Origin of the sequence: Sneathiella sp. (genome assembly GCF_047631475.1) — a bacterium.
GTDB lineage: Bacteria > Pseudomonadota > Alphaproteobacteria > Sneathiellales > Sneathiellaceae > Sneathiella.
Window position 1 is genome coordinate 1 of record NZ_JBLHZT010000003.1, and the last position, 57,671, is coordinate 57,671.

The 57,671-nt window shown below is 48.1% G+C and carries 54 protein-coding genes and 1 pseudogene (1 of these 55 running past the window's edge); 45 read left to right on the top strand and 10 right to left on the bottom strand.

Annotated features, from left to right (window positions below):
- Positions 1-184: 184 nt before the first annotated feature.
- On the top strand, positions 185-1,609 hold the full coding sequence (locus tag ACJAYR_RS01610) for a DegQ family serine endoprotease (protein ID WP_415235109.1): 1,425 nt from the start codon (positions 185-187) through the stop codon (positions 1,607-1,609).
- Positions 1,610-1,682: 73 nt separating this feature from the next.
- Here ACJAYR_RS01610 and serB read toward each other — a convergent pair whose 3' ends face one another.
- Complete coding sequence (gene serB, locus ACJAYR_RS01615) at positions 1,683-2,570, bottom strand: phosphoserine phosphatase SerB (protein WP_415234986.1); 888 nt, start codon at positions 2,568-2,570, stop codon at positions 1,683-1,685.
- Between the two features lie 29 nt (positions 2,571-2,599).
- Here serB and miaA point away from each other — a divergent pair, with 29 nt between their 5' ends.
- The 4 genes from miaA (at position 2,600) to ilvC (ending at position 7,142) form a co-directional block, all read left to right on the top strand.
- A complete protein-coding gene (miaA, locus tag ACJAYR_RS01620) occupies positions 2,600-3,565 on the top strand; it encodes a tRNA (adenosine(37)-N6)-dimethylallyltransferase MiaA (protein WP_415234987.1) in 966 nt (321 codons plus the stop codon).
- A gap of 146 nt (positions 3,566-3,711) precedes the next feature.
- Positions 3,712-5,475, top strand: coding sequence for an acetolactate synthase 3 large subunit (locus tag ACJAYR_RS01625; RefSeq protein ID WP_169544689.1), 1,764 nt, complete (start codon positions 3,712-3,714; stop codon positions 5,473-5,475).
- 73 nt (positions 5,476-5,548) lie between these two features.
- Entirely contained in the window at positions 5,549-6,073 is a 525-nt protein-coding gene (ilvN, locus tag ACJAYR_RS01630) for an acetolactate synthase small subunit (protein WP_169544690.1), read from the top strand.
- Positions 6,074-6,113: 40 nt separating this feature from the next.
- Entirely contained in the window at positions 6,114-7,142 is a 1,029-nt protein-coding gene (ilvC, locus tag ACJAYR_RS01635; RefSeq protein ID WP_169544691.1) for a ketol-acid reductoisomerase, read from the top strand.
- A 126-nt stretch (positions 7,143-7,268) separates the two neighbouring features.
- Here the strand turns inward: ilvC and ACJAYR_RS01640 are convergent, their stop codons facing one another.
- Positions 7,269-7,721: a cache domain-containing protein gene (locus ACJAYR_RS01640; protein ID WP_169544692.1), complete on the bottom strand. Its 453-nt coding sequence runs from the start codon at positions 7,719-7,721 to the stop codon at positions 7,269-7,271.
- A 628-nt stretch (positions 7,722-8,349) separates the two neighbouring features.
- Between ACJAYR_RS01640 and ACJAYR_RS01645 the strand changes: the two genes are divergently transcribed.
- The 7 genes from ACJAYR_RS01645 (at position 8,350) to ACJAYR_RS01675 (ending at position 15,776) form a co-directional block, all read left to right on the top strand.
- A complete protein-coding gene (locus tag ACJAYR_RS01645) occupies positions 8,350-9,390 on the top strand; it encodes a rod shape-determining protein (RefSeq protein WP_169544693.1) in 1,041 nt (346 codons plus the stop codon).
- 55 nt (positions 9,391-9,445) lie between these two features.
- Entirely contained in the window at positions 9,446-10,336 is an 891-nt protein-coding gene (gene mreC, locus ACJAYR_RS01650; RefSeq protein WP_169544694.1) for a rod shape-determining protein MreC, read from the top strand.
- A gap of 17 nt (positions 10,337-10,353) precedes the next feature.
- Positions 10,354-10,875 (top strand): rod shape-determining protein MreD, encoded by a 522-nt coding sequence (gene mreD, locus ACJAYR_RS01655; RefSeq protein WP_415234988.1) that lies wholly within the window; start codon positions 10,354-10,356, stop codon positions 10,873-10,875.
- Between the two features lies 1 nt (position 10,876).
- Complete coding sequence (mrdA, locus tag ACJAYR_RS01660) at positions 10,877-12,778, top strand: penicillin-binding protein 2 (RefSeq protein ID WP_415234989.1); 1,902 nt, start codon at positions 10,877-10,879, stop codon at positions 12,776-12,778.
- The gene (gene rodA / locus ACJAYR_RS01665; protein ID WP_415234990.1) at positions 12,771-13,904 is read left to right on the top strand and encodes a rod shape-determining protein RodA; all 1,134 of its coding nucleotides are present in this window, start codon (positions 12,771-12,773) and stop codon (positions 13,902-13,904) included. The genes mrdA and rodA overlap by 8 nt, the downstream gene beginning before the upstream one ends.
- 175 nt (positions 13,905-14,079) lie before the next feature.
- Positions 14,080-15,261 carry a YeeE/YedE family protein gene (locus tag ACJAYR_RS01670; protein WP_415234991.1) on the top strand — a complete coding sequence of 394 codons (1,182 nt, stop codon included), beginning with the start codon at positions 14,080-14,082 and terminating at the stop codon, positions 15,259-15,261.
- 20 nt (positions 15,262-15,281) lie between these two features.
- Complete coding sequence (locus ACJAYR_RS01675) at positions 15,282-15,776, top strand: hypothetical protein (RefSeq protein ID WP_415234992.1); 495 nt, start codon at positions 15,282-15,284, stop codon at positions 15,774-15,776.
- A gap of 257 nt (positions 15,777-16,033) precedes the next feature.
- Here the strand turns inward: ACJAYR_RS01675 and ACJAYR_RS01680 are convergent, their stop codons facing one another.
- The gene (locus ACJAYR_RS01680) at positions 16,034-16,348 is read right to left on the bottom strand and encodes a hypothetical protein (RefSeq protein ID WP_415234993.1); all 315 of its coding nucleotides are present in this window, start codon (positions 16,346-16,348) and stop codon (positions 16,034-16,036) included.
- A 129-nt stretch (positions 16,349-16,477) separates the two neighbouring features.
- On the opposite strand from ACJAYR_RS01680, the gene ACJAYR_RS01685 reads away from it, so the two are divergent.
- A complete protein-coding gene (locus ACJAYR_RS01685; RefSeq protein WP_415234994.1) occupies positions 16,478-17,200 on the top strand; it encodes a DUF6969 family protein in 723 nt (240 codons plus the stop codon).
- A gap of 42 nt (positions 17,201-17,242) precedes the next feature.
- Here the strand turns inward: ACJAYR_RS01685 and ACJAYR_RS01690 are convergent, their stop codons facing one another.
- Complete coding sequence (locus ACJAYR_RS01690; RefSeq protein ID WP_415234995.1) at positions 17,243-18,220, bottom strand: patatin-like phospholipase family protein; 978 nt, start codon at positions 18,218-18,220, stop codon at positions 17,243-17,245.
- 567 nt (positions 18,221-18,787) lie between these two features.
- Between ACJAYR_RS01690 and ACJAYR_RS01695 the strand changes: the two genes are divergently transcribed.
- From ACJAYR_RS01695 to ACJAYR_RS01705, 3 genes are all read left to right on the top strand, one after another.
- Positions 18,788-19,981 carry a CaiB/BaiF CoA transferase family protein gene (locus ACJAYR_RS01695; protein ID WP_415234996.1) on the top strand — a complete coding sequence of 398 codons (1,194 nt, stop codon included), beginning with the start codon at positions 18,788-18,790 and terminating at the stop codon, positions 19,979-19,981.
- 80 nt (positions 19,982-20,061) lie between these two features.
- Entirely contained in the window at positions 20,062-21,078 is a 1,017-nt protein-coding gene (locus ACJAYR_RS01700; protein ID WP_415235110.1) for a lipid A deacylase LpxR family protein, read from the top strand.
- A 205-nt stretch (positions 21,079-21,283) separates the two neighbouring features.
- The gene (locus ACJAYR_RS01705; protein WP_415234997.1) at positions 21,284-22,273 is read left to right on the top strand and encodes an FAD-binding oxidoreductase; all 990 of its coding nucleotides are present in this window, start codon (positions 21,284-21,286) and stop codon (positions 22,271-22,273) included.
- A 48-nt stretch (positions 22,274-22,321) separates the two neighbouring features.
- On the opposite strand, the gene ACJAYR_RS01710 is transcribed toward ACJAYR_RS01705, so the two are convergent.
- A complete protein-coding gene (locus tag ACJAYR_RS01710; protein ID WP_415234998.1) occupies positions 22,322-22,972 on the bottom strand; it encodes a 2-hydroxychromene-2-carboxylate isomerase in 651 nt (216 codons plus the stop codon).
- Positions 22,973-23,044: 72 nt separating this feature from the next.
- Positions 23,045-23,944, bottom strand: coding sequence for a LysR family transcriptional regulator (locus ACJAYR_RS01715; RefSeq protein WP_415234999.1), 900 nt, complete (start codon positions 23,942-23,944; stop codon positions 23,045-23,047).
- 195 nt (positions 23,945-24,139) lie between these two features.
- On the opposite strand from ACJAYR_RS01715, the gene ACJAYR_RS01720 reads away from it, so the two are divergent.
- From ACJAYR_RS01720 to ACJAYR_RS01735, 4 genes are all read left to right on the top strand, one after another.
- Positions 24,140-25,285, top strand: a complete 1,146-nt coding sequence (locus tag ACJAYR_RS01720; protein ID WP_169544706.1) for an acyl-CoA dehydrogenase family protein — start codon at positions 24,140-24,142, stop codon at positions 25,283-25,285.
- Between the two features lie 9 nt (positions 25,286-25,294).
- Complete coding sequence (locus tag ACJAYR_RS01725; RefSeq protein ID WP_415235000.1) at positions 25,295-25,768, top strand: MaoC family dehydratase; 474 nt, start codon at positions 25,295-25,297, stop codon at positions 25,766-25,768.
- Between the two features lie 390 nt (positions 25,769-26,158).
- On the top strand, positions 26,159-26,830 hold the full coding sequence (locus tag ACJAYR_RS01730; RefSeq protein ID WP_415235001.1) for a TetR/AcrR family transcriptional regulator: 672 nt from the start codon (positions 26,159-26,161) through the stop codon (positions 26,828-26,830).
- 47 nt (positions 26,831-26,877) lie between these two features.
- A complete protein-coding gene (locus tag ACJAYR_RS01735) occupies positions 26,878-27,930 on the top strand; it encodes a DUF2332 domain-containing protein (protein ID WP_415235002.1) in 1,053 nt (350 codons plus the stop codon).
- A gap of 20 nt (positions 27,931-27,950) precedes the next feature.
- Here the strand turns inward: ACJAYR_RS01735 and ACJAYR_RS01740 are convergent, their stop codons facing one another.
- Complete coding sequence (locus ACJAYR_RS01740) at positions 27,951-28,349, bottom strand: HIT domain-containing protein (protein ID WP_415235003.1); 399 nt, start codon at positions 28,347-28,349, stop codon at positions 27,951-27,953.
- A gap of 156 nt (positions 28,350-28,505) precedes the next feature.
- Between ACJAYR_RS01740 and ACJAYR_RS01745 the strand changes: the two genes are divergently transcribed.
- The 7 genes from ACJAYR_RS01745 to ACJAYR_RS01775 all read left to right on the top strand — a co-directional run bounded on the left by ACJAYR_RS01745 (position 28,506) and on the right by ACJAYR_RS01775 (position 36,182).
- The gene (locus ACJAYR_RS01745) at positions 28,506-30,101 is read left to right on the top strand and encodes a class I adenylate-forming enzyme family protein (protein ID WP_415235004.1); all 1,596 of its coding nucleotides are present in this window, start codon (positions 28,506-28,508) and stop codon (positions 30,099-30,101) included.
- 130 nt (positions 30,102-30,231) lie between these two features.
- On the top strand, positions 30,232-31,170 hold the full coding sequence (locus ACJAYR_RS01750; RefSeq protein ID WP_415235005.1) for a methyltransferase domain-containing protein: 939 nt from the start codon (positions 30,232-30,234) through the stop codon (positions 31,168-31,170).
- A gap of 107 nt (positions 31,171-31,277) precedes the next feature.
- A complete protein-coding gene (gene ykgO / locus ACJAYR_RS01755) occupies positions 31,278-31,403 on the top strand; it encodes a type B 50S ribosomal protein L36 (protein WP_169544712.1) in 126 nt (41 codons plus the stop codon).
- Positions 31,404-31,534: 131 nt separating this feature from the next.
- A complete protein-coding gene (locus ACJAYR_RS01760; RefSeq protein WP_219821675.1) occupies positions 31,535-33,028 on the top strand; it encodes an FAD-linked oxidase C-terminal domain-containing protein in 1,494 nt (497 codons plus the stop codon).
- Between the two features lie 3 nt (positions 33,029-33,031).
- On the top strand, positions 33,032-34,264 hold the full coding sequence (locus tag ACJAYR_RS01765; RefSeq protein WP_415235006.1) for an FAD-binding protein: 1,233 nt from the start codon (positions 33,032-33,034) through the stop codon (positions 34,262-34,264).
- Positions 34,261-35,562, top strand: coding sequence for a glycolate oxidase subunit GlcF (gene glcF, locus ACJAYR_RS01770; RefSeq protein ID WP_415235007.1), 1,302 nt, complete (start codon positions 34,261-34,263; stop codon positions 35,560-35,562). The genes ACJAYR_RS01765 and glcF overlap by 4 nt, the downstream gene beginning before the upstream one ends.
- Before the next feature lie 74 nt (positions 35,563-35,636).
- The gene (locus tag ACJAYR_RS01775; protein ID WP_415235008.1) at positions 35,637-36,182 is read left to right on the top strand and encodes a tetratricopeptide repeat protein; all 546 of its coding nucleotides are present in this window, start codon (positions 35,637-35,639) and stop codon (positions 36,180-36,182) included.
- Positions 36,183-36,203: 21 nt separating this feature from the next.
- On the opposite strand, the gene pyk is transcribed toward ACJAYR_RS01775, so the two are convergent.
- Positions 36,204-37,637: a pyruvate kinase gene (gene pyk, locus ACJAYR_RS01780; RefSeq protein WP_415235009.1), complete on the bottom strand. Its 1,434-nt coding sequence runs from the start codon at positions 37,635-37,637 to the stop codon at positions 36,204-36,206.
- A 451-nt stretch (positions 37,638-38,088) separates the two neighbouring features.
- Here pyk and ACJAYR_RS01785 point away from each other — a divergent pair, with 451 nt between their 5' ends.
- From ACJAYR_RS01785 to ACJAYR_RS01815, 7 genes are all read left to right on the top strand, one after another.
- Positions 38,089-38,448 carry a hypothetical protein gene (locus ACJAYR_RS01785; RefSeq protein ID WP_415235010.1) on the top strand — a complete coding sequence of 120 codons (360 nt, stop codon included), beginning with the start codon at positions 38,089-38,091 and terminating at the stop codon, positions 38,446-38,448.
- Between the two features lie 95 nt (positions 38,449-38,543).
- Positions 38,544-39,293 carry an N-formylglutamate amidohydrolase gene (locus tag ACJAYR_RS01790; RefSeq protein ID WP_415235011.1) on the top strand — a complete coding sequence of 250 codons (750 nt, stop codon included), beginning with the start codon at positions 38,544-38,546 and terminating at the stop codon, positions 39,291-39,293.
- Between the two features lie 35 nt (positions 39,294-39,328).
- Positions 39,329-40,465: a carboxylate-amine ligase gene (locus tag ACJAYR_RS01795; RefSeq protein ID WP_415235111.1), complete on the top strand. Its 1,137-nt coding sequence runs from the start codon at positions 39,329-39,331 to the stop codon at positions 40,463-40,465.
- A gap of 31 nt (positions 40,466-40,496) precedes the next feature.
- The gene (locus ACJAYR_RS01800; protein ID WP_415235012.1) at positions 40,497-40,793 is read left to right on the top strand and encodes a DUF1244 domain-containing protein; all 297 of its coding nucleotides are present in this window, start codon (positions 40,497-40,499) and stop codon (positions 40,791-40,793) included.
- Positions 40,794-40,842: 49 nt separating this feature from the next.
- Positions 40,843-41,151, top strand: a complete 309-nt coding sequence (locus tag ACJAYR_RS01805) for a DUF2312 domain-containing protein (RefSeq protein ID WP_415235013.1) — start codon at positions 40,843-40,845, stop codon at positions 41,149-41,151.
- A gap of 406 nt (positions 41,152-41,557) precedes the next feature.
- On the top strand, positions 41,558-42,874 hold the full coding sequence (locus ACJAYR_RS01810; protein ID WP_415235014.1) for a 3-hydroxyacyl-CoA dehydrogenase NAD-binding domain-containing protein: 1,317 nt from the start codon (positions 41,558-41,560) through the stop codon (positions 42,872-42,874).
- A gap of 80 nt (positions 42,875-42,954) precedes the next feature.
- Positions 42,955-43,248, top strand: a complete 294-nt coding sequence (locus tag ACJAYR_RS01815; RefSeq protein ID WP_415235015.1) for a hypothetical protein — start codon at positions 42,955-42,957, stop codon at positions 43,246-43,248.
- 47 nt (positions 43,249-43,295) lie between these two features.
- Here the strand turns inward: ACJAYR_RS01815 and ACJAYR_RS01820 are convergent, their stop codons facing one another.
- The gene (locus ACJAYR_RS01820; protein ID WP_415235016.1) at positions 43,296-46,766 is read right to left on the bottom strand and encodes an indolepyruvate ferredoxin oxidoreductase family protein; all 3,471 of its coding nucleotides are present in this window, start codon (positions 46,764-46,766) and stop codon (positions 43,296-43,298) included.
- 200 nt (positions 46,767-46,966) lie between these two features.
- On the opposite strand from ACJAYR_RS01820, the gene ACJAYR_RS01825 reads away from it, so the two are divergent.
- The 9 genes and pseudogenes from ACJAYR_RS01825 (at position 46,967) to ACJAYR_RS01865 (ending at position 55,480) form a co-directional block, all read left to right on the top strand.
- Positions 46,967-47,950 (top strand): NAD-dependent epimerase/dehydratase family protein, encoded by a 984-nt coding sequence (locus ACJAYR_RS01825; RefSeq protein ID WP_415235017.1) that lies wholly within the window; start codon positions 46,967-46,969, stop codon positions 47,948-47,950.
- Between the two features lie 4 nt (positions 47,951-47,954).
- Entirely contained in the window at positions 47,955-48,434 is a 480-nt protein-coding gene (locus tag ACJAYR_RS01830) for a PaaI family thioesterase (protein ID WP_415235018.1), read from the top strand.
- A complete protein-coding gene (locus ACJAYR_RS01835) occupies positions 48,427-48,879 on the top strand; it encodes a PaaI family thioesterase (protein ID WP_415235019.1) in 453 nt (150 codons plus the stop codon). The genes ACJAYR_RS01830 and ACJAYR_RS01835 overlap by 8 nt, the downstream gene beginning before the upstream one ends.
- 53 nt (positions 48,880-48,932) lie before the next feature.
- On the top strand, positions 48,933-50,705 hold the full coding sequence (locus ACJAYR_RS01840; protein ID WP_415235020.1) for a M3 family oligoendopeptidase: 1,773 nt from the start codon (positions 48,933-48,935) through the stop codon (positions 50,703-50,705).
- Between the two features lie 164 nt (positions 50,706-50,869).
- Positions 50,870-50,998 (top strand): aa3-type cytochrome c oxidase subunit IV, encoded by a 129-nt coding sequence (locus tag ACJAYR_RS01845; RefSeq protein WP_169544729.1) that lies wholly within the window; start codon positions 50,870-50,872, stop codon positions 50,996-50,998.
- A gap of 102 nt (positions 50,999-51,100) precedes the next feature.
- Complete coding sequence (locus ACJAYR_RS01850; RefSeq protein WP_415235021.1) at positions 51,101-52,255, top strand: Re/Si-specific NAD(P)(+) transhydrogenase subunit alpha; 1,155 nt, start codon at positions 51,101-51,103, stop codon at positions 52,253-52,255.
- 11 nt (positions 52,256-52,266) lie between these two features.
- Positions 52,267-52,551: pseudogene (locus ACJAYR_RS01855) on the top strand (NAD(P) transhydrogenase subunit alpha); the annotation flags it as partial.
- Between the two features lie 11 nt (positions 52,552-52,562).
- Complete coding sequence (locus ACJAYR_RS01860; protein ID WP_169544731.1) at positions 52,563-53,951, top strand: NAD(P)(+) transhydrogenase (Re/Si-specific) subunit beta; 1,389 nt, start codon at positions 52,563-52,565, stop codon at positions 53,949-53,951.
- Positions 53,952-54,094: 143 nt separating this feature from the next.
- Positions 54,095-55,480, top strand: coding sequence for an FAD-binding oxidoreductase (locus ACJAYR_RS01865; RefSeq protein WP_415235022.1), 1,386 nt, complete (start codon positions 54,095-54,097; stop codon positions 55,478-55,480).
- Here the strand turns inward: ACJAYR_RS01865 and ACJAYR_RS01870 are convergent.
- Positions 55,477-55,980 carry a MarR family winged helix-turn-helix transcriptional regulator gene (locus tag ACJAYR_RS01870; protein ID WP_415235023.1) on the bottom strand — a complete coding sequence of 168 codons (504 nt, stop codon included), beginning with the start codon at positions 55,978-55,980 and terminating at the stop codon, positions 55,477-55,479. The genes ACJAYR_RS01865 and ACJAYR_RS01870 overlap by 4 nt on opposite strands.
- A gap of 175 nt (positions 55,981-56,155) precedes the next feature.
- Here ACJAYR_RS01870 and ACJAYR_RS01875 point away from each other — a divergent pair, with 175 nt between their 5' ends.
- The gene (locus tag ACJAYR_RS01875; protein WP_415235112.1) at positions 56,156-57,118 is read left to right on the top strand and encodes an MBL fold metallo-hydrolase; all 963 of its coding nucleotides are present in this window, start codon (positions 56,156-56,158) and stop codon (positions 57,116-57,118) included.
- 20 nt (positions 57,119-57,138) lie between these two features.
- On the top strand, positions 57,139-57,671 hold the beginning of the coding sequence (locus ACJAYR_RS01880) for an FAD-dependent oxidoreductase (RefSeq protein ID WP_415235024.1). Its footprint extends 1,126 nt past the window's final position; the window shows 533 of its 1,659 coding nt (coding positions 1-533); it begins with the start codon at positions 57,139-57,141; its stop codon lies off the right edge, out of view.

A 57,671-nucleotide genomic window follows, 5' to 3' on the forward strand; every position in this document is an offset into this window, starting at 1 on the left:
AGAGAGCTTAAGTATTGAGAGACGCGATATCGCAGCCCAGGGTCTGCATGTCCGTTTAGGAAATGACGGAAGGATTGTAACGTTGTACACACCTAATCAAAGATCAAGTAGAACCGGACCTGTGTCTTCCGTGTCTGTTGCTGAAGACGCAAAGATTATTTCAGAAAAACGCTTCCCGATTTTAATGGCAGCAACTGCGTTTGTTGTTTGCGCGTTTTTTGCTTTTAATGTTTCTGCGCGCGGGGCGCCTGACAGTTTTGCGGATCTTGCGGAAAAATTGTCGCCAGCAGTTGTCAATATTTCAACAACACAAATTGTCAAGACAGAGCGCGGCGGTGGAAATTTTCCGCAGTTTCCTCCGGGACATCCGTTCGAAGATTTTTTCAAGGATTTTGGTGGTAAAGGGAAAAACGGTCAAAAAGAGCGTCGTGCGACCTCTCTCGGCTCGGGTTTTGTTATCGATGCAGATGAGGGTCTGGTCGTTACGAACAATCATGTGATCGACGGTGCCGATGAAATCTATGTGATTTTTCAGGACGGTGAAAAAGTTCCTGCCAAGCTTGTTGGAACTGATCCCAAAACGGATCTGGCGGTATTAAACATTGATCCAAAGGAAAAAGACCTGGTCGCTGTCCCGTGGGGAAATAGTGATAAATCCCGTGTTGGTGACTGGGTCATGGCGATCGGAAACCCTTTTGGTCTGGGGGGAACTGTCACGGCGGGTATTATTTCTGCGCGTGGACGGGATATTCGTTCCGGCCCTTATGATGACTATATTCAAACGGATGCTTCGATCAACAAAGGGAATTCCGGCGGGCCGCTTTTTAATATGGACGGCGAAGTCATTGGCATTAATACGGCTATCTTCTCGCAGTCTGGAGGCAGTATCGGAATTGGCTTTGCTGTTCCCTCTACACTGGCGAAGACGGTTATTAGTCAGCTGGTAGAATTTGGTCAGACCCGTCGCGGCTGGTTGGGCGTTGTCATCCAAAACGTCACAGAAGAACTTGCCGAAGGTCTTGGTCTGAGTAATACAGATGGCGTTCTGGTCGCTGGTGTTCCCGAAGATGGACCAGCTTTTAAAGCCGGCATTAAAGCGGGTGACGTTATTTTGACCTTTAATGGTCAGGAAGTTAGCGAGACACGTGAACTTTCGCGGGTCGTTGCAGAAACGTCTGTTGGTGCCGATGTTGATGTTGAACTTTGGCGGAACGGTGAAAAGATTACGAAGTCCGTTCAACTGGGCGAGCTTGAGAAAGCTGAGACAGAACTTGCCAGTGCAAGCCCCGGTGATCTGAATAAAGAACTGACGGCAGAAATCATGGGAATGCGATTGGCCACCGTTACGGATCAGGTACGTCAGGAGTTTAAGCTCAGTGATGAAGTTGAAGGCGTTATCGTTGTTGATGTGGATGAAAGTTCCGAAGCTGGCGAAAAGGATATTCGTCCAGGAGACCAGATTTTGGAAGTTCAGTTGAAGCCGGTTAAGAATATTGTTGATGTAAAGAAAACATTGAGTGAAGCAAGCAAATCTGATCGTAAGTCTGTATTGATGTTGATTAAACGCGGCGTGTCTTCAAGATTTGTTGCATTGAGTACGGAAAAATAAATATCTTCCGTACTAAAAACTAAAAAAGCCCCGTCAATTCTGGCGGGGCTTTTTTTAGGATCTTTTGTTGCGTTTAACGGATGAATTCTTCAGCACGATAGCCTTGATAAAATAAGAGGGTTGTAAGATCACCAAATCGAATGCTGGCATCTGCCGCTTTCTCAGCCGCGGGTTTCGCATGATAAGAGACCCCCAATCCGGCAGCTTCGATCATTGGGATGTCATTAGCACCGTCACCGATTGCGGCCACGTCCTCCGTTTGAAGATTTAGTTCCGCTTTTAAACGGTTCAGATTATCAAGTTTGGCCTGTGAGTTTAAAATAGGTTCAGCCGCTTCCCCTGTTAGTTTGCCATTTTCAAACAAAAGGCGATTGCTGTCATCCATATCGAAGCCGGTTATTTCCCGTACTCTGGATGTGAAGAAAGTGAAGCCACCTGATACCAATGCTGTATAAGCGCCGTTTGCTTTCATTGTGCGAACCAGTGTTCGGGCGCCGGGCGTTAGTCGAACCCGCTGCTCGAACGTTTTCTGAAGTGTTTCTTCGGGTAGACCCTTTAACATGGCAACTCTGGCCTTGAAGGCTTCATTGAAATCCAGCTCGCCGTTCATCGCTTTCTCGGTAATCGCAGAAACCTCTGCCTTTAATCCGGCAAAATCAGCGAGTTCATCGATACATTCAACGGTGATGATGGTGCTATCCATATCGGCGAGCATCAGTTTCTTTTTACGGCCCTGTTTCGGTTGCAGGCAATAATCCGCTTTATCCGTAAATTCTGTTATCAACTCTAAACTGAAGTCTTTCCCAACATACAGATCACAGGCAATTTCCAGGGCGAGCCAGTCCAATTTTTCGATTTCAACATGGGCGTCTGTTAAGCTAGCCACCAATTGATCAACTATGCTAGAGAAAGGACGATCGTTATTTGGGTTGGCAACAAGTGTCAGGACTTTGGTTGTCATTTTTGCACCGCTATTTGTCGGATATTTCTATGGATCAGGAAACCTTAAACCAAAAAGGTTGCGTTCTTTTAGCAGGACCAACCGCCAGCGGCAAATCCGCATTGGCAATTTCTTTGGCCAGAGAATTCGATGGTGTCGTGATCAATGCGGACAGCATGCAGATTTACAAGGGGTTGCGGGTAATAACGGCTCGCCCGAGTGAAGAAGAGGAAAGCCTCGCACCGCACCGGCTGTACGGTGTGTTGGAGCCTGATGATTTTTGCTCAGCGGCCCGATGGCGGGACATGGCGCTTGCAGAAATTGAACAGTGCCACACCGATAACAAGCTTCCCATTCTGGTTGGTGGAACGGGGCTATATTTCGAAATATTGACGAAGGGTATCGCAGAAATACCGCCAATATCGGAAAAATTACGATCGGACCTGAGAGAGTTGCAGCGGCGCGAAGGAAATGAAGTTATCCAAAAGCGCCTACAGACAAAAGATCCGGAAATGGCAGAGAAGCTCAACATTGGTGATTCTCAGCGTCTGTTGCGCGCGCTGGAGGTTGTTGAAGAAACGGGTGTTCCGCTGGGGGACTGGCATAAACGGGCCGCAGATGGCCCTGTTTTAACCTGTCCGCGTGCGTGGTTGGCGCTGACGCCGGATCGGGAATGGTTGTATGATCGGTGCAATCGTCGTCTGGACTGGATGGTAGAAGAAGGGGGGGCAGTCGAGGAAGTCGCAGCTTTTTTGGGCTTGAACCTTGATCCTTCCCTGCCGTCCATGAAGGCTTTGGGTGTGCCAGAAATATCAGATTATCTAAAGAATTCAATCACTAAAGAAGAAATGCTGGAACGCGCAAAACGCCAGACACGGCGATACGCAAAGCGCCAGCTGACGTGGGTTCGGAACAAGATGACGGATGCGAAAACCTCGTCTGCGCAAGATTTGGAAAGTTTGAAGGCTGATTTCTTTTCATTTATTCGCCATTTTTTGTTGACCGGTGAAGGGTGAGGGGTTAGGTTCGCGCACATGGCCCAGCTGTTTTGATGGAATAAACATAAGGCTGGCCAGTGTTTACCGCTCGGGTTAAAATCCGGGCGCTTTTTTATCGCAAAAATAATTTATTTATGCCGTTTAACAGAGATTAGGGAAATCCCATGGCAAATCAGGAAATGACCGGAGCAGGAATCGTAATCAAAGCGCTTATAGATCAGGGCGTGGAAGTGATTTTCGGATATCCTGGCGGCGCTGTGCTTCCTCTGTATGATGAGCTGTTCAAGCAAAACAGCATTCGGCACATTCTTGTTCGGCAAGAAGGTGGCGCTGTCCACGCAGCAGAAGGATATGCGCGTTCGACAGGTAAGCCAGGTGTGGTGCTTGTGACATCTGGCCCAGGCGCGACGAATGCTGTGACAGGTCTTGCGGACGCCTTGTTGGATAGTATCCCGATTATTTGCCTGACGGGTCAGGTGGCGACGCATTTGATCGGCAATGACGCCTTTCAGGAAGCGGATACAATTGGCATCACTCGTCCGGTGACCAAACATAATTATCTGGTAAAAGACGTGAAAGACATGGCCAAAACGGTGCATGAAGCATTTCACGTGGCGACAACAGGTAGGCCCGGTCCCGTTGTGATCGATCTTCCAAAAGATGTTCAATTTGCGCCGGGTGAATATACGCCGCCCACTTTGATCAAACACAAGAATTATGCCCCGCAAATCAAGGGTGATCTTGGTGCAATCAAAGAAGCCGTCAAGTTGATTGCTGGTGCGAAGAAACCGATTTTCTATTCTGGCGGCGGCGTCATCAACTCTGGACCAAAGGCATCGAAGCTGCTGACGCAACTTGTCCGGATGACAGGTTATCCGATCACCAGTACGCTCATGGGGCTTGGTGCCTATCCCGCGTCGGATAAGCAGTTCCTTGGCATGCTTGGTATGCATGGTACTTATCAGGCAAATAACGCAATGCATGACTGTGATGTTATGGTGTGTGTGGGCGCACGCTTTGATGATCGTATTACTGGGCGGCTGGACGCGTTTTCGCCAAACTCAAAGAAAATTCATATCGATATTGATCCATCCTCAATCAATAAAAACATTCAGGTGGACATTCCGATTATCGGAGACGTTGCCCATGTGCTTGAAGATATGGTCAAAGTATGGAAATCCGAAGTCTGTAAGCCTAACGCCAAAGCATTGACGCAATGGTGGAAGGTTATCGATGAATGGCGGGCACGGGATTGCCTGAAATTCACGCAAGAAGGTACGACGATCAAACCGCAGTATGCACTGTCTCGTTTGAACGAATTGACCAAGGGTATGGATCGGTATTTTACAACAGAAGTTGGCCAGCACCAAATGTGGGCGGCGCAATATCTCGAGTTTGAAGAGCCAAACCGCTGGATGACCTCCGGGGGGTTGGGGACAATGGGCTACGGCCTGCCGTCGGCAATGGGTGTTCAGATTGCCCATCCTGATGCGCTTGTTGTCGATGTTGCCGGAGAGGCATCAACTATGATGAATATCCAGGAAATGGCGACCATCATTCAATATAGACTTCCTGTGAAAATCTTCATTTTGAACAATGAATATATGGGCATGGTCCGCCAGTGGCAGGAATTGCTGCATGGGGGTCGCTATTCTGAAAGCTACATGGAAAGCCTGCCCGATTTTGTCAAACTGGCTGAAGCGTTCGGCGCCACTGGATTGCGGTGTTCAGAACCGGATAAAGTCGACGATTGCATCAAAGAGATGCTGGCAATCGACGGCCCTGTTCTGGTGGATATGCTGGTGGACAAACAGGAAAATGTGTTCCCGATGGTTCCCTCTGGTGCTGCGCACAATGAAATGTTGCTCGCCGATGACAAGGAAGGCGAAGGCCCCGAAATCACCGCTGAAGGGATGTCCTTGGTATAACAAGAGACAATATACCTGAATTACTATACATACAGGGTACCTTTTTCTGCCCTCAATAAAGAACGCATGGACAATGATACAGAAAACTGAAATTCACCGGCACACGATTGCGGTTCTCGTTGATAATGAATTCGGCGTTTTGTCGCGAGTTGTTGGCTTGTTCTCAGGCCGTGGCTACAATATCGAGAGCCTGACAGTGGCAAAAGTGGACGAGGATGAAAACCTTTCCCGGATCACAATCGTGACAACTGGAACATTGATGGTTATTGAGCAGATAAAAGCGCAGCTGGAACGCTTGGTTCCGGTCAGCCGGATTGCTGATTTGACGTTGGATGGACCAAGTGTTGAACGGGAAATGGCGCTTGTGAAAGTTGAGGGCGCAGGGGACAAACGCGTTGAAGCTCTTCGGATTGCCGATATCTTTCGGGCTCGGCCAGTTGATACAACGGCGACGTCTTTCGTTTTTGAAGTGACAGGCGTGCGCGGCAAGGTAAAAGAGTTTATTAATCTGATGGGCAAACTGGGCCGCACAGAAGTGTGTCGTACAGGGATCGTCGCGGTAAAACGTGGACACGATACCATTCACAAAACCAAATAAAAATTTGAACTTCGGTCATTGGACCAAATATCGAGAAGGAATGAAGGAAATGCGCGTTTATTATGACAGCGATGCAGACGTTAATCTGATCAAAGGAAAAAATGTTGTCATCGTTGGCTATGGTAGCCAGGGCCATGCCCATGCAAATAACCTGAAAGACTCAGGGGTTGCCAATGTGGCTGTTGCCCTGCGTGCAGATAGTGGTTCTGTTAAAAAAGCAGAAGGCGCTGGTCTGAAAGTGATGACACCTGCGGAAGCTGCCGCTTGGGGTGATGTTATCATGATGTTGACGCCAGATGAGCTGCAGGCTGATATCTATGAACAGGATCTAGCGCCAAACATGAAGCCAGGCGCGGCTCTTGTTTTTGCCCATGGTCTGAACGTTCACTTTAATCTGATTGAACCAAAAGCAGACATGGATGTTTTCATGATTGCACCAAAAGGCCCTGGTCACACTGTTCGTTCTGAATATCAGCGCGGTGGCGGTGTTCCTTGTCTGGTTGCTGTTCATCAGGACGCCTCTGGAAATGCGCTGGATATTGCTCTTTCTTATGCATCTGCGATCGGTGGTGGCCGTGCAGGTATCATTGAAACATCGTTCAAAGAAGAATGTGAAACAGACCTGTTTGGTGAGCAGGCCGTTCTTTGTGGTGGTCTTGTTGAACTGATCCGGGCCGGATTTGAAACACTGGTTGAAGCGGGCTACGCACCAGAAATGGCATATTTTGAATGCCTGCATGAAGTGAAACTTATTGTCGACCTCATGTATGAAGGCGGCATTGCCAACATGAATTACTCTATTTCAAATACAGCGGAATACGGTGAGTATGTGACTGGCCCACGTATCATTACGCCTGAGACAAAAGCGGAAATGAAACGGGTTCTGGACGATATTCAGACCGGTAAATTCACCCGTGACTTCATGCTGGAAAATAAAGTTCGCCAGCCATTCCTGAAAGCAACCCGTTCTTTGAACGATGCCCATCAGATTGAAGAAGTTGGTGCCAAATTGCGTTCCATGATGTCTTGGATCGGTGAAAATGCGATGGTTGATAAATCTAAAAACTAATTTTAGAGACTATCTATCTGACCAAATAAAAAACCGGGGCTTTTAACAAAGCTCCGGTTTTTTCGGGAAGACACAAAAAAAGCCGGTATTTTCATACCGGCTTTTTTGTTGTTTACCAGATCACTGTTATTCGTAATACCCGATCATCAGGAACACATCGCCTACTACTTTAATGTAAGTCTGCTTCTGTGCAATTTTCTTTGTTTCTGGGTGTGGCCACTTGTAGTCAACCCAGCCGGACCCTTTTTCATCAGCAACTTTGTACATTTCAACAAGAATGAGTTTCCCGTCGATGTCTTTCAGTTTCATCAGGTTCTTACCAACAAGCTTTGGATTTACAGCATGAAATTCATTTAGTTTGCTGTCCATACCATACGCTGCAATGTAGAATTCACCTTTATAGAAATCGCCGCCTTTTACTGAGAAGTCTTTGTAGGCCTGTTCTTTTCCAACCTTGGAAAAATGGGCCGCTGCCGCATCAAGCATGGAAACAACGGTGTCTTTTTTACCATCTGCATGGGCAGTTCCCATAGCAACCATGAAAACCAATGTGGTGAGCATCATCAATTTTTTAAACATACTTTGATCCTTCGTTCCTCTAAAACGGCCAATGCCGAATTGATGAAGGGTTTTTATAATAGGAGGCCTTAATAAACAGTAAAATATATCAGTGATATTCGAATATAGTGTTTGGCCAAGTCTGTGCCAAAATCATCTATTTTGGCAGTGGACGGGCACTTGATTTTCAACTGCATGACGTTAGAAAACGAATTGAGCGCGGTGCGTAAAAAAAAATGGGGGGATTGAAATGGGCGAATTAGAACAATCGAAGATAAGGCGCTGGATCTTGATTGCCATAGCCGCAAAGCTCTTCCTGTTAGTAGTCGCCTTTCTTGGTGTGCATTTTTACCTTCAATCATAGATTTTCTCTTTTTTCTAGTGGTTTATCCAAAATTCGGTTGCACGGCGCGCGTGAAAGGGCGTAAACAGAATTAATAATAGTTGGAAAATATTAACCATCATCTGACATACCCGTTGATGTGTTCGTAAATACTGTTATTTTCAGGTGCTAGCGAACAGGCTTAAGGGCAGGTGTGCGATCGGTTGGTTGAGTTGTAATTCAGGGCGATCCGGCGATACCTGATATAATTGGGAATTTTGAAGGGCAGGGGGGCTTGCTCTTTATTAAAGTGAGTGAGGCAATTTAATGTTTTCCAAAATGCTCGGCATGCTTTCCGCTGACATGGCAATCGATCTCGGGACAGCGAACACCCTTGTATATGTAAAGGGACGTGGCATCGTTTTGAACGAACCGTCAGTCGTTGCCATTATTCATAGGCAAGGAAAGAAACAGGTTCTGGCTGTTGGTGATGAAGCGAAAATGATGCTGGGTCGTACACCTGGAAACATTGAAGCCATTCGACCATTGCGCGACGGTGTGATTGCCGATTTTGAAATTGCCGAAGAAATGATCAAGCACTTCATTCAAAAAGTGCACAATAGACGATCATTCGCAAGACCACAGGTTATTATTTGCGTGCCATCCGGATCAACTGCTGTTGAGCGCAAGGCAATCCGGGATTCAGCTGAAAATGCAGGGGCCCGAGAAGTATTCCTTATCGAAGAACCTATGGCAGCCGCAATCGGCGCCGGTCTTCCCGTGACGGAACCGACCGGTTCAATGGTTGTTGATATTGGCGGTGGTACAACAGAGGTAGCTGTTTTGTCTCTGGGGGGTATCGTCTATGCGAAAAGTGTGCGTGTTGGCGGTGACAAGATGGACGAAGCCATCATCGCCTACATTCGCCGAAATCATAATCTATTGATCGGTGAAAGCTCGGCAGAGCGGATTAAGAAAACCATCGGTTCAGCCTGTCCTCCGGAAGATGGAAATGGGGAAACCATGGAAGTTAAAGGCCGGGATTTGATGAACGGCGTGCCGAAGGAACTTGTGATCAGTCAGCGACAAATCGCTGAAAGCCTTGCGGAGCCGGTTGGGGCCATTATCGAGGCGGTTAAAGTCGCCCTCGAACATACAGCGCCTGAACTTGCGGCGGATATCGTTGATAAAGGGATCGTTTTGACAGGTGGCGGCGGTTTGCTTGGCAATTTCGATTATGTTCTTCGTCATGCAACGGGCCTCCCGGTTTCAATCGCTGATGAGCCGCTATCATGCGTTGCAATAGGAACAGGGCGTGCCCTTGAAGAAATCAAGGCACTGCGCCATGTTCTAAGTGGAGATAACTAGGACTGGACGTGAGTGTTGGGGAACACTCAATTGAGAGTTATGCAGGAGTAGCTGAATGGCTTTAGGCCAAGGTACAGCATGGAAACTGGCCTTTCCGCTGAAAATTGTTTTTCAGCGCTTTGCTTTTTTGACACTCATTTGTGTGTCGATTGCCTTACTGGTTTTGGGTAAGGCTGATCTCGTGCTTATGGAACGGGTGCGAACGATCAGCACAGACGCGCTATCGCCCGTGCTTGGAACGCTTTCCCAGCCAGTTGACGCTATCAATAAAGGAATTACCCGCGTTAAAGAACTGGCGACGCTGGTTGAAGAAAACGAACGTCTAAGACGCGAAAACGAAAGGCTGCTGCGCTGGCAGGCCGTGAGCCGATCGCTGGATCAGGAAAACGAAAATTACCGACGTCTCCTTAACGTTTTGACCGATCCACTAGTATTGCCGATCTCTGCCCGAGTTGTTGGTGATTCCGGTGGCCCTTTTGTGCGAACCTTATTGTTAAGTGCTGGATCAAGAGATGGTATTCGCGTGGGACAAGCAGTGGTTGGCCCACTTGGACTGGTCGGGCGCATTGCCGAAACCGGTAAAAATTCTGCGCGGGTATTGCTGCTTACAGATTTGAACTCCCGTATTCCTGTCGTGTTGGAAAAATCGCGCCATAAAGGCATTTTGGTAGGCGATAACTCGACCTCGCCTACTTTGGAGTATCTGCCCAATAATGCCCAAGTGTCTGCGGGTGATCGGGTTGTCACATCTGGAGATGGGGCCATGCTACCAGCAGGCCGTCCGATCGGGATTGTATCGTCTGTTCGGGACGGACAAATCAGAATACAGACATTCGCTGACTGGGAACGTCTGGAATATGTCAGCGTGCTTCGGTACGACCTTCCCGGACTGACCGACCGGCATACTAATCCGGGTGACTTGGGTGAGAGCCTTCTCGGCGATTAGAGTGAAAGCGCATCTATATGCTTGAGCAGCCGCCAGTATCGTATCAGATTAATCAGGTCCTTAGAGGGAGTATCCCTTTTTGGTTGACCTTTCTGCTTGCCCTTTTAACTGTGGTTCCAATTCGTATCGATGGTTTTGCGGTTATCTCTCCGGCCTTGGTTTCAATGTCCGTTTTTTACTGGAGCCTGCATCGCCCTTATTTAATGGCGGCGCCCGTTGTCTTTTTTCTGGGTTTGATTTCGGATATTCTGACCGGAGTTCCCCTTGGTCTGTCTTCATTTATGCTTTTGATCGTTCATGGCGTTGCTGTTTCCCAGCGGCATGTTTTTGTCGGTAAAGCCTTTATCCTGACATGGTGGGGTTACTTGTTGATTGCGACTGGGATCAGCATGCTAACCTGGTTGATCGCTTGTATCTATTCATTGGCTCTGATGCCCTTTTTCCCGGTTTTGATCCAATTGATCATCACAGTTTTGATCTTCCCCGTGTTTGCTTGGTGCTTTGGCGCGATACAGCATAGCCTGTTGAAAGGCATTTGATATGCGCGGTAAAAGTAGCAAGGAAAAAGCTAAATTATTCACCCGACGATCATTAATGATGGCGGGAGGGCAGGCTGCGTTGATGTCGGTTTTGGCAGGCCGCCTATATTACCTGCAAGTTATTCAATCCAATGAATATACGATGATGGCGGACGAAAATCGGATGAATATCCGTTTGCTGGCGCCATTGCGGGGTCGGATATTGGATCGATTTGGCGATGAAATTGCAAGTAATCGGCAAAATTATCAGGTTGTTTTGATCCGTGAACAGACGGATAGCGTTGAGCAGACTTTGGACCGGTTGTCAGAATTGGTTCCTGTTCCGGAGCAGGATCGTGCGCGGGTTCTAAAAGAAACAAAACGCAAACGCGGTTTCGTTCCAATCACGGTGATGGATAACCTTAGTTGGGAAGAGTTTGCACGGATCAATGTTCACAGTCCTGAATTACCGGGTATTCAACTGGACGTCGGTCAAACCCGTTATTACCCCTATGGCCCTCTTTTTGCGCATACAGTCGGGTATGTTGGCGCGGTATCGGAGCGGGACCTTAAAAACCTTGAGCCAGATCCTTTGCTGGAGCTGCCGGGCTTTCGAATTGGCAAAAATGGGATTGAAAAATTTTATGATCTGCCACTGCGCGGCACCGCAGGTACAAGCCGTGTGGAGGCAAACGCTTATGGCCGGGTCATTCGTGAACTGGATCGTCAGGAAGGGCGCCCGGGAAATGATCTGGTTCTGACGATTGACGCTGAGTTGCAAAAATATACCGTTGAGCGAATGGGCGAAGAGAGTGCAGCCGCTGTTGTGATTGATATTCACACGGGTGATGTTTTGTCGATGGTGTCTGTTCCAAGCTTTGATCCCAATAGCTTTACAACGGGCATCAGCACAAAGGACTGGAAAGCTCTTCAAGGAAACCCTAAGAGGCCTCTTGGGAATAAAGCCGTTGCCGGACAATACCCCCCGGGTTCTACGTTTAAAATGATCGTTGCCCTGGCGGCATTGGAAAACGGGGCAATAACAATGGACCATGAGGTTTATTGCAACGGCTCGACAAAGCTTGGAAACCATAAATTCCATTGTTGGAAACGCGGCGGACATGGAAAGCTCAATCTGCGTGAATCCATCGAACAATCCTGCGATGTATTCTTTTACGATATTGCCCGGAAGGTCGGCATAGACAAGATTGCCGAGATGTCCAATCGCTTTGGCTTGGGCGAAAAATTGGGTCTGGATCTTCGAGGTGAAAAATCAGGCCTCATACCAACAACAGATTGGAAACGAGCAGTCCGAGGCGAGCGCTGGCAGGTTGGGGATACGTTTAATGCAGGGATTGGACAGGGATATGTCCTGTCGACCCCTTTGCAATTAGCGGTGATGACCGCTCGGCTTGCAAATGGTGGTAAGGCCGTGACGCCACGATTGGTAAAAAACAGTATGGAACAGGCTGACAATCCCACCCAAACAGAGGAACCGGCGGATATGGGGCTCAACAAGACGTTCCTTCGGTATGTTCAGGCCGGTATGTTCGATGTGGTTAACGGAAAACGCGGGACAGGACGTGGTTCCAAGATCAAGGTTGAAGGCTGGGAAATGGCGGGTAAGTCAGGAACCGCACAGGTCCGCCGAATTTCAAAGAAAGAACGGCTGACCGGGGTATTAAAATCGAGTGAGCGCGCGTGGAAGGAGCGGGATCATGCTCTTTTTGTTGCATACGCTCCGTATGACGAGCCGCGCTACGCGGTGTCAGTGATTGTTGAACATGGCGGCAGCGGATCGAAAGCTGCGGCCCCAATTGCCAGAGATTTGTTGAAAGCTGCATTGAGACTGGATCCAGTTCGGAATAAAGACCGCTCCAAATTTGTTAATAAACCCCAGAAGAAGGGGGAAACGGATGCTTAGAGAAATTGGTGCGCCGGAACAGAATTTGCCATTGGCGCGAAAAATCTGGGACATGAACTGGGGCTTTGTCCTTTTGATTTGCGCTGTTGCCTCCGTTGGCTTTGTGATGCTGTATTCCGCTGCAAATGGCAGTATTGAACCATGGGCCTCTCGGCAGATGATGCGGTTTGCGGCCGGCATGGTTATTATGTTCATCGTGGCGTTGGTCGATATCCGCATCTGGTTAAAGTTGGCGTATCCACTTTATGCTATTTCACTTCTAATGTTAGGTGCTGTTGAAATTATGGGGGTCGTCGGTATGGGCGCCAAACGATGGGTCGAGATTGGTCCCATTCAGGTGCAGCCGTCCGAAGTTGTAAAAATTACCCTGATTATGGCGATGGCGCGCTACTTCCATGGCTTATCAATGGATGACGTCCGGCGTATTCGCTGGCTTATTGTGCCCTTAATCTTGATTGCGATGCCAGCGGCTTTGGTGTTGCGTCAGCCTGATCTGGGAACAACACTCCTTCTTGTTGCCGGTGCCGGGATCGTTTTCTTTTGTGCGGGTGTTAGTATGTGGATGTTTGGTGCCGTTATCGGGATCGCTGTTCCAAGTGCATTTTTCGCTTATCAGTTTTTGTATGAATATCAACAGAAACGAATTCTGATTTTTCTCAATCCGGAATCCGATCCGCTGGGGGCGGGCTACCACATTATGCAGTCAAAAATTGCATTGGGATCGGGTGGGGTTTTTGGAAAAGGACTTGTTCAAGGGACACAAAGTCACCTGAATTATCTACCTGAAATGCGGACCGACTTTATTTTTAGCATGCTGGCAGAGGAATTTGGTTTGGTTGGCGGGCTGATCCTGTTTTCGCTTTATATTCTGCTGATTGCTTATGGGTATGCCATTGCGTATCGCTCTCGTAATCAATTTGGAAAGCTGATGGCCGTCGGTATGACAGGCGTCTTTTTCCTGTATGTGTTTATCAATATTGCCATGGTGATGGGGCTGGTTCCAGTCGTTGGTGTGCCGCTTCCGCTGATCTCATATGGTGGGACTTCAATGCTAACCCTGCTGGTTGGGTTCGGATTGATTATGAGTGTTTATTTGCATCGTGATATTGAAATACAGCGTAAATAGATAAATAAGCTTCCGGACGTATATCTGATTTTCACTTCGACATGTTCGTCGGAACGCTGCTCTCGGCAAATTGAACTGTATGTGAACAGATATTCCCTTACATTACCTCAATACCGGTCGTCGGACCTGCTGTTCTGACTGGGACCGCTATTCAGGTGCGGAAAAGGGTCGTTCAATGGCGATTGATAGTCATCTAAAAATATCAGGGTCGCGCCGATTTACAGCCGTTATGGCTGTAACGGCGGTGATGTTGACGGGCTTCTTTTTTACCTTCGCCAAACGTGACGCGATTGTCTTTTTTGTGATTGCCTTGGCTATGGGGCTGACCCTTTATCATGCCTCTTATAGTTTTAGCGCGGCCTACCGGAAATTCTTTATTCACCGGCAGGTGAGTGGAATAGACAGTCATTTATTGCTGGTTGCTTTAACAACGATCCTCTTTGCACCTGTCTTGTCGCAAGGGGTTGCATTTGGTGCGCCGGTCACTGGCGCGATCGCTCCTGCAGGCGTGGGCATGGCGTTTGGGGCTTTTCTCTTTGGGATCGGAATGCAACTCGGAGGAGCCTGTGCTTCAGGCAGTCTTTATACTGCAGGGTCAGGCAATCCCAGAATGATGATTGTTCTTGTTTTCTTTTGTGCGGGAGCATTTTGGGGCAGCCTCGATTTGAACTGGTGGCAGTCTTTACCCTCTCTTCCAGCTCTTTCGTTGGCGGGCACTGTTGGCTGGGAACTGGCTGTACCAATCCAGCTGGCGGTATTAGGGCTTTTATATTTTGCGCTGCAGAAATACCGGACCCAAGAAAAAGAAAGCCTGTCCAATGAAAGCGTGAGGACTGGCCCTTGCTGGACCGTGTTATTAAAAGGCCCGTGGCCATTGATTTGGGCTGCCATATCATTAGCCGTTTTAAATTGGCTCACGCTGGTGACAGCCGGGCACCCTTGGTCCATTACATGGGGGTTTACGCTTTGGGGTGCCAAAGTCGCAACCTTCCTGGGATGGGATCCGGCGACTAGTGTTTTTTGGGCGGATGGTTTTGCCTCCGGCGCGCTTCATCAATCTGTTTGGCATGACACAACCTCTGTAATGAATGTCGGGATAATGATCGGGGCCACGGCTGCAATGCTGATAAGCCGAAAAAGATCAGCAAAATGGGATCGGCGTTTGGGGCCACTGATTGCCGCCATCGTTGGGGGGCTGATGCTCGGATACGGTGCGCGTCTGGCATATGGCTGCAATATAGGAGCGTTCATCAGCGGTGCTGGATCGACAAGTTTGCATGGTTGGGTGTGGATTTTATGTGCCTTTCCAGGGAACTGGGTTGGAACGAGAGTTCGCCAGTATTTTCAACTGAACTAAATTAAAAAGGGACGAGAACAATGAAATATAGAAAATTGATGATGCGGGGCGCAGTGGGCGTACTTCCGGTCGTTGGGATCATTTTGGGAGGCTCTATCACCGCCTCTGTCGCCGCCCCTCAGGTGATTGAATTAATGCAGGTTCCCTGTCAGTTTTTGGACGTTGAAAATGATCAGGGATATCTCTCTCAAAGTAAGGCGGACTGTGAGGCGATAAATCTTAAATCGGCAAAAGAAAGGGTTGCGAGTTCCAAGGTTCTCACCTTGAAACCGGGGGACTATATTTTTAGGGTTTCCAACAAAAATGTTCCTTATGAATTGGGGTTTTGGCTGCGTGAGGAAGATTATAACTGGGCAAACCCACTGCATAAACTGAACAAAATTAGTGTATCCGGTGGTGGTTTGGTGACCGGAGCAACCAAAGACTACAAAGTAACGTTAAAACCCGGCGACTATTTGTTTTCCTGTCCGCTGAACACAACGCCTGACTATAAGCTTGTCGTAAAGGATAACTGAGAATACACCCCTTTTTTCTTTTGAATGGCCCGGAATTCAAGACCTGAAAGACGGCTGGAATACATGTTTCCGGTGCTCTCAAACTGTCACAATTATGTGAAACAACGTTATTAGAGAGGGCGGCTTTCATCTGCCATAGTCAAATCCAGGAAATGAGAGAATTTATTCCAGTTCAATAAGGTAAATGATCGTTTTCTATTGTTTCTAGTTAAACGTTAGAGACGTTTTTATCCGCAGCATCCTGGGTATTCCGGGTTTCAGGCGGTCATCAGTCTACAGGTTTTATTCGAGGAAAAAGCAATGTTGAAAAAATCTCTTACAGTAACAGCAGTTGGTCTAACCGCCTTGTCTGCAGCAACAATCGTTGCGGCGCCAGCCGCTAAAGCAGTCTCGTTGGATGGCGTTGTCATTGCATCTTGCAGCCCTTGCAAAGCAAAGAAAAACCCATGCAACCCATGTGCGGCAAAGAACCCTTGTAATCCTTGTGCTGCAAAGAAAAATGCCTGCAATCCTTGCAACCCTTGTGCCGCCAAGAAAAACCCCTGTAATCCATGCAATCCATGTGCAGCCAAGAAAAACTAAGTACCCCTTTATTCTAAAAGAGCCGTTGTCATTAACGGTTTTTTCGGGGCACATTTGTCGCGCGGGCTGTTTTATAGCTCGCGTGATTGTTTGAGTAAGTTATTTGATTAGAGGTAACAATGTTGGATTGGGACAAATTGACGATACTTGAATTGGAAGAAATGGCGGAAGCCGGTCAATATGTTCTGAATTGTTACCGTGTCCTTGCAAAAACCAGTGATAATATTGTGGGGGAGTTGATCAAGGGGCACGACACATTCTATGAGATGGAGCATTACCCGCCCGGAGATGTTTTTGATCCGGAAACCCATTCGCAATATTATTATCATGCGCACAGAGATGGCGAGCATGGGCATTTCCATACTTTTTTAAGATCAGATGGTATGATGGCCGGCGAAGAGCCTGTTTCAGGGCAGTCGCATATGTCCTACATGGACGAACGGGATGATAACATTTGTCATTTGATAGCCGTTTCAATGGATAATAGAGGATTTCCGCTGTCTCTCTTTACCACAAATCGTTGGGTTACCGCTGAAAACTGGTATGCAGCCGAAGACGTTGTTGCTTTTGTTGACCGTTTTGAAATCGATGTCGCGCAACCTTCATGGCCTGTGAACATTTGGCTAACGGCGTTGATCCGGCTTTATAAACCGGTTATTCGGCAGTTAATCCTTGAACGTGATCAGAAAATTATTGAATGGCAGTCTACCTATCCTGAACGGGATGTTTTTGAAGATCGTGACCTTGAAGTGACATCGGAATTCAAAATTTCAGTGGAAGAATATCTGACTGAAATTGAAAACAGGTTGACCGAAAAACTCGGCAAGCAACTGGCCGGATAAAATCCGGCCAGGTATACTTGATTAACAGTGCAGCCCGGATTTTTAAGTCAGCAGATTTATCAGCTTTTCCAGTTCCTGTTTATTATCATCAATAATTGAACTTCCTTCTTTTTTGAGCGCCTGAATGTTGGCACTGTGGGCCGCGTCCATATCATCCAGTGCGTGGGTGAGATGTTTGTCAAAACGAAAATAGCGCTGTGAATTTTGTTTGCGTTTTCCGCCAAGGATCAAATCCAAATGAAAATCTGTTGCATCTGCTGTTCCGTCCATCATCACACTGATTATGGGCCGAACCCATCCTAAAGCGCCCCAGTCTTTTGCTTCGTCGAATGGAATTTTTCGCGTCGTAATTCCGGTTCCAAGCGATACCAGCAACATGTCAGAAGGATCCGCACCCTCAGAGACAGCTTCGGTATAGGCACACATGGCCGGATTATTGACAAAGACCCCGCCGTCAATGAGCGCGCGCTGTAATCCGGTGTCGGGTTCCGTCATGACCATTTCAGGTTCAAAGTAGGTGGGCGCTGCGCTTGTTGCTCGCGCGGCATCCTTTAAAAAATGGTTTCTTGTATCGGTCTTCAAGGCTTGACGGCTTTTAAAGAAGTAGGGTGCCCGGGCTTCGATATCATAGGACGTCAGAATTACGGGTTTTAGGCAGTCTTTCAGCGTCGTTGTTCCAAAATACCGATCAAGAAGGTTTTCCAAAGCTTCTTCATCATATTGTTCGTCTGTCATCCCCCCAGCCGAAACAATACCTTTCCAAAAACTTCGGCTGAATATTTCCGTGCCATGATCTTCATAAATCTTTAGAAGGTCAGTGGCCGAGTATTTTGGTTTTCCTGTGGCATCGGGAACAGTCGCGCCCGCCGCAAGGATCCCGCCTGTTGAGGTTCCGACGATTAGATCGAATAGATCTGCAATCGCTTTTCCGGATTCTGCTTCCAAATATTGTAGAAGGACTGCTGGAATAACGCCTCGAATTCCACCGCCGTCTATTGAGAGTATTTTGTACACGCTCATTCTCCTTAGTTATAGGGATACTAGGAAACCACAACGCAAACGCAATTATAGCACGATTTAGAAGATTAGGTTTGTTTGTTTTAGGGGATGTTGAGGATCATTGAGGTGGGTAGAGAGATGGGTTTTTATTCGTACACATTAAGAGATTTTGATTAGTTTATGAGGTGTTTTGTTGTAAAATGGCGGTAACTTGAGGAAAAATGTTGTTTATTGGTCGTTAATGCCCTTAAATACAGTTATCAGGGGTTGCTAGGGGCGGTGCCCATATGTGGGGATGGTTCCGCCTTGTCCGATTGAGAATGTGTTTGTCGAGTTCAGGTTTTATCTGCAATTTTTCGACCCAAGTCTCACCTCAGGACAGCGTCTGATGCAAAGTTCGTTTGTAACCCAGTGTTTTAAGCGAGCTAACTTAAAGGCTGATCGGTATTCCGGTCAGCTTTTTTTTGTGCCAGCCTATAACAAAAACGATGGTGTAATTCAGCTATTCCCTTGTGAAAGAGGGGGATTGTCTGGCAGACTTTCTCAATGATTTCCAAAGAATAAAAACAGAAATGGTACTGGAATAGAATGCCTAAACCGCTTGAAGATATAAAAGTCGTGGATCTCACCAATATGCTGATGGGACCCTATACAACTCAAATTTTGGGGGATATGGGGGCTGATGTCATAAAAGTTGAGGCGCCCGGGGGGGATCCGGTTCGATATATCGGTGCTGCAAGAAATTTAGGTATGGGAGCAATTTATCTTAACTGCAATCGGAGCAAGCGGAGTTTAGTCCTTGATCTGAAAACTGAAGAAGGGCACGCGGCAATATTACGTCTGATCGCAAAGTCAGACATCCTTGTTTATAATCGACGTCCTCAGGTCATGGAAAGGTTGGGTCTTTCTTATGAAACTGTCAGGCAGATCAATCCGTCTTTGATATATGCCGGGCTGTATGGCTATGGCCAGAACGGCCCCTATGCCAAAAAACCGGCGTTTGACGATTTGATACAGGGCGCGGTATCGATCCCGGCCTTGGCGCAGATGGCGGATGGCGGGGTACCGCGCTACGCCCCCTCAGCTATTGTTGATCGGGGGGTTGCGCTTTGGGCGGTGGGTCAAATCAACGCTGCTTTATATTACCGCAGCCGGACAGGGACAGGGCAAAAACTCGATCTGCCAATGTTTGAAATGATGGTCAGCTTCATATTGGCAGACCATATGGAAGGGGAGACTTTTCTGCCGCCTATTGGCACGCCAGGTTACAAGCGGATGCTCAATCCAGACCGGCGTCCTTATCCAACAAAAGACGGCTATATCTGCGCCATGATTTATACGGATCGCCATTGGCGGGATTTTTACAAAGCACTGGGAAAAGAAGCTGTGCTGGAGCAGGATCCGCGTTTTACCTCTATTACGACACGAACAGAACATATTGCTGAGATATATGCTGAGTTAGCGGCGCTTTTACAAACCAGAACGACAGACGAATGGATGGCACTGTTCGATCTGGCGGATGTTCCGGCAATGCCGATGAATAGTCCGGAAAGTCTGCTCGGTGATGTTCATCTTGCGCAAACAGGGTTTTTTATTGAACGTGAACACCCTTCTGAAGGTAAAATTCGAGATATGGCGGTTCCCGCTTTTTGGTCTGAAAGTCAGCCCGCACCGACGTGTCATGCCCCGTTGTTGGGGGAGCATAGTTTTGACGTCCTTACAGAAGTTGGATACGACATTGAGGCGCTTGAAAAAATGAAGGCTTCAGGGGTTGTTGAATAAATAAGTCATCACTATTTTTCTTTACTTCCAGGTGTCTTTAGACGCATCTAGGGGCAGCCTTTGAGAAATCAATTTTGAGTGTGACAGTTATGAAAGTCCTGTTTTTTTCCACATGCATTTATTTGCTCGCCTCAGGCGTTTCATGGGCAGAAGAGACGCTTGCGCAAAAAGAAGCTATCTTTACCGTTGTCGTGGAGAATGACTCGATTGGATATAAAGGTACGGACCAGAATTATACAAGTGGTATCCGGCTTGGTTATCTGGATACTGATTTCGAAATCCCGGAGATTGCGCATGTCGTTGCGGATTTCATACCGACCTTTAGTTTAAACGAGCAGACTGGATTGTTCTATTCGTTGGGTCAGAACCTTTATACGCCAAGCGAGATAACGGAACGTCCTCAGGACCCAGAAGATAGGCCCTGGGCAGCTCATTTGTATGCTTCCATGGGATTGGTGACCGTCACTGGAAATCACGTTGACGAGTTGGAGCTGTCCCTTGGTATCGTCGGATCTGCGGCGCTGGGAGAACAGTCTCAGAAATTTGTTCATAAATATGTCACGCCGTCTAGCCCAACCCCAAAAGGCTGGTCTAATCAGCTCAAGAATGAACCGGCCCTGCTTCTGGGGTGGCAGCGTCGATATACTGATCTGTTGTCCACCAATTTTTTGGGGTTCAAAGGCTCAGTCAGCCCGCATTTTGGCGCTACTCTTGGGAATGTTTATACTTTTGCGAATGCTGGCTTTACGGTAAAATTGTCTCCGGACGATGGTATTTCTCAGGATGCGCCGATCCGAGTGCGGCCAGGGCTTCCCGGCACGGGGTATTTTGATACGCCGACGGACACATGGAGCTGGTTTCTTTTTGCTGGCGTTGACGGGCGGGCGATCGCCCGGAACATTTTTCTCGACGGGAATAGTTTTACTGACTCTCATAGTGTTGATAAAAAGTACTTTGTTGCCGATTTGAATGCCGGGATTGCATTTACCTATGATCGATATCGACTAAGTTACACTGCAATTTACCGAACAAACGAATTTGACGGACAGAATGATCCATCCGTTTTTGGCGCCCTTTCATTCGGTGTTCGGTTTTAACTCGAAATAAAAAAGCCTGCTTTTTGGCCCCTCGAAAAAAGTGGAAGTCTTTTCTTTTTATTCGAGAAACCTAAGTTACTTGATGTAACTGATTTCAAACTATACTCAGCCGCACTACAAAAACAAAAAGCTATACTTTTAAACAAGTAAACAGACGTTGAGTTTTCTCCGTTTAAATTCCTGTTTTGAACAAGAGGGAGGGGAGATGCCTATTTTGAATTTTGATGGTCGTGCGTATGAAGGGCATGAAAAAGAAACCGTCTTAGATATATTGCTGAAAGCCGGTAAGGAAATATCGCATTCCTGTAAAACAGGGCGGTGTCAGGGATGTATTCTTCATTGTAAAGAGGGCGATTTGCTCCCCGTTTCCCAAAATGGATTGGGCGAAGAATTGACAAAAGAGGGGTATTTTTTGTCCTGTAAATGCCCATTGAGGCATAATCTCGAGGTGGCGTCGCCGGAAACACATACTTTTTTTCAGGAAGCAACGGTTGTCAAAAAACGGCAGTTTTCGGACACTATTTGCCAGATAACCCTGAAAGTTGACCCAGACTTTGAATTTCTCCCCGGCCAATTTGTTAATCTAGGGCGTCATGAAGGTGTTCTGAGAAGCTATACGCTCGCAGGATTGCCAACAGAGGCGGGCGTCATAGAGATACATGTAGAAAAGCGTCCAGCGGGTGAGCTAAGCAATTGGTTATATTCCGATTGTCGAGTTGGAGAAACGCTTCTTTTACAGGGACCGCATGGGCAATTTTATTATCGCCCCGATAGCCGGGATCAGAATTTATTGCTGTTGGGGAACGGTACCGGCTTGGCGTCTTTAATGGGCGTTTTGAAATCTGCAATATCGAACGGTCACAAGGGACATATAGCCCTTTACTACAATAGTGATCGGTTGACGGGTTTTTATATGCACCAAACGCTCAGGGAGCTTGAACAGAAATACGAAAGCTTTCATTATTTTCCCTGTTTTTCCAGTTTATATTTCCGGGAAGGGTTTCGTCAGGGGCGCGCAGATGAAGCTGCCTTTCGGGACTTTCCAAGCTTATCAGGATGGAAGGTATATGCGGCCGGATTTCCTTCAATGGTCTACACAGCCTGTTCTCGGGCACGGGCGGCTGGTGTCAAAGTAGAGGATATTTTTGAAGAGCCTTTTGAAATGAAGGATTTACGACGCACCCCAAGAATGTAAAACGTCCTTTATCCTAGGGTGTGACTACTTTCTTCTTTAAGGATGCTTTCAGAGATCCTTAAGCCCTGCTTGTTTCATCCGCCAAACGGCGAGATCTATCCTATCCTGACCAAAAAAGGGCTCGCCATCAAAAACAAGTGTTGGTACGCCCCAATGACCGGCTTCCTCCAATTCTTTCTGATGCTGGCTAATCTGGCGCTCCATATCTTGCTCCCTCGCTTGAATTTCAGCATCCATTTCAGACAGTGACAAGTCAGCTTTAGCAACAACGGGTGCCAGATTTTCGGGTAAGTGCCAGTCGGTTATTTCGCCGCCCCAAATTGCGTCTGAAACATGTTCAATAAACGCCATGCCTTTACCCAATTCGGCCGCAAGAACACCAAGTCGGGTTAGTCTGTATATATAGGGTTGCTCCTTCGATATGCTTCGGGTCTTATTATCCATCACGACAGGATCAGGCCTCGGCCAATGAAACGGCAATTCGCGGTATTGTGCAACCCTCGCACAGTCCCTCAGTAGATAGGCGATCCAGTTTGGATCAATCTTGGTAAAAAATTCGGGTGTACGAATCGCGATCGGGTAAACCGGTTTTACCAGAATATCGAGATCATATTGTTCGGTTAATTGCCGGTATTGTTTGGTCCCAAGATACGAATAAGGGCTGCGAAAAGAGTAATATAGGTGAGCCGTTAATGTCATGGTTTGATCCCTGTTTTTTTTGATTGAGGAAAAGATTAGGGGAGATCAGCAGAAATGACAATTTTCAAATAATCACGTTGCTGTGGGGAACGGACGGCAACATTCAATGAACGCTGTCAGCAAACTATTTTTGTGTCCCTGCTTGCAGGCAATGGCCATGTGGGTTTCAATCTCTTTGTCCGCACTTTCAAGATCCTTGTAAACAACACCGCTATGAACGGCCTGACGGACACATTGGGGAACTAATGCAATCCCGAGCCCCGCGGACACCAGACTGATTTGTGTCTGGATCTGGGATGCTGTTTGACTAATTCTGGGCGTGAAGCCAGCCTGATGGCAGGCATGCAAAACCAGAGCATGCAGATTTGGCGATGTTTGTAATGGAAACAGGATAAAGCCATCTTCTGAAAGGCTGTTTAATCGGATCGCCTGCTTGTCAGCCTGTGGGTGAGATTGTGGCATGACGACGATCAGCTTCTCCTGCCTGATTGTTGTGAGATCGAACAGGCCACGCCCAGCAACAGGAGGACGCAACAGGCCTGCGTCAATACTGCCTTTTGAAATGGCGTCTAACTGATCCACAGTGCTTAATTCTTCAAGCTCTACCTCAACATTGGGAAAAGTTTGACGAAATTGCCTGACAGTGTCTGGTAAGGCTTCATATATTGCAGAGCCAACAAAGCCTAAAGTCAGTCGTCCTGTTAGCCCCTGAGATGCCCGGCGGGTGTCTTCTGTCACCTGGTTCAGTTTTTCAAGAATTTCATAGGCGCCTTTTAAGAAGACCTCACCGGCTGGAGTTAAGGTAACGGATCGATTGGCACGGGTGAATAGTGTGACATTCAGGGTTTGCTCCAGCTTCTTTATGGAATGACTGAGCGGGGGCTGTGTCATATGCAGCCGTTCGGCCGCAATGCGAAAGTGTTTTTCTTCTGCGACTGCGATGAAGTGTTTGATTTGCCGGATATCTGTCATTTTATAATTGATACATATTATGTATCAAAATTAAAGTAATAATATATTGGATGAATAGAAAAAGCTTTGCCATACTTATAAAAAACAACAATAAAACAGGGCGAGGCGTTGCCTCAAACCTGTTTTCTCATATCATCAGAGAATAATGACACCGTTTTGGCGTCTATCAGGCATTTAGCAGCAAAGAAAAAACAAATGAACTTTGAACTTACTGAAGATCAACGGCAGGTCCAGGAATTGGTTCGTCGGGTGGCTCGCGAAAAAGTTGCGGCTCGCGCGAATGATATCGATAAAACGGCTGAATATCCTCAGGATATGTTTGATCTGTTGAAGAGCCTGGGTCTGTTCACCTTGCCGTTTCCTGAAGAATATGGCGGTACGGAGGATTCTGTTTCATGTTGTCTGGCGATCGAGGAACTGGGCCGAGTTTGTTACAACACAGCCTATCTTTTACTGGTTCAATGGTTGCCGTTCGGCGCGATTTTGGCCGGCGGGTCAAAGGAGCAAAAAGATAAATATCTGACGGGCCTCGCTAGCGGAGACTTGCGCGGCGCATTTTCAACAACAGAACCACAAAGTGGATCAGATGTCGCGGGAATTAAAACCCGCGCCGTTCCAACAGAGGGCGGGTATGTCATCAATGGTGCAAAAATTTGGTGTACGAATGCAGAAGTATCCGATTTTGTCCTTGTTGCGGCGAAAGTAGGAGAGGCTTCGGGCACTGGTTCTATTAACATGTTCATTATTGATCGGGACACGCCGGGTTTCACAATCGGGGAAAAAGAAGACAAGATGGGGGCCCGGGGGGTTCCATCAAACTCTTTGTTCTTGGAAGATGTTTTCGTTCCTGATAGTGCCCGATTGGGACCAGAAGGAAAAGGCTTCAAGATTGTTATGGAGGCGTTCAATAAATCGCGCCCCTATATTGGCGCGCGGGCGGTTGGATTGGCGCAAGGCGCAATCGATCATACCAAGGACTTCATCAAGCAAAGACGCGCCTTCGGTCAGCAAGTCTCTGACTTTCAGGGGGTGAGATGGATGATTGCGGATATGGAAACCCAGACAGAGGCTTCCCGGTTGATGGTTTATAAAGCGGCCGCGATGGTCAATGCTGGCGTGCGTGGCAATGAACTGGCTGGAATGGCGGCCATGTCTAAGCTGTTCGCAACCGATACGGCCATGACCGTTGCAGAAAATGCGGTTCAGCTTTTCGGAGCCGCGGGCATTTCCTCAGAATACCCCATTGGCCGGTATTTCAGAGACGCCAAAGTTCTTAAAATCGTCGAAGGTACTAATCAGATACAACGTAATATTATCGGTAAGCTGGCGCTTGCCGATTAAGGGGGAAATGTGGAAACAGTAGGGCTGGGATTTTACTATGAAGATTTACCGCTGGGCCGACAATTCAAAACAATCGGCAGAACTGTAACAGAAGCCGATATTGTAAACTTCATCAACACAACCGGTATGCAGGAGGTGTTGTTCATGGATCTGGAGTTTCTGGAGCATTCTTCTGACATCAAGGGACGGGTCGCACCTGGGGCACTTGCGTATACTTTTGCTGAAGGGTTACTCGTACAATCGACCATGCAGCATACAGGATACGCGTTTCTGAATATGGAACTTAATGTCGAAAATCCGGTTTTTGCAGGGGATACTCTTCATGTGGAATGCGAGGTGATCGAAGCGCGATTGACTAGTAAACCCGGTCGGGGCCTTGTTCGAACGCGCAATAAAATTGTCAAGCAGGATGGTACTGTCGCAATTATCTACACGCCATTAAGAATGATCAAATGTCGGGATGATAGCCTTGTGAAAGACTAGCGGATTGCCTTGAAATGCGATTTTTGCAGAAAGCCAGAATAATAAAAGCCCCGCCATTTGTGTGGGGCTTTTTTGTTGGTCATGTCGGACAGCTGTGATTGGCCGCAAATGCCGATGTGGACCAGTCATAAAAAACGGATTTTAAAGCGGATAATTTGGGATAGAAGGGAAGAGGTGGGGGATTGCGTCACACACTTAGCACCGACTGTTTCCCCCTTATTCTTATTATTGAAAATCACACTATCATTCATGAATGAATGTATCAATAAAAAAATGACAAATTGTCAATAACCGAGTGTGTTTTCCCGAAGTGATTGATTTTAAGCCATTTTCTAGATATTCTCCCGTAAATAAAAACTGAGCTTCATGAATAAGGGAGCTGGAGACAGAATGGTGAATAAGGAAAATGGATTGGGTGATCCCGTCCAGCAGGGTGAGGCCGGGCCCATCATTGACCGCAAAACCCAGCAACAGCGTAGGGAAGAAACGCGGGCCAAGTTAATTGATGCCGCCATCCATCTTATTCAAAGTGACGGTTGCGCAAATTTGACGACAACACGGGTGGCGAAAGCGGCGGGCCTGACAAGAGGGGCTATCCAGTATCACTTTTCGAGCCCAAAAGATTTGTTACAGGAAGTCATTGTCACCATCGTGCAGAAATTAAACGTGTTGGTTGCGCAAACTGATTTAAGTCACCTTGGCAAATCAGAACGACTGGATCGACTGATTGATCACTATTGGGCAGGGTATAAAAGCGATATCTATGTTGTTTTTCTGGAAATCGCAGTTCAGGGGCATCGCGATACGGCCCTGAAAAAAAGCATTGAGGAAGGCATTGCTCGGTTGGATGAAGAACGTGACGAATACTGGCTAGGGTTCTTCTCAGATTACAGCGAGAGTAGGGACGAAATACTGGATTGGCGAACGGTTTTGCTTGTTTTACTGCGGGGACTTGCTGTTAAAAAAATGTTCTCCGGTCCGCACGAAAATATCGATGATCATTACGCCCGATTGAAAGAAATGTTTCAGTCCTATGTCTCAGGAGGGCCCAGACCCTTTTAATAGGACGTGTGTTGTGGATACTAGCCAATTTGATAAAAGGGGGGCCTATGTCCGAACAACCAATTCTAACAGCATTTCGTGTGCAGGCAAAAGCCTGCGAAAGTTTAGGATCTCCCTTTATGGCGCGGCTGTGCCTGTTGCTGGCGGAGAATTTTCCTGCAGAAGGGGCTGTTTGGCGTCATATCGCCAATTGGCCGGGAGATGTCTCACCATACGGCGAGTCTGTTCCCTTGCGGTTGACAGGGGCATTGCATGCGCTGGTTTTGTCGGACCGGCTTCCTGCGTTACGGTCGGTCTATCCTCCCAATGATCAAAGCATTCGTGATGACCGGCTGCTGGATGCTGTTTTGGGCGCGGTTGAGCAGGAGGAAGAATTTGTCCTTCAGTTTCTAAAAAATGCCCCGCAGACTAACGAGGTCAAACGTGCCGGAATACTGTTTCCCGGATTTCAATATATCGCAGAGCAAACCAATTTGGTGGATTTTACGACCTCCGAATTAGGGGCAAGTGCGGGTCTAAATTTATTTTGGGATAAATTCAGGTACAATTTAAAGGGGACCTTATGGGGAAGCGAGCAAGCGCCGGTCCTGCAGGAGCCAGAGTGGAAAGGCTCGGTGCCAGCCATGCTTCCACTCCGTGTTTTGGAGAGGGCTGGATGCGACCTCAATCCTCTCGATATTGATCAGGCGGACGAGTGTCTTCGGTTGTTGTCCTATATTTGGGCGGATCAACCGGACCGAATTGCGAAAACCAGATCTGCGATCGATTTTGCAAAAACTCAGCCAGAACGCGTTATAAAGCAGAGTGCGATCAAATGGCTTGCCGGGCGGCTTGCCCAGCAGGGCGAAAACAGGGTTCACGTAGTCTACCATACAATCGCATGGCAGTATTTTACCAAGGCAGACCAAGTTGCAGGTGAGCGCCTCATGCAGGAGGCCGGGCAATTGGCACGTATCGATAGCCCCTTGGCGTGGTTACGGTTGGAGGCGGACGGGGAAACGCCTGGCGCTGCTCTCTCTGTCACACTTTGGCCCGGAGGAGAGACAAAAATGTTAGCCAGAGCTGACTTTCATGGTCGCTGGATTAACTGGCTTATTTAATTTAATCGGTTTAAATTAAATTAAAGGTGTTTTTTTATGAGCGCTATTCTATCTTCTTTTTCCTGCGGATCATAGGAGAGCCCCTCTCCAACACCCCAAACCGGCCCGGGCCAGGCCGGGTCTTTCGCATGGCGCCCAATAATATGAATGTGGAGTTGCGGAACGATGTTCCCCAATGCTCCAATATTTAATTTTTCAGGTTTAAAGCAAGTTTCCAACAGGGTTGAGATCTGACGAATTTCATTGCATAGGGCAGAGTAGTTTGCGGACGGCAAGTGGTGCATTTCACGAACATCATTAATGTGCGGTACAAGAATAAGCCATGGATAGCGGGCATCATTCATCAAATACAGGCCGCAGACCTCCAGCGTTTGGATGTGGGTGGTATCTGCTTGCAATCTTGGGTGCAGTTTAAACATGGTCTCTCCAGCACGCGCATTTTACCGTGCCCGTTTGCATTTCCTGATGAACAGGTTATCTTACAAAAAAAATTAAAAAGACAGGCGAAAATAAGACGGCCAGAAAAACCAATCAACAGCCGACCCATTTCTTAGATAGACCGGAGAATAATAAAAATGAGCGCAAAGCCAGCTGCACATAATAAGCTTTTTAACGATATGGATGAAGCGGAGGGCTTTGTCTCTTATCCCGAGCGGATCAGAAAAATTGCCAACGCCTTCCCGGATCGGATTGCGCTTAAGACAGATGGTGTGTCCCGGACATGGGCAGAGTTGATGCCGCGGATCAACCAGATATCAAATTTGTTGAAAGAGCGTGGTTACCAGCAGGGGGACAAGGTTGCTGTGCTAGCCAAAAGCAGCACGGAATATGTCGAAGTCTTTTTAGGAACTTTGCAGGCAGGAATGTGTTTGGTCCCGCTTTCCGGAATGGCATCCTCAGTGCAGTTGGAGGGAATGATCCGCGATTGCGGGGCAAAAATGATCTTTATCTCCGAAGGCACTAAAAGCCTTTTGGAGCCGGTTCTGACAAATCTGGATCATCTTAAAAAAGCTGATCGCATCGCGTTTGATTTCGAAAGCCCGGACTGGACATCGTATGAGTCTCTTCTGGAAGGCGTCTCGACAGCAGAGCATATTCAGGAAATTTCACCTCAGGACCCGTTCAACCTTATATACAGTTCGGGCACAACGGGGGTGCCTAAGGGAATTGAACAAAGCCATTATATGCGCAACCAGCATACCGTACGCTTTGAAGCGCTGGGGGTGGGCAGTGAAACGGTCACACTCTCCTCAACGGCGCTTTACTCCAATACGACTTTGGTTGTCTTTCTTCCAACATTGGCATTGGGTGGCAAGGTGATCTTGATGTCCAAGTTCAATGCAGAAGAGTTCCTACAATTGGCAGAGGCGGAAAAAGTAACGCATACCATGCTTGTGCCGGTTCAATATCAACGAATTCTGGCGCGTGAAGACTTCGATAACTACGATCTTAGCCATTTTCAGGTTAAATTTTCTACATCCGCGCCGCTCCGCGAAAATGTGAAAGCTGACGCGCTTAAACGGTGGCCAGGAAAACTGATTGAAATATATGGTCTGACCGAAGGCGGCATCGGCACCGTGCTTTCGGCCACAGAATTCCCGGATAAGCTGGCCTCGGTTGGAAAGCCGGGAGAAGGGGTGGATCTTCGCATTATTAATGAAGAGGGGGTAGAAGTACCCGTCGGGGATATTGGTGAAATTGTCGGGCGATCCGATGCGATGATGACCGGTTATTATAACCGTCCGGATCTGACAGAGGCTATGCTTTGGACATCACCGGAAGGCGATGTTTTCTTTAAAAGTGGTGATATGGGACGGTTTGATAGCGATGGGTTCCTGTTCCTGCTGGACCGGAAAAAGGACATGATCATCTCTGGCGGCTTTAATATATATGCGGCAGATATCGAGGCGGAGTTAATTGGTCATCCCGATGTTGCTGATGTCGCCGTTATTGGTATTCCCAGTGAAGAATGGGGGGAGACGCCCTTGGCTTTGGTCGTCCCTAAAGAGGGTTCGGCGGCAAACGAGAAGGAGATTAGGGAGTGGGTCAATTCTCGTTTAGGTAAAACACAGAGAATACAAGGGGTTGCCTTTCGGAACGACTTGCCCAGAAGCACAATCGGTAAGGTCCTGAAAAGAGAGTTACGCGACGAATATAAGGACTTTATTTAGATCTAAAGACGTGTAAATTAGATTTACACATGGTTAACATATTTCTGTCAAACTTTGGCAATGAAAGCTGTAACCACTTTGAGTCAGGAGCTTTTTAGCTGATTTGGGGCAAGAAGGCTAAGGTTGAAGTATGAGTGCTGAGCAAAGCAGTGCGACAGAGGGGATTGACGGCAAATTACCTTTTTCTAAGAAGCTTAAGCTTTGGTGGGAAGGGTATGAGCTCAAACCTGTCGTAAAAACGATCGAAGTTGAAGATGAGGCGCCTCCCGAGAACGAAGGGCCTCCGACGGTAAAAGGCTGGGCAGTCAGCCGGCAACGGTCTGTTGTCACTCTTTTCGGAGATGGCATGACGCGGTGCATTCCTGATGCTGTGAAGACACGATTGACAACACCCATGGGACTGAACAAAACCATGAGCGTTGCTGAAATCGGGTCTGGTCTTGGTGGTTTTTCTCATTGGGTCGTCGATCAGCACGAAGCATATGTGGATGCTTACGAGTCAGATCCTGAGCTATACGAAGCCTCACGTGAAATGACGAAAATGGCGGGTCTAACGCGCTATATCAAATATATCCACTGTGACTTCGAGGATTTTCAGCCCAAATTGAAGTCTGCCAATGTCGCATATTCTTCTGAGGCGCTGTTTTGTGTGAAGAATAAACAGGACTGCTTTAATCAAATCCATGCAATGATGAAACCGGAAGGTCAGTTTATGATGTCCGATTACATGCTGGATGGGGCATCTTTGGATGATCCTGCGTTAAAAGAATGGATGGCCAACGAGCCTATTCCACCGCAACTGATTGATGTTCAGCAGATTCGGAAAATGCTGACGACAGCAGGTTTTGAGGTCAGTATTGCTGAAGATACAACGGATGAATACAAGGCAAATGTCTTGAAAGCGTTTTCTGATTACGCCCAACAAACAAGCCGCGGCGCTAAAAGTGGTCATTTACATGACTGGGTGCTGAAGGAAGGGGAGTTGTGGACGTCCAGGGTTAAGGCCATGGAGGCAGGCGTACTCAAGGTTTTCCGCATTTATGCGAGGGTTCCAAGAGAGATTATCTGATCCTTTTATAAAAGCTAAGAAAATCCCTATTTGGTCATTGACAGAGTGTTGGCTGGACAGTATGGTCCGGCCTTCAAATTCAGAATAGTTTTTTTGGGGTCTGTACCATGAAAGTCATTAACTCGCTCAAGTCCGCGAAGAAGCGTCATCGCGATTGCCGCGTTGTCCGCCGCAAAGGACGCGTTTATGTGATTAATAAGACCAATCCACGCTTCAAGGCGCGTCAGGGCTAACTCGTTAGTTTTGGCGGAAATTCATACGAATTTCTGAATGGTGAAAAAAGCCGCGCTGTTTGTCAGTCGCGGTTTTTTTGTGTCTGAATCACGTCTATAGTATCTTCACTGATAAAATGGGAGCAGGTCACATGGTCAAAATGCCGAAACCGGATCCGCAGGTATTGCAGAAACGAGATTACCTTGTCGCAAAACTCCGTGAGATTGTTGGCAATCCCGAAGGCGTTATCGATGAAGAAGCCGGGTTGCGGGCATTTGAATGCGACGGTCTAAGTGCCTATCGTCAGCTTCCGATGATTGCCGTTCTGCCTGAAACCAAAGATGAAATTGCCGAAATTCTGAAATTTTGCGCGGCGGAAAAAGTAAATGTTGTCCCGCGTGGGGCTGGCACCTCTCTTTCTGGAGGCGCGCTGCCTTTGGCCGATGGTGTCCTGTTGGGGCTTGGAAAATTTAACCGCATTGTTGACGTGGATTATGACAACCGTTGTGCGGTGGTTCAGCCGGGTGTGACCAACCTTGCGATTACCGACGCGGTGAAAGCAGATGGGTTCTATTATGCTCCGGATCCGTCAAGTCAGATCGCCTGTACAATTGGCGGTAATATTGCTGAAAATTCTGGTGGGGTGCATTGCCTGAAATACGGGCTCACGACCAATAACGTTCTGGGCGTTGAGATGATTACCATGGATGGGGACATCATTCAATTTGGCGGAAAGCATCTTGACTCAGAAGGGTATGATCTGATGGGGGTCATTACGGGCTCGGAAGGCCTACTGGGTGTTATTACCGAGGTGACCGTCCGTTTGCTTCGCAGTCCCGAAAATATCTCGGCCCAGCTTATTGGTTTTCCATCCAGCGAGCAGGCAGGTGACTGCGTCGGCAAGATTATTGGTGCAGGCATTATTCCAGCCGGCATGGAAATGATGGATCGATATGCAATTCACGCAGCCGAGGAATTTTGCCACGCAGGTTATCCGCTCGATGTTGAAGCATTATTGATTGTGGAGCTGGACGGCCCGCAAGTAGAAATTGACCATCACAATGCTGACATCAACAAAATTGCAAAAGCGTGTGGGGCGACTGTCATAAAACAAAGCCAGTCCGAAGAAGAACGGATGACATTTTGGGCCGGGCGAAAAGCCGCCTTTCCCGCTGTTGGCCGAATTTCGCCAGATTATATGTGCATGGATGGCACAATTCCGCGAGGACAGCTTCCGAAAGTTTTGGCACGAATGAACGAGCTTTCTGAACATTACGGACTGCGGGTTGCAAATGTGTTTCATGCTGGCGACGGAAATCTGCATCCATTGATCCTGTTTGATGCCAATATCCCTGGTGATCTGGAGAAATGTGAAGCGTTTGGCGCAGATATTTTGAAGCTTTGCGTCGAAGTTGGCGGTGTCCTGACCGGAGAACATGGGGTTGGAATTGAAAAGCGCGATCTGATGGGTGAAATGTTCACAGAAGAAGATCTCAAACAGCAGCAGCGTTTGAAATGTGCGTTCGACCCGGATGGGCGGCTTAATCCCGGTAAAGTCTTTCCGATTTTACATCGCTGTGCCGAGCTTGGGAAAATGCATGTTCATAACGGTGAACTTCCGTTTCCCGATTTACCAAGGTTTTGATCCATGGAAAAGATTGACATTACACAGGAAGAGCAGCTTCCAGAGGTTTTAAAGTGGGCGTTGGCCGGCAACAAGTCTTTTGCAGTGCAGGGCAATGGCAGTAAATCAGAATTGGGCCGCCCCCTGCAAACGGATTGCATTCTGAGCATGTCTTCATTGCAGGGCGTCGAAATGCACGAACCTGCTGAATTGGTCATGCAGGCCAAAACGGGAACCCGTCTGTCAGACATTCAGGCAATATTGAAGCAAGCTGGTCAGAAATTGGCGTTTACCCCGCCTGATCTTGGCCCCCTTTTGGGAGCAGAGGCCGGCGCATCAACGATCGGGGGCGTGTTTGGCTGTAACCTATCCGGATCCAGCCGAATAAAAGCAGGGGCTGCCCGTGATCATTTGCTTGGCGTCAAAGGATTTTCTGGGCGCGGCGAAGCGTTTCAGACAGGAAGCCGTGTGATGAAGAATGTGACAGGCTATGATCTTTGTAAGCTTGTTTGTGGTAGCTATGGCACTATTGCCTTGTATACCAGCCTTACTTTTAAGGTCCTGCCGGATGCGGAGAAGAAACGAACCGTTTTGATCTTTGGTTTAACGCCCGACGAGGCTGTCAGGGTGATGAAGGATGCCATGTCATCCGTGCATGATGTTTCTGCGGCGTCTTACTTACCAGAACAGATTGCAGGGACCTGCGATATTTCCCATGTGACGGATGCTCAAAGGTCAGTCACAGCGTTGCTTGTCGAAGGTCCGGCACCCTCTGCAGAATTTAGGTGTACAGCGTTATTGGAAGAATGCGCGAACGGTGCAGAAACCGGTGAATTGCACGGACATAATTCTGAAGTCTTCTGGTCTTTTGTCGGTGACGTGAAGCCTTTCGTTAAAGAACAGAGTCGTTCTGTATGGCGTGTTTCATTGCCACCGGCAAGCGCTCCTCTTTTTGTTCAGCATTTAAGTGAATTCTTGCTGGAGGCCCAATATTATATGGATTGGGCGGGCGGTCTGGTTTGGGTCAGTGTTCCCGCTGATAAAGAACGGGCCGGTGTTGACATTATCCGAAGTTCTTTGCTGGATGGCGGGCATGCCACGCTTGTTCGGGCGGATAAGACATTGAGACAGGATGTCTCGCCGTTTCACCCTCAAAATAAGGTTTTGGCACAAATGTCAGAACGGGTTCGCCGGGGTTTTGACCCCAAAGGGATTTTTAATCCGGGACGGATGTACCCGATCGGAGATGTGACATGAAAACTGACTTCAGTATCGCGCAGCTCGCAGATCCCAAATTTGCAGAATCAAACGATATCCTGCGTAAATGTGTTCATTGCGGTTTCTGCACGGCAACTTGTCCGACCTATACAGAGCTTGGGGATGAGCGGGACAGTCCACGTGGCCGTATTTATATGATCCAGCAAATGCTGGAAAGTGGCGCCCCGGCACAAAAAGAAACCGTCCTGCATGTTGATCGCTGCCTTTCTTGCCTGTCCTGTATGACAACCTGTCCGTCTGGTGTCGATTACATGCATCTTGTGGATCATGCACGCCAGTATATTGACGATACATACGAGCGTCCGGTGTTCGACAGGATGTTGAGAAAAGTTCTGAGCATCATTCTTCCGAGCCCGACCCTCTTTCGTATATCGTTGGTCGGTGCCATGTTGGCCCGTCCTTTTAAAAATCTGTTTAGAGGACGCTTGCGTGCAATGCTGGACATGGCGCCAGCCTCAATTCCCGGACCTTCCGGATTAGATGGAATGGTCCGTCACACACCCAAGCAATCACCCTCGGGTCAGCGTGTCATTCTAATGACCGGTTGCGCGCAGAAGGTTTTATCCCCTGATATCAATGATGCGACGATCCGGCTGCTGACCAGACTGGGTGTTGAGGTGATCATTCCAAAGAAGGCCGGATGTTGTGGCGCTTTACCTCTTCATATGGGTCAGGAAGATCCTGCTCAGACCTATGCCAAAAAGAATATTCTGGCCTGGTATGAGGAAATGGAAAAAGGAACCCTGGATGCCATTTTGATCAATACATCCGGCTGCGGTACAACGGTTAAAGACTATGGTCATCTTTTCCAGCATGATGAAGAAATGGCAGAAAAAGCCCAAGCGGTAGCGGATATTGCGAAGGATATCTCGGAATATCTCGTGACCCTCGACATAGAACCAAGCGTGCCGTTGAGCGGAGTTAAGGTCGCGTATCATTCAGCTTGCTCATTGCAGCATGGGCAACGGGTAATTGACCCACCCAAACAGTTGCTTCAAGCGGCAGGTTTTGACGTTGCGCCAATCCCGGAATCTCACATCTGTTGCGGATCTGCGGGTACCTATAATCTGCTGCAACCAGAGTTATCAAGCCGTTTGAAAGACCGAAAAGTTCGAAATATTGCATCTGTCTCGCCTGATATTGTCGCGGCTGGAAATATCGGGTGTATCGCCCAGATTGGGAGCGGTATGAATATTCCGGTGCTGCACACGGTCCAGCTGCTGGACTGGGCAACGGGTGGGCCGAAGCCGGAGGTCCTTGAAAAACACGCTCACTAAAATGTGGTTGATTTTGGTGAAGTAGGACTGCCCAAAATAGAATACTGCTCTATATTCAAAATATGAACAGGATATTGAAGCTTTTAACAGTGATTTTTGCTGTCTTTTTATTCGGCAGCGTGGCGTCAGCCCGTCAGGATGATGAACGTCTGGATCGCTTGTTTGATGAACTAACGGAAACTAAAGACGCGGTAAAAGCCCAAGCGATCGAGCGTGTGATCTGGAATATCTGGATGCGCTCAGGCAGTGATACAATTGATCTGCTTATGATCCAGGGGCTTAAGGATATGGCGGCTGGCGCCTATCAAAAGGCAAATATGTCTTTTACGATGATCATCGACATGGACCCCGAATTCGCAGAGGCATGGAATAAGCGGGCGACTGTTCGATTTTTGGTCGGTGACCTAAACGGATCTTTGGAAGATGTTGCCCGGGTTCTGGAACTGGAACCCCGTCATTTTGGAGCCTTTGCAGGCCTTGGTCAGATTTTCGAAATAAGGAATGCACCTGAACAGGCACTTTCTGCATTTGAGAAGGCATTGCGGATAAACCCGCATATGCCCTCTATTCGGCGAAAGCTAAAAATTCTGAAACATGAACATGAAGGGCAAAAAATTTAGCCAGTCCTCTGTTTTCTGTTTTTATTTTGCTAAAGGTTTTTCTCCAACCCAGGCAATTCGCAGGATATTTGTTGACCCTGGGGTGCCGAAGGGGACGCCCGCCATAATAACAATACGATCTCCAGGCCGGGCGAACCCTTCCTGAAAACAGGTATTACACGCCCGTTCAACCATATCTGAGAAATTTTTTGCATCACTTGTGTGAACGCAGTGAAGGCCCCACGCGAGAGCGAGCTTGCGTGCCGTTGGTAACGCTGGCGTCAATGCCAGAACAGGGGTGCTGCCCCGTTCGCGTGACGCCCGCAAGGCTGTTGAACCGGATGTTGTATAAGTGACAATGGCCGTGGCGCCGATGGTGCTCGCAACCTGCGAGGCAGCGGCACTGATGGCGTCGGCTGTAGTCGCTTCGAGCGGGCCATGCTTGGCATCCATCATCTTACTATAGTTCGGGTCTTTTTCGGTTTGGACCGCAATGTCACTCATCATGGTGACGGCCTCAATGGGATATTCTCCAGCGGCGCTTTCAGCAGACAACATGACGGCATCAGCTCCATCATAGATCGCATTGGCAACGTCGGTTGCCTCTGCGCGTGTGGGCACGGGAGAGGAGATCATGCTTTCCAGCATTTGAGTAGCGACAACAACCGGTTTGCCAGAATTCTTGGCTGCATTAATGATTTTCTTCTGAACCGCAGGTACTTCAGGCAGGGGAATTTCGACACCCAGATCACCGCGCGCGACCATAACAGCATCTGCCAGCTCAATAATTCCTTCCAGATGTTCAACTGCGGCTGGTTTTTCAATTTTGGCCATGACCGCGGCGCGCCCTGCGACTATTTTCTTGATTTCGGCAATGTCCTCTGGCCGCTGGACAAAACTAAGGGCGATCCAGTCTACACCCAATTCCAGTGCATAATCCAGGTCGCGCCTATCTTTGTCTGTAAGCGGGGACATGTTGACAATGGCGTTTGGAATATTGACGCCCTTACGGTCAGAGAGTTTTCCGCCGATTAAAACCTCGCATTGTGCATGGGTTTCAGATGCTTCAGTAACACCGAGTTTCAATTTGCCATCATCAAGGAGCAGTATGGTTCCTTTTTCGAGCGACGACATGACCCTTTTATGAGGAAGGCAGACCCGTTCAGAATTGCCTGCGGCTTCATCAAGATCGAGGCGAAAGGTTTGCCCTTTTTCGAGAAGGACTTTGCCGTCCTCAAAGGTACCAACCCGGATCTTGGGGCCTTGTAAATCTGCCAAAATGCCAATGGGACGCCCTTCGGTTTGTTCCAGATTTCTAATAATGTCGTAGCGTGATTTGTGATCTTGCGGCTCCCCGTGACTGAAGTTAAGCCGAAAGACGTCTGCCCCTGCTAGGTGAAGAGCTTTGACAGTTTTTTCATCCGAACTGGCGGGGCCAAGGGTGGCAACAATTTTGGTTTTTCTGAGTCTGCGCATGCCAATATTTCTTATGGTTTATAGAATTGTTGGAATAAAGAAATCACACTTACTTAATATGCTGGATATGGTGCTGAAAATGTAAAAACACCAATAGCTTGTTGAAGATAGGACACTAACATCCTCTGTCCCTAGAGAAAAGGTAAATATATTTGTTTTAATTTCGTTTTATTTTCATTTTTGCCAAAACGAAAACAAAAATTGGCGAGATAGCCTCGCTTTTACCAATCTGTTTTTTTTCTTTCTTCAACTTCACCTTCCCCGCTTTTCGTTAAGAAAAATTTAACTGCGTATCTGGCAAAACAAAATCTAAGCAATAAAATCAAGACATCACAGACGGATTCGCATGGGGCACCCAGGATCATTTCAAGTTACTTTTGAACGGGCTATATATTCAGTCGCAGATGGCATTGGCTTTCTGGTGGGAGAAATGCGCGTGAGAGTAGGGCCTATGGCAAAGCGCACTTTCCGTCAGGCGTTCCGGCAGAAAATACGGTTTTCTGGCTTGCATAAATCTGTTTTAAGCGGACATCGGTCCCATAAACCCCGTCAGTTTTCTGCTTTTTCTAAGAAAGAGCCCAACATTTCAGTACGCTTGGTTGATCCCGCCGAGTTGGCGCCCAAAAAGTATAATTATGCATGGGCAGTGGCCCGCATGGATGAGCTTTCCCAAACGGGAATGTCTGATCCAGTTGCTTATTTTAACAATGAAATGGCGGACTGGTGGTTAGCGCCAGATGGTATGATGGAAGACGAGGCGGATTTTGCCGGGATCGCGCGTGCAATCGAGGAACGCTGGGATCAGGATTAATGCCTGATTGCGGCCTGCACAAATCAATTTCTTTTCTTTGAGTACAGAATATGGGATATGATGGTTTTTTAAATTAATCGCCATATACTCAATCTATGTCTGACCCGTTTTCTACCACTCATGAAGAGAGTTCATCTCCGATATTGTTGATTGCTGACCATGCAAGCCGGCACATCCCTGAGGCCTATAATCTATTGGGCATTGAGGACCCCGCGTTGCTTCGGCGGCATGTCGCCTGGGATATCGGAATTGAGGATGTCACCCGACGAATGAGCGATAAACTTGAGGCGTCAGCGATTTATTCCGGCTTTTCCCGCCTTTTGATAGATCCCAATCGCTATCCAGATGATCCTGCGAGTATGCCCGTTGAGAGTGATGGGGTGCGGGTTCCGGCGAATGTAGGTCTGACAGCAGTTCAAAAGGCGGAAAGGGTGGCAGGCTACTTTGAACCCTATCACAATAAACTCCGTCAAATGCTGGATCGGAAAGTCGCGGATCACAAGCAGCCGATCGTTTTATCCATGCATTCCTTTACACCGGTCATGAACGATTTTGAAAGACCATGGCATGTGGGGATTTTATGGGATCAGGATGAGCGGCTGGCGCGGCCCTTGCTGGAAATTTTCCGTAAAAACCCGACATTGGTGGTTGGGGACAATGAACCTTATTCAGCGAAGCAGCCGTTCGGCTATACAATGAATGAGCATGGTACCAAGCGGGACATTCCCCATGTTGTAATTGAGATCCGGCAGGATTTAATTGATACGCATCATGGCGCGGAACAATGGTCCAGCCTTATGGTTGATGCTGTCCTCCAGTTGCAAAAAAGGCTTGCGGTTTCCTGACAGGAAACAGCGTCAGATAAGAGGTTTTAATGACAGTGAAAGAGCCCGGCTTCACCATCGGTATCGAAGAAGAATATTTGCTTGTTGATCCTGAAACCCGGGATCTGGCGATCGATCCGCCAGCAGAAATTCTGGTTGAGTGTCAAAAGCGGTTGCCTGATCATCAGGTGACGCCAGAATTCTTGCGTTCTCAGTTGGAGATCGGAACACGGGTATGTTCCAATATCACAGAAGCCCGTGACGCGTTGGGAGAGCTGAGATCAACCGTTTCAAAAGTGGTGGAAAGCTATGACTTAAAGCTTATGGCGGCGTCTACCCATCCTTTCGCGGATTGGCATTTGCTGAAACATACGGCGAAAGAGCGGTATGACGTAATTGCACAAGATTTGCAGGCGGTTGTCAGACGCCTGATGATTTGTGGGATGCATGTACATTGTGGTATTGAGGATCAGGAACTGCGGATCGATTTGATGAACCAAGTTTCTTATTTTCTGCCTCACTTGCTTGCGCTCAGCACCTCTTCGCCTTTTTGGCGAGGGGAAGTGAGCGGTCTAAAATCCTACCGGCTTAGTGTCTTCGACAGCCTTCCGCGAACAGGTGTTCCGGATCGGTTTGATAGTTACGGTGAATTTGAACGGCTTGTCAGCACCATGGTTGAAGCTGGTTCTATTGAAGATGGGTCTAAGATCTGGTGGGATTTGCGGCCGTCGTCCAAATTCCCAACTTTGGAAATGCGCATGACCGATGTCTGTTCATTGGTCGAGGACACGCTTTGCATCGCGGCTTTGTATTCTTCCTTGTTGCGTATGCTCTATCGGCTACGCCGGAAAAATCAGCGCTGGCGTATCTATCCTGCGACGTTGGTTGCAGAAAATCGTTGGTTGGCCCAGCGATTTGGCGTGGAGGGCAGTCTGATTGATCTGGGGATACCGGGGCAGGTAAAAACCAGTGAACTGATCGAAGAAATTATCGAGTTGGTTCGTGAAGACGCCGAAGCACTTGGTTGTTTGAACGAAGTTCTGCACGCTCGAACGATCCTGTCGCGGGGAACGTCTGCGGAACGCCAATTGGCGACGTATCATCAAGCGCGTAAAGATGGTATGGAAAACCGAAAAGCGTTAAATGCTGTTGTGGATCAGGTCTTGCAAGAGACGACAACAGGCCTAAACTGAGAGCAACTTTTTTAGAGTCCGGGAAAATAAAATGACAGATGAAACAACATTGAAATTGGAAGCAGCCGCTTTTCGCCGCTTGCGCGAGCATTTACAGACTCGGACGGACGTTCAGAATATCGATTTGATGAACCTTGCCGGATTTTGCCGTAATTGTTTGTCAAACTGGTATCAGGAAGCGGCCGAAGAAGCTGGTCTGGAAATGGACAAGGCTCAAGCCCGTGAAATCGTGTACGGCATGCCCTATGAAGAATGGAAGTCCAAGCATCAGAGTGAAGCAACTGATGAACAGAAAGAAAAATTCAAAACTAGCCATCCTGGTCACTAAGATCAGGTTGGTATCTTATCCAAATATACTGAAAGTAAAGAGGTAAAGTATGGCTGACGTTGGCGGCGTAGCAGCGGATCATTTGCGATCCTATATTGAGCGGATCGAACGACTGGAAGAAGAGAAAAAAGCACTCGCAGATGACATAAAGGAAATTTTTGCTGAAGCAAAAGGAACCGGGTTTGATGTAAAGGCCATGCGGGCAATTCTTCGGCTGCGTAAAATGGATAAAGCTGATTATCAAGAACAGGAATATATGATTGACCTGTATAAGCACGCTTTGGGTATGCTGGAAGTGCCTCCTTCTGAAGCTCCTGAAGAGGAAGATGATATCCCACCTGAAGGCGATGCCTTTTAAGATTACGTGATGCGCGATTGAGGTGCTGACGTGAACAATCATCCGGGAAAAATACTGGCTTTTTTCGGATGCTGTTTACCAGCACCTCTTTTGCTTGATACACCTACACAGACGTTACGCCCTCACGAAGCTTTGGCGCAAAAGCGAGACAGCAAACGATTGAAATCGAATGTAATTGGGCAGTGGCCAGAACAACACTATTCCGGTTGAGCCCAAGACAGGCATTGCCTTTATCGCTCAATTTTCCGTTTTGATAAAACCCTTTTCATCCCTCCTAATTTTAGTCGCAAGAGACCATAAGGGTTCTCTGGAATAGTATATTTCCATTTCTCTTTTGCCGGCAAAATGCTAACTCAGGACATGAATTAATCAGGGATGAGAATCCTGGCTGTCTTGAGGAAAGAAAATGACAAGAAGTGTGACATCAGTGGCCGTATTGGGCGGCGGAACCATGGGCCTTGGAATCGCTGCAGCGTCTGCAGATGCGGGTGCAGACGTGCTCTTGCTTGACGTAACGAGAGAAGCGGCGGAAGCATCATTGGAAAGAATGAAGAGCATTCGCCCTCCGGCGTTTGAAAATCCTGCGTCTGCAGAAAAAATCAGCCTCGGCAGTTTTGAAGATGATCTTGAAAAAATCGCAAACTATGACTGGATTTGTGAAGCAATCATCGAGGATCTAGAAACCAAGCGCAGCCTCTTTGAAAAGCTGGAGCCACTACGAAAAGAGGGGTCCGTTGTTTCGACAAATACTTCCGGTATTCCGCTTAAAGACATTGCCGCAGGCATGCCTGAACGCCTTCGCCAAGACATTGTCGTCACTCATTTTTTCAATCCAGTGAAAATTATGCGGCTAATGGAATTGATTCCGGGTGAAGACACCACCGCTGATGTGACAGATGCCCTTGCGGATTTCTGTGCCAACAAACTGGGCAAAGGCGTTGTGTATGCCAAAGACACCGTAAATTTTATCGGGAACCGAATTGGCTGTTTCTTCATGCTTTCAGGGCTGCATAAGGCGCAAGCGGCTTTAAAGGCGGGTATGCCCATGGAAAAGGTGGACGCTCTATTATCAAAACCTGTAGGCCTTCCTCCTACCGGTCTGTATGGCCTGATCGATTTGATTGGTCTGGATATTATGGATCTTGTCGGTAAAAATTTGCAGGTAAATCTTCCAGCAGAAGATGTGGGCCGGTCCTTTACGTCTTTTCCGGGCGCTGAACAGGCGATGTTGGAACGGGGTCAATTGGGCCGCAAAGCCAAAGGCGGTTTTTATCGTCTGAATGTGGCTGAGGATGGAACAAAAACCAAAGAAATTTTTGATCTGACGGATCAGGCATGGCGGGCTGCAGATAAGATTGAACTGTCGCCGGCTCATGCTGCCACAGAAACAGTTTTCTTTGGCGACGATGCGGAAAGCAAGCTTGTCTGGGATATTATGGGGGGCACGCTTCTTTATGCTGCTGATCTTGTTCCGGAAATCGCTGATGATGTTGTTAATATTGACCGTGCCATGCGTTGGGGTTTCGGTTGGGCAAAAGGACCTTTTGAATTGCTAGACCAGCTAGGACCAAAGAAGGTGATTGCCAAACTGGAAGCAGAGGGGCAGTCGTTGCCTGCAATGCTGGCAGTTCTGAAAAAGGCAGGTTCCGAGAGCTTCTACCGCAAGGATGGACAGGAATATCTGTCCCTGGATGGTCAATGGGTTGCCGTTCCTGCCGAATAACGCTTGAAACTCAAAAAACACGTATTAAGTGCAAAAGGTCGCCCCAAAACTTAGGGGCGGCCTTTTTTGATAAATGGAACATGACGCATTTTTCTCAAGAAACAGCGGGGTTCGCTGCCCTTACAATCGTCGAATTTCTGATACAGGAATGTGTTCGAAAGGGGTACTTATCCGAAAAGGATGTTACGCGACTGCTGAGTAGCGCCGCCTGCAGGCATGAAGGACTGGCAGAAGGCGATTTGGAAAAGGTTGAAATGAATATGGATGCTGCGCGTCTTATTCGGACCCTGATGGTCGGTTTGAAACCGCTATACGCCGCTTCTGAAACTTCGAAAAACGACGATGCGAGAAGTTCATCGGCGCCAGGCCCATAAAGTTTCAAAGTATCGGAAGGGCGCGAACGCCCTTCCCAATGTGATCCTTATTCCGCTGCTGTTGCCTGCGGTGCCGGGTTTTTCAACTGGCTCAGTAGGTTGCTTGTTTCAGCGTAATAAGTTTTTACAGCCGCTTCTTTAACATGTCCATATCCTCGGACTTGCATGGGGAGGGCTGCTATTTCGGTGGCAAGTGCATGATTGGCCGTGTTCAGGTTTTCGATCAATTCCAAGATTGTTGCTTCGAAATCGACGATCAGCTGGCGTTCCATCTTGCGTTCCTGCGTTTTGCCGAACGGATCCAAGGCTGTTCCGCGCAGACCTTTAAACTTGGCAATGAAACGGAACAGTTTTGCTGTTGCCGGGCCAAATTCCTGCTTGCGTAACTGACCTGTCTCAGGATCTTTTTTCGCAAATAGAGGAGGGGCAAGATGGTATTTTACTTTGTAGTCACCGTCCATCATGCGATCGACCTTTTCAAGGAAGCCGGTTTGTGTGTGCAGGCGGGCAACCTCATACTCATCTTTGTAGGCCATAAACTTAAAGAACGACCGGGCGGTTGCTTCCGTCAATTGACTGCTGTTACCAATGACAGCCTGTTCGGTTTTTTGAACAATCCGAACCAACTGATTAAACCGGTCAGCATAGGCTGCATTTTGATAATCAGTCAGGAAGGCAATCCGGCGCTGGATAATGTCTTCAATATCTGTTGCGGGCTCTTCCGTAGTTTCTGGACCAGTAATTTTCTGAACTTCTTTCAGTACGAGGTCCGGGTTATGGGCCATGGCACGACCCCATGAGAACGCTTTCTTATTTGCTTCGATAGCAACGCCGTTTAGTTCGATAGCTTTGAGAAGAGAGTCCAGCTCTAAAGGAACGAACCCTTTTTGCCAGGCATATCCCAACATAAAGAGATTAGTGGCGATGGCGTCTCCCATCAGGGTCGTTGCAATCTCGCTTGCTTCGATCAGATGGCAGGCCTCTTTTCCGACAGCTTCCTGAATATGATCCAGAGTATCCTGTACAGGGAAGGGGGCGTCTGGATTTAAGGTAAAGTCCATTGTTGGAGCCGGATGAGAGTTTACCACCGCATGGGCAATGCCTTTATCCAGTTTTGCAAGCGAGTCGTAAGAGCCTGCGACAACCATGTCACAACCAATCAATAGATCTGCACGACCAGCAGGAATACGAACAGAGTTTATCTGCTCAGGTGTTTTGGCGATATGAATATGGCTTGTAACTGCCCCGCCTTTTTGCGCGAGACCTGCCTGATCCAGAACTGTTACACCTTTGCTTTCCAGATGGGCGGCCATCCCCAAAAGTGCCCCGATGGTGACAACACCGGTTCCGCCGATCCCCGTGATCAGAATACGGTAAGGTTGATCCACGCCTTTTAAAGTTGGCATCGGAACATCCTGTGCAGGATCGCTTAAGGCACTTTTTTCGGGTTTGCGCAGTTGTCCGCCTTCGATGGTTATGAAACTGGGGCAGAAGCCTTTGACGCAAGAAAAGTCTTTGTTACAGGACGACTGGTTGATTGTTCTTTTGCGGCCAAATTCTGTTTCCAGCGGCTCGACGGAAATACAGTTGGATTTAACGGAACAATCACCACAGCCTTCGCAAACCAGATCATTAATCATGACCCGTTTGGCCGGGTCCGGGAAGGTCCCGCGTTTACGGCGGCGGCGCTTCTCAGCAGCACAGGTCTGATCATAAAGAAGAATGGTGACGCCTTCGACTTCGCGCAATGATTTTTGCACGGCGTCCAGATCGTCCCGGTGGTGAAAGGTTGTTCCTTTTGGCCAGTTGATGCTGGACGGATATTTGTCCGGCTCGTCTGAGACAATCCGGATGGTTTTGACACCTTCACCGGCAACCTGCTGCGCAATCTGCCAAGGCGTAAGTTGATCTTCCAAAGGTTGCCCACCGGTCATGGCGACTGCATCATTATAGAGAATCTTATAGGTTATATTTGCTTTGGCTGAAATTGCCTGCCGGATGGCAAGCAAACCAGAATGATGGTAGGTACCATCGCCCAGATTTGCGAAAATGTGTTTTTCGTCAGTAAAATGCTGTTGCCCGACCCAAGGAACACCTTCACCGCCCATTTGCGTAAATTCGTTTGTATTGCGGTTCATCCAGGTCACCATGTAATGGCACCCGATGCCCGCAACGGCCCGACTACCGTCAGGAACAACAGTTGAAGTATTATGCGGACAGCCTGAGCAATAGAACGGGGTCCGCGAGATTTTCGCTGGCGACTGGTTAAGTTGCTGTTCCTTTTGGTCAAGGAAGGCGAGGCGCTTTTCGACTGATTCAGATGTATAAAAACGACGGATGCGGGCGGCAATTACCCGTGCGACCGTCGCCGGTGTTAATTCACCGGCAGAAGGAAGGATATGTTTTCCAGCGTCGTCAAATTCACCGATAATTCGGGGCCGAATGCCAGTATCCCAGTTATATAACTGTTCCTTCATCTGGTTTTCGATGAGGGCTCTTTTTTCTTCAACCACAAGAACCTCTTCGAGGCCTTCGGCAAACTGACGAACGCCCTGTGGATCCAGAGGCCAGGGCATGCCGACCTTGTAAACGGTCAGGCCGATTTCTGCGGCCAGATCGTCATCAATGCCCAGATCCTTTAACGCCTGCCGGACATCCAGATAGGCTTTGCCGGTACTGACGATACCGAACCGCCGTTTAGGGGAGTCCATAACGACCTTGTCCAGATGGTTCAAACGGGCAAATTCACGAGCGGCATAAATTTTATGTTCGTTGAGGCGCACTTCTTGGTCAAATCGATTGTCACCACCGCGAATGTTTAAGCCACCGGGCGGCAGCTCAATGTCCGGGCGTTTTATCTGAACACGATCCGGGTCGACATATACCGAGGCGCCCCCTTCGATGGTTTCCGACACGCATTTAAAGCCAACCCACAGGCCAGAATATCGGGACATTTCGATGCCGATAAGGCCATAATCCAAGACTTCCTGCACATTGGACGGATTAAGCACCGGCATCATCCAGCCGATGAAGCCATGTTCACTTTGGTGGGCAACGGTGGAGGAGACGATTCCATGGTCGTCGCCTGCAAGAGCCAGAACACCCCCAAGCTTGGACGTTCCGTTTGAATTTGCGTGGCGGAACACATCGCCAGTCCGATCAACGCCAGGGCCTTTACCGTACCAGAGGCCGAAAACGCCGTCATAATGGGCGCCTTTATACATGTTGAGTTGTTGGCTCCCCCACACGGCGGTAGCGGCGAGGTCCTCGTTTACACCTGGCTCAAAATGAATGTGGTTTTTCTTGAGTAGCGGATTGATGGCCCAGAGAGCCTGATCATATCCGCCCAACGGAGAGCCGCGATATCCTGAGATGAACCCGGCAGTATTTAAGCCAGCGGCTCGGTCTCGCGCTCGTTGCATAAGTGGCAGCCGCACGAGCGCTTGAATACCGGTCAAAAATATCCGGCCCTTTTCGAGCTCGTATTTGTCGTTGAGTGTAACATCTGCTAGTTGCATTTTCGGCTCCCATACACACAAATTTACTTTTTATAATATATAAAAAATAACAGCATAATCAAAAAAGGTCAATAGTGCTGACATTTAGAAAGAATATTACCCGCCATATTTTTTTTGACATTTGTGAGCGATAAACAGTTTATGGGGATCAGATATCTACGCTACACTCTGTTGGTTGGTTGCTAGGGAACTCAAAAAGAATGACAATATTGGTGACGGGTGCGGCAGGTTTCATTGGAATGCATGTTTCCAAAGTCCTTTTGGAAGCGGGTGAAACCGTTGTCGGTATTGATAATCTGAACGACTATTATGATGTTAATCTTAAAAAGGCCCGGTTGAAAGAATTAGCAGGCTTTGAGAAATTTATATTTCATAAACAGGATATCGCAAAAGCGGATGAGTTAAAACAATGCTTATCAAATTATCCAGTGAGGTCTGTTGTTCATTTGGCGGCACAGGCCGGGGTTCGCTACAGCCTTTCTCATCCCTTTGAATATGCAGAATCAAATTTAGTCGGGTTTTTGTCGATTCTTGAATATTGCCGGAGCCTGGAGACGCTGGATCATCTGGTTTATGCAAGTTCCAGTTCAGTTTACGGGGGTAATAAAGAGCTACCCTATTCGGTGGATCAGTCCGTCGACAAGCCGGTATCCTTGTACGCGGCAACAAAGAAATCCAATGAACTGATGGCCCATTGTTATAGTCATTTATATCGATTGCCGACCACGGGGCTTAGATTTTTTACGGTGTATGGACCTTGGGGCCGGCCGGATATGGCATATTGGCTTTTTTCGGATGCGATGCTGAAGGGCCGTAAGATCAAAATCTTTAACAATGGCGATATGCGGCGCGATTTCACCTATATCGATGATATCGTCAATGGTATCATCAAGGTCTTGAGAAAAGCACCCGCCGATGGTGGTTCCGATTCCCCCCCCTATACGGTTTACAATATTGGTAATCACCGGTCTGAACCTCTGATGAAACTGGTTTCTACACTGGAAGAAGCATGGGGTATTAAGGCTGAAACAGAGTTTTTACCGATGCAAAAAGGGGACGTAAAAGAAACCTACGCTGATATTGATAGTCTACAGAATGATGTGGGTTATCATCCGTCAACCAAACTGGAGGATGGCATTCCGAAATTCGTTGACTGGTATAAAAAATATATAAAGGAAGAATAAGTTTATGTCGGACGGTTTTGACATATCGCAAATCCAATCGATCATCGATACAGGCATTCCGCAATGCGGAGATATCGGGGTTAAGGTTGCGCAGTTAAGTGATAGTGGTGTCGTGATGATGCTCCCCTATGATGCCCGCTTTGCCGGAAATCCGGTGAACGGTATCCTGCATGGCGGCATAATGACGACTCTGATCGATTCAGCTTCAGGAATGTGCATTTATGTAAAACTCAAAAAATACATTCCGATTGCAACACTTGACTTGCGGATTGATTATCTGAAACCAGCCACGCCTGGAGAGGACCTATACGCACACGCCTATTGCTACAGGATGACGAAGCAAATTGCCTTTGTTCGGTCAGTTGCCTATCACAGTGATCCAGACGATCCTGTTGCGAATAGTGTGAGTACGTTTATGCTGCGATCAACGCCGACGAAATCGCTTGATGTTGCGTCCAAGGAAATGGAGGCAAAAAATGGCTGATTTAACGTCTGAAGAATTCTTGAAAATCATCCAACAAGCCAAGCAGGAACGCGATTGGGCCTTGATGTCCAATGTCATTCCCTATTTTACCTATTTAGGGCTGGAGGTTGAAGAAACGGATGATGAGATCATTTGTGTTCTTCCCAAAAATAAGCGGTTTATCGGGAACCCGGTTCTTCCGGCATTGCACGGTGGTATTGTTGGTGCTTTTCTGGAAAGTACCGCACTTGTACATATGCTGGCGACACAGGATGATGTGACACAGGTTCCGAAGATCATTAACCTGACTGTCGAATATTTAAGATCCGCAAAACTGGAAGTTTCTTATGCGGCGGCAGTTATTACAAAGCCGGGACGCAGGATTGCTAACATGCGCGTGCGGGCCTGGCAAAGCGATCGCAGCAAACCGATTGCGACGGCAAGCGCAAATTTCCTTGTAAGCTAGCGCACCCACACTATTTAAAAACTATAATCATTCTAATTTGGAGCTCTTTACCGATGTCCGACAATGTTCTCTCAGACCTACCGGAATGGGATTTGACAGATCTGTATCCTTCGCGGAAATCCCCTGAACTGGAGGAGGATATTCAGAATTCCAAGGAAACAGCGAAACAGTTTTCCGCAACATATAAAGGCAAACTGAACGATCTTGATGGCAAAGGGCTTGCGTCAGCAATCGGCGAGTATGAAAACCTGCAGGAAGTATTAGGGCGGGTGATGTCCTATGCCTATCTGGTATATGCAGGGGATATGTCTGATCCGGATATTGGTAAATTCTTTCAGACCATGCAGGAGCGGGTAAATGGTATCTCGACGGATCTTCTGTTTTTCACGCTGGAGCTGAACCGGATTGAGGAAAGCAGGCTTCAGGGTCTGTACGAGGTAGAGGCCCTAAAGAAATATGAACCTTGGCTGTCTAATGTTCGGGCCATGAAGCCTTATCAACTCGATGATGCGCTGGAAACAATGCTTCATGAAAAAGACATCGCAGGAAGAAGTGCCTGGGTTCGTCTGTTTGATGAAACCATGGCTGGCTTGAAGTTTGATTTGAACGGTGAAGAAATGGCATCGCAGCAGATCTTACACTTATTGTCGAGTGCGGATGGGGCAACCCGAAAATCGGCTGCGAAAAGTCTGGGGAAAGTTTTTGGTGCCAATATCCGCCTTTTTGCGTTGATAACAAATACACTGGCGAAGGACAAAGCGATCGAGGATGAATGGCGTAAGACCGCTTCTCCCATGACGCTGCGGCACCTGTCAAATCAGGTGGAGGATAATGTTGTAGAGGCATTGTCTACAGCCGTTCAAGAGGCTTATCCGCGGTTATCCCACCGTTACTATGCGTTGAAAGCAAAATGGATGGGACAGGAGAAGCTGGACTATTGGGATCGCAATGCTCCTCTGCCAGAGGATGATGATCGCGTTATCCCTTGGGACGAGGCGCGGGACACCGTTCTGCAAGCCTACGGTCAGTTTTCGCCTGAGCTTGCGGCGCTGGGGAAAGAGTTTTTTGACAAGCCTTGGATCGACGCGTCTGTTCGTCCCGGAAAGTCACCGGGCGCCTTCGCTCATCCGACAGTGCCAAGTGCACATCCTTACCTTTTGGTGAATTATCAGGGAAAAATCCGGGACGTGATGACATTGGCCCATGAGCTTGGGCATGGCGTGCATCAGGTTCTAGCCGGTCCGCAAGGGGCACTTTTATCGGATACACCGTTAACGCTGGCAGAAACAGCCAGTGTTTTCGGCGAGCAGTTGACCTTCCGTGCTTTATTGGAGAAAACCAAAGATCCAGCCAAGCGCCGCGTGATGCTTGCGGGCAAAGTTGAGGATATGATCAATACCGTTGTCCGCCAAATTGCCTTTTACGAGTTCGAGGTCCGGTTGCATTCAGCCCGCCGCGAAGAAGAATTGTCACCGGATCAGATCGGGAAGATCTGGATGGATGTTCAAAAGGAAAGCCTTGGACCGGCCATTCGTTTGCATGATGAATATCAGTATTTTTGGACATATATACCGCACTTTATTCATTCTCCTTTTTACGTCTATGCCTATGCTTTCGGCGATTGTCTGGTAAACGCTTTGTATGCAGTATATCAGGATGCAGAAGAGGGATTTCAGACAAAATACTTTGATATGCTGAAGGCTGGTGGGACGCTCCGCCACAAAGAACTGTTGGCGCCTTTTAACCTGGATGCATCGGATCCAGCGTTTTGGCAAAAAGGTTTGGGGGTTATTGAAGGCTTTATTGATGAATTAGAAAATCTCTAGGAAAACCTTGGGGATTTTCTAAATAATGCCAAGTCAAGAATTTGATATCGTCGAAGAATTTGCGTGTAATTTGTGAAATGTGACGACAATTTGTTGCCGAAGATGATGGTTTTGCTATATTGCACCGCAACGCGAAAAAGTAATTATCTGTATGGAGGGATAAAATGTACGAACCAGGAAGTATGAATATTGAGGCTCAAAAAGCTTCTTATGCTGGTTTTGTAAAGTTGTTTACATGGGTCACGGGGCTTTTGATCGTCTTGTTGGTTATTATGGCCGCGACCCTATTGTAAAGCAGATACCGCTTTGTTTTTGAAGCGGTTTTACCGAGAGACGTTTGCGGGGGCGTCGAACAAACCCACTTTAATAATCATAAATCTAGATAAGGATCGATTATGAAAATCGCTATCCCGAAGGAGCGGCGAGAGCACGAAAAACGTGTTGCAGCCTCTCCCGAAACTGTCAAAAAGTTTGTGGGTCTGGGAGTTGAAGTCATTGTAGAAACGGGTGCTGGTCTAACCAGTTCCTTTTCTGATCAGGAATATAAAGATGCCGGCGCATCTATTGCCGGGGACGCTGCTGCGGCCCTAAAAGATGCCGATGTCGTCCTGAAGGTTCAACGCCCCTTGACCAAAGCAGAAGGCGGACCAGACGAAGTATCCATGATGAAAAAGGGGGCCACCCTCCTTGCAATCCTGGCACCACTTCAGAATAAAGATCAAGTTCAGGCTTATGCTGACGCTGGTATCGAAGCCCATGCAATGGAGCTGGTTCCGCGTATCAGCCGTGCTCAGTCAATGGACGTGTTGTCATCCCAATCAAATCTGGCCGGTTATAAAGCTGTTCTGGATGCGGCATCAGTCTACGGTAAGGGAATGCCAATGATGATGACTGCAGCCGGCACAGTTGCGCCAGCCAAAGCCTTTATCATGGGTGTTGGTGTTGCCGGTCTTCAGGCCATTGCGACCGCACGCCGGTTGGGTGCCATTGTGACAGCAACTGACGTTCGTGCTGCAACGAAGGAACAGGTCGAAAGCCTCGGTGCCAAATTCATCATGGTTGAAAGTGATGAGTCTGGTGACGGTGAGGGCGGTTATGCCAAGGAAATGTCTGAAGAATACAAAAAGAAACAGGCTGAACTTGTTTTTGATCATGTCAAAAAGCAGGATATTGTCATAACAACAGCCCTGATTCCGGGCCGCGAAGCACCAATTCTTATTTCTGATGAGATGCTTGCTGTCATGAAGCCGGGATCAGTGATTGTTGATCTGGCGGTTGAAGCTGGCGGCAATGTGACGCAGTCCCAGCCGGGTGAAATTGTCGAAACGGAAAATGGCGTTCTGATTGTTGGGCATTATAACGTGCCGAGCCGTCTTGCCAGTGACGCTTCTGCATTATTCTCCAAGAACCTGCTGAACTTCCTGCAACCCATGATCAATAAAGAGAACGGTTCTCTTGCGATGGATTGGGAAGATGAAATCATTCTGGGGACTGGCCTTACCAAAGACGGTAAGATCGTTCACCCACTTCTGACAGAAGGAGGAAACTAATCATGGATATGGTCGATCCTACTGTTTTCCGGCTGGCAATTTTTGTCTTGGCGATTTTCGTCGGATATTATGTGGTCTGGAGCGTAACACCAGCATTGCACACACCGCTTATGGCGGTTACCAATGCGATCTCCTCTGTTATCATCGTCGGTGCGCTTATCGCCGCCGGTCCTGCAGAGGTAAATCTTGCCAAAATCTTTGGTTTCATTGCCATCGTTCTGGCGTCCGTCAATATATTTGGTGGCTTTCTGGTAACCCAGAGAATGCTCTCCATGTACAAGAAAAAACAGAAATAGGGGGATAGCCAGTGTCTGCTAATTTTACGGCGCTTGCCTATCTGGTATCCGCCATTCTCTTCATTCTGGCCCTTAGGGGCCTGTCTTCTCCGGAAAGCTCGCGTCGCGGTAACGTGATGGGTATGCTTGGCATGGGTATCGCAATGGTTGTCACCATTCTGGATCCAAGCGTCCTTTCGTATGAATGGATCATCGGCGGCATCGTTGTTGGCGGTGCAATCGGTGCTGTTATCGCGCAGCGGATTGCCATGACGGCTATGCCGCAGCTTGTGGCTGCTTTCCACTCCTTGGTTGGTTTGGCTGCCGTTCTGGTTGCCGCTGCCGCGTTTTATAATCCAGAAGCCTATGGCATTATTGGTGAAAGTGGAGAGCTTACAGTTCTCAGCCGGATCGAGATGGCGATCGGTATCGTCGTCGGTGCCATTACCTTCTCAGGGTCTGTAATTGCCTTTACCAAACTTCAGGGTCTTGTTTCTGGTAATCCGGTTGTTTTCCCGGGCCAGCATATGCTCAACCTGGCCATTGGTCTGGGTATTCTTGGACTGATTATCTGGTTCTGTGTTGATCTTAACCCAAGCATTTTCTGGGGTATGACAGCACTTGCCTTCCTGATCGGCTTCTTGATCATCATTCCGATCGGTGGCGCGGATATGCCCGTTGTTGTTTCCATGCTGAATTCCTATTCAGGCTGGGCAGCGGCAGGTATTGGCTTTACGCTTGAAAATACAGCCTTGATCATCGTGGGTGCCCTTGTCGGCTCTTCCGGTGCGATCTTGTCCTACATCATGTGTAAAGCGATGAACCGATCGTTCTTTAGCGTAATTCTTGGTGGTTTTGGCGGTGATGCTGCGTCCGAAGCTGTTGATAAAGGGGACCGGCCATTCAAAGCGGGTTCAGCGGATGACGCAGCCTTTATCATGAAGAATGCGGGTAAGGTTATTATCGTTCCGGGGTATGGTCTTGCTGTTGCTCAGGCACAGCATGCGCTTCGCGAAATGGTTGATGCCTTGAAGGACGAAGGCGTGGAAGTTGTTTACGCAATTCATCCGGTTGCCGGTCGTATGCCAGGTCATATGAACGTTTTGCTTGCAGAAGCAAACGTGCCTTATGACGAAGTGTTTGAGTTGGAAGAAATCAATTCTGACTTCTCAACCGCAGACGTGGCGCTGGTTGTGGGTGCAAATGACGTTACCAACCCCGCGGCAAGAGATGATCCGCAAAGCCCGATTTTCGGAATGCCTATTCTGGATGTTGATAAAGCACGTACCGTGTTGTTCGTAAAACGATCTATGTCTTCTGGTTATGCCGGTATCGACAATGACCTGTTCTACAAAGACAATACAATGATGCTTTTGGCCGATGCCAAGAAGATGGTCGAGGATATTATCAAGGCAATCTAACCTTTGATATGTCGAAAAAGAAACCCGCCGGTTCTTGCCGGCGGGTTTTTTTGTGCGTTTTGCTAACAGAATTTGTTTAATTTCATCACTTGCGCCTGCCTTTTGGTGGTCTAGAATTCGCTTTAAATGAATAGAGGTCTGATGTGTCTGATTTGCTGCAAAAGCTGAAAGAAATTGTCGGCGAAAGCCATGTTTTGACAGGAAATACTGTTACTGAACGGTCTAGCGACTACTGTCATGACGCTTATGGCGCGGGGCTTTTGGTCCGACCTGCAACAACAAACGAGCTTTCCCAAATTTGTGCGCTTGCTCATAACAAACAGATCAACATGGTTCCCCATGGGGGTTTAACCGGTTTGGTGGATGGGACAAGCAGTCAGCAAGGGGATCTTGTTGTTAGTTTTGAACGATTGAACAACGTGCTTCGGGTCGACAAAGAGCAGAACATCCTGATTGCAGAGGCAGGCGTGACGTTAGAAACCGCATTGAACAAAGCAGCGGAAGTCGGAATGATGCCGGGAGTTGATATTCCGTCCAGAGGGAGTGCCACATTGGGGGGAATGGTTTCGACCAATGCCGGCGGTGTCAGGGTTTTGCGGTACGGTATGATGCGCGAAAATATTCTTGGACTGGAAGCCGTGCTTTCAGATGGAACCGTTTTATCCTCCCTTAATACACTGATGAAAAATAATGCGGGCTTTGATTTAAAGCAGCTGTTTATCGGAACAGAAGGGCGGCTGGGCCTTGTCAGTCAGGTTGCGTTAAAGTTGCACCCGAAACCAATCGATGAAGAGACGGCGCTGATTGCGGCTGAGAGTTTTAAAATCCTCGTTAAAATACTGTCAGAAGCCCGGCGGTATCTTGGATCGGACCTTCTGTCATTCGAGGCTATGTGGCCGGAATATTATGCGCTTACTACCGGTCAGCCGGGGTTTGGAAGAAGGCCTTTGCCGGATGGGTATCCGCTCTATGCTGTTATTGAAACCGGTCGCTGGCTGAAGGATGCGCCTCATCGTCTGGAGCCGTTTCTGGAAAAGATGTTCGAAGAGGAACTGTTACTCGATGCGGTATTGGCTAAATCTGAATCGGAAAGGCAATCCATTTGGCGGGCGCGAGAGGATAGCGATGCGGTACAATTTGGTTTTCCGACGAACCGGTCGTATGACATTGGTTTTGAGCTTTCCGACATGAACGGCTTTGCATTAGCGCTGCAGGATGTGATGGCAATGGAATATCCTGACTGTCATCTTTTCTTTTTTGGCCACATGGGGGACGGCAACCTTCATGTGATGTTGGCAGGTGATAAGGAGGCCCTGCACGATACCCTCAGAGTTGATGACCTTGTTTATTCGCTTGCCGCGCAGTTTAAGAATAGTAGTCTTTCGGCCGAGCATGGAATCGGACTAGAGAAAAAGGCCTTTTTGGATCGATCCCGATCAGATGAAGAGATAAAGTTAATGAAGCGTCTGACCACCCTGATGGGCGGACAAATTAATGCCGGAAAGGTCGTCGATACCGAAGGCGCCTAATTAAGGCTATCGGGGTTGGTTTGATCCAGATCACGGGCGTTTCTTGCAAGTGTGCGCAGCATCCTCAGTAACTCGGAAATTTCGTTTTCCCCAAGCCCCTTACGCAATTCTGTTTCTCGTGACAGGGTGTCTTCCACCATTTTTTCGTATAGGGCGACGCCCTTAGAGGTCAGTTTAAGAAGGCGCGGCTTTTTTTTCAGCGAGCTGTCGCAGTCTTCCACGCACTCCAGAGCCTCCAGTTTGCTTAGTGAACGACTGACCAACGACTTATTCATGCTGCTTGTTTTGCTGATTTGCGCTGCCGTCGTACTTTGCTCCATCGCGAGGGACACCAAGCACCGCCATTCCACCACACCAATCCCATATTCTTTTCTGTAGTGGGCGGACGCGCCCCTTGAGAGCCGATTGGCGATCACGACAAAAAAGAATGTCAGGTAGTTATCAAGCTCAAGTACTTTTTGCCCATTTGAAATATGAAATGGTTTTATCGCGTCCTGCATAATGGAGCACCCTGACTCATTTTTTAAGTTTACATAGCAACTTAGCACAGGTATCGTTCCTTAAACAATATGCCAAACGTGAAAATGACAAATGGCGGTTCAGCTGGACGGCCTTATCGTGATGTCGCGTTCAGGCTTGAAATGAACAATGTGTGTGACCAATCAAAGGACCAATATCATGGTTAAACCTTTCGCATCGTCGGCGGATCTGTCTGAAAAAAAAGAAACCCTGGAAATCCTGTCAGAAGGGGTCTATGCCCTGACCGCAGAAGGGGATCCCAATGTCGGTGCTGTCGAAGGGGAGGATTTTATCGTTGCCATTGAAGCAAGAGCAACACCAGCGGCGGCCCGTGACTGGTTAAAAGAACTTCGTAAACATACAGATAAACCGGTTAAATACCTTGTGTTGACCCATTACCATGCTGTCCGGGTTCTTGGCGCTTCAGCATTTGATGCAGAAGAAATCATCACCCATGATGTAACAGAAAAGTTGATCAATGAACGGGGCAAACAGGATTGGGATTCTGAATATGGTCGGATGCCGCGTTTGTTTAAAGAGCCGGAAGGCATCCCGGGTTTAACGCATCCAACAAAAACATTTTCCGATAAAATGAGCATTGATTTGGGGGGAGATCGCGGCGAACTTGTTTTGGAATATTGTGGCCGTGGGCATACCGCAGGCGACATCGTGGCTTGGTTGCCGAAACAGAAGATCCTGTATGCCGGGGATCTGGTTGAGGCTCAGGCTGCTTTGTATACGGGCGACGCCTTTCATATGGACTGGTCAACAGACACGCTTGATAAAGTAAAATCCTATGGTGCAGAGCAATTGATCGGTGGGCGCGGTGCGGTTGCCACCGGACGGGACGCTGTCGATGCTGCCATCGAACAAACCCGGTCCTTCCTTTTGGGAATGCGGGAACATACGGAAGCAGTTCACAAACGTGGCGGCACGCTGAAAGAAGCATTTCTTGCCACCCATGAAGCCCTCGCGCCTAAATTCGGGGCATGGCCGATTTTCGAGCACTGCCTGCCCTTTAATGTTCAGCGCCTTTGGGATGAATATGATGGGATTGACTGGCCCCGTATCTGGACAGATGAGCGGGATCGGGAAGTTTGGGCGCAGTTACAGGACTAATTCAGAGTGGGGTAAGTGCCATGATGAACATAGACGGTATTCCTGTATGGAAAGAATATCCTCCTTCATCCATACCAGATTCAGCCTCTTCCGGAACAGAGCATCTGGAAACGCTGATCGTTGGCGGTGGGCCGGTCGGTTTGTCGTTGGCACTTGATTTAGGACGGCGGGGGCGACGGGTTGTTGTAGTGAACGCGCTTCCCTTCATTCCCCGCGGCTCGAAGGCGATCTGTTTTTCCAAGAGAAGCCTTGAGATCTTTGATCGATTGGGAATAGGGGACCGGCTCGTTGAAAAAGGGGTGGTCTGGGATAAGGGTAAGGTTTTCTGGAAAGCGGAAAACGACCCTGTTTATGAATTTGATCTGTTACCGATAAAGGATCAAAAATACCCCGCATTTATAAACATTCAGCAATATTACGTTGAGGAATATTTGTTGGATGAGATTTCAACCTACGACAATATTCAAATACGGTGGCGCCACGAAGTGGTGGCCATTGCCCCTGATCAGCACGGGGCGGATGTTACGGTTGAAACGCCCGAAGGGTCGTATTC

Coding starts and splice junctions, on each gene's coding strand:
- pyk (WP_415235009.1), bottom strand. CDS start 37,637: ATGCGCAGACTCAGAAAAACCAAAATTGTTGCCACCCTTGGCCCCGCC.
- ACJAYR_RS01715 (WP_415234999.1), bottom strand. CDS start 23,944: ATGACAGATATCCGGCAAATCAAACACTTCATCGCAGTCGCAGAAGAA.
- ACJAYR_RS01610 (WP_415235109.1), top strand. CDS start 185: ATGGCAGCAACTGCGTTTGTTGTTTGCGCGTTTTTTGCTTTTAATGTT.
- ACJAYR_RS01830 (WP_415235018.1), top strand. CDS start 47,955: ATGTCGGACGGTTTTGACATATCGCAAATCCAATCGATCATCGATACA.
- ACJAYR_RS01740 (WP_415235003.1), bottom strand. CDS start 28,349: ATGTTTAAACTGCACCCAAGATTGCAAGCAGATACCACCCACATCCAA.
- ACJAYR_RS01835 (WP_415235019.1), top strand. CDS start 48,427: ATGGCTGATTTAACGTCTGAAGAATTCTTGAAAATCATCCAACAAGCC.
- ACJAYR_RS01710 (WP_415234998.1), bottom strand. CDS start 22,972: ATGACATTAACGGCTCACCTATATTACTCTTTTCGCAGCCCTTATTCG.
- ACJAYR_RS01845 (WP_169544729.1), top strand. CDS start 50,870: ATGTACGAACCAGGAAGTATGAATATTGAGGCTCAAAAAGCTTCTTAT.
- ACJAYR_RS01790 (WP_415235011.1), top strand. CDS start 38,544: ATGTCTGACCCGTTTTCTACCACTCATGAAGAGAGTTCATCTCCGATA.
- ilvN (WP_169544690.1), top strand. CDS start 5,549: ATGATACAGAAAACTGAAATTCACCGGCACACGATTGCGGTTCTCGTT.
- ACJAYR_RS01745 (WP_415235004.1), top strand. CDS start 28,506: ATGAGCGCAAAGCCAGCTGCACATAATAAGCTTTTTAACGATATGGAT.
- ACJAYR_RS01785 (WP_415235010.1), top strand. CDS start 38,089: ATGGCAAAGCGCACTTTCCGTCAGGCGTTCCGGCAGAAAATACGGTTT.
- ACJAYR_RS01720 (WP_169544706.1), top strand. CDS start 24,140: ATGAACTTTGAACTTACTGAAGATCAACGGCAGGTCCAGGAATTGGTT.
- ACJAYR_RS01750 (WP_415235005.1), top strand. CDS start 30,232: ATGAGTGCTGAGCAAAGCAGTGCGACAGAGGGGATTGACGGCAAATTA.
- ACJAYR_RS01690 (WP_415234995.1), bottom strand. CDS start 18,220: ATGAGCGTGTACAAAATACTCTCAATAGACGGCGGTGGAATTCGAGGC.
- ACJAYR_RS01765 (WP_415235006.1), top strand. CDS start 33,032: ATGGAAAAGATTGACATTACACAGGAAGAGCAGCTTCCAGAGGTTTTA.
- mreC (WP_169544694.1), top strand. CDS start 9,446: ATGGCTTTAGGCCAAGGTACAGCATGGAAACTGGCCTTTCCGCTGAAA.
- ACJAYR_RS01730 (WP_415235001.1), top strand. CDS start 26,159: ATGGTGAATAAGGAAAATGGATTGGGTGATCCCGTCCAGCAGGGTGAG.
- ACJAYR_RS01850 (WP_415235021.1), top strand. CDS start 51,101: ATGAAAATCGCTATCCCGAAGGAGCGGCGAGAGCACGAAAAACGTGTT.
- ACJAYR_RS01640 (WP_169544692.1), bottom strand. CDS start 7,721: ATGTTTAAAAAATTGATGATGCTCACCACATTGGTTTTCATGGTTGCT.
- ACJAYR_RS01705 (WP_415234997.1), top strand. CDS start 21,284: ATGCCTATTTTGAATTTTGATGGTCGTGCGTATGAAGGGCATGAAAAA.
- ACJAYR_RS01840 (WP_415235020.1), top strand. CDS start 48,933: ATGTCCGACAATGTTCTCTCAGACCTACCGGAATGGGATTTGACAGAT.
- miaA (WP_415234987.1), top strand. CDS start 2,600: ATGGATCAGGAAACCTTAAACCAAAAAGGTTGCGTTCTTTTAGCAGGA.
- ACJAYR_RS01645 (WP_169544693.1), top strand. CDS start 8,350: ATGTTTTCCAAAATGCTCGGCATGCTTTCCGCTGACATGGCAATCGAT.
- ACJAYR_RS01735 (WP_415235002.1), top strand. CDS start 26,878: ATGTCCGAACAACCAATTCTAACAGCATTTCGTGTGCAGGCAAAAGCC.
- ACJAYR_RS01870 (WP_415235023.1), bottom strand. CDS start 55,980: ATGCAGGACGCGATAAAACCATTTCATATTTCAAATGGGCAAAAAGTA.
- ACJAYR_RS01820 (WP_415235016.1), bottom strand. CDS start 46,766: ATGCAACTAGCAGATGTTACACTCAACGACAAATACGAGCTCGAAAAG.
- ACJAYR_RS01675 (WP_415234992.1), top strand. CDS start 15,282: ATGAAATATAGAAAATTGATGATGCGGGGCGCAGTGGGCGTACTTCCG.
- mreD (WP_415234988.1), top strand. CDS start 10,354: ATGCTTGAGCAGCCGCCAGTATCGTATCAGATTAATCAGGTCCTTAGA.
- glcF (WP_415235007.1), top strand. CDS start 34,261: ATGAAAACTGACTTCAGTATCGCGCAGCTCGCAGATCCCAAATTTGCA.
- ACJAYR_RS01805 (WP_415235013.1), top strand. CDS start 40,843: ATGGCTGACGTTGGCGGCGTAGCAGCGGATCATTTGCGATCCTATATT.
- mrdA (WP_415234989.1), top strand. CDS start 10,877: ATGCGCGGTAAAAGTAGCAAGGAAAAAGCTAAATTATTCACCCGACGA.
- ykgO (WP_169544712.1), top strand. CDS start 31,278: ATGAAAGTCATTAACTCGCTCAAGTCCGCGAAGAAGCGTCATCGCGAT.
- rodA (WP_415234990.1), top strand. CDS start 12,771: ATGCTTAGAGAAATTGGTGCGCCGGAACAGAATTTGCCATTGGCGCGA.
- ACJAYR_RS01825 (WP_415235017.1), top strand. CDS start 46,967: ATGACAATATTGGTGACGGGTGCGGCAGGTTTCATTGGAATGCATGTT.
- ACJAYR_RS01685 (WP_415234994.1), top strand. CDS start 16,478: ATGTTGGATTGGGACAAATTGACGATACTTGAATTGGAAGAAATGGCG.
- serB (WP_415234986.1), bottom strand. CDS start 2,570: ATGACAACCAAAGTCCTGACACTTGTTGCCAACCCAAATAACGATCGT.
- ACJAYR_RS01800 (WP_415235012.1), top strand. CDS start 40,497: ATGACAGATGAAACAACATTGAAATTGGAAGCAGCCGCTTTTCGCCGC.
- ilvC (WP_169544691.1), top strand. CDS start 6,114: ATGAAGGAAATGCGCGTTTATTATGACAGCGATGCAGACGTTAATCTG.
- ACJAYR_RS01625 (WP_169544689.1), top strand. CDS start 3,712: ATGGCAAATCAGGAAATGACCGGAGCAGGAATCGTAATCAAAGCGCTT.
- ACJAYR_RS01695 (WP_415234996.1), top strand. CDS start 18,788: ATGCCTAAACCGCTTGAAGATATAAAAGTCGTGGATCTCACCAATATG.
- ACJAYR_RS01810 (WP_415235014.1), top strand. CDS start 41,558: ATGACAAGAAGTGTGACATCAGTGGCCGTATTGGGCGGCGGAACCATG.
- ACJAYR_RS01670 (WP_415234991.1), top strand. CDS start 14,080: ATGGCGATTGATAGTCATCTAAAAATATCAGGGTCGCGCCGATTTACA.
- ACJAYR_RS01760 (WP_219821675.1), top strand. CDS start 31,535: ATGGTCAAAATGCCGAAACCGGATCCGCAGGTATTGCAGAAACGAGAT.
- ACJAYR_RS01815 (WP_415235015.1), top strand. CDS start 42,955: ATGACGCATTTTTCTCAAGAAACAGCGGGGTTCGCTGCCCTTACAATC.